The organism is Actinocorallia aurantiaca, assembly GCF_039533685.1.
In the GTDB taxonomy this organism is placed as follows: Bacteria; Actinomycetota; Actinomycetes; order Streptosporangiales; family Streptosporangiaceae; genus Actinocorallia; species Actinocorallia aurantiaca.
Genome location: NZ_BAAATZ010000001.1, coordinates 55,995 through 112,357, shown reverse-complemented (window position 1 = coordinate 112,357; position 56,363 = coordinate 55,995). Strand labels below are relative to the sequence as shown.

Below are 56,363 nucleotides of genomic sequence, written 5' to 3'. Positions count from 1 at the left end.
CGGGGCGAAGAAGGGCGTCAACAGCAGGGCCCCGAGGCCGAGCCACAGAGCGCGAAGTCCGGACCGGTCGATGGTGGCCGGGCTCTGCTCGTTCACCGATTTCCTCCAGGTGTCTCGGCGGTGCCGTCACGGTACCGGGCGCTGTGATCCGCGACCGGCGCTGCCGATAGGCTGCGACCGGCGGAAACATCCGCCGAAGGTTCCAGGGATATCCCTGGGCCGTCATTGTCTTCCTTCAGGAGAGTTCCGGTGACCGCCCGGCTTGTCGTTCTCGTCTCCGGTGCGGGGACGAATCTCCAGGCGCTGCTCGAGGCATGCGCGGACCCAGCTTATGGTGCCCAGGTCGTTGCCGTGGGCGCTGACCGTCCTGACATAGCGGGATTGGTCCGGGCGGAAGCGGCTGGAGTGCCCACTTTCGTGGAACAGGTTCGGGATCATCCGACCCGGGAAGCCTGGGACGAGGCCCTGACCGGGGCCGTCGCCGCGCACCGGCCCGACCTGGTGATCTCCGCCGGATTCATGAAGATCCTCGGCCCCCGGTTCCTCGACCGGTTCACCGTGGTCAACACCCACCCGGCGCTGCTGCCGGCCTTCCCCGGCGCGCACGCCGTCCGCGACGCCCTGGCCTACGGGGTCAAGGTCACCGGCTGCACCGTGCACTTCGTGGACTCGGGCGTCGACACCGGGCCGATCATCGCCCAGGAGGCCGTCCCCGTGCGCTGGCACGACGACGAGGACTCGCTGCACGAGCGGATCAAGGAGGTCGAGCGGCGATTGTTCATCGACGTCGTCGGCCGGCTCGTGCGCAACGGCTGGACCGTCCGTGACGACCGTCACGTCTCCATGAAGTGCAAGACCTGCAAGCCTGAGTGAGGCCCGCCGCAGGGCCCGGACGAGCCCGGATCCGAGGCCGACGGCGAACGAGAGAAGGGAACTGTCCGGTGAGCCGGATCGCAATCAAGCGTGCCCTGGTCAGCGTCTACGACAAGACGGGCCTGGAGGAGCTGGCGCGCGGCCTGGACGCGGCCGGCGTCGAGATCGTCTCGACCGGCTCGACCGCCGCGCGCATCGCCGCCGCCGGGGTGCCGGTGCTCAAGGTCGAGGACCTGACCGGCTTCCCCGAGTGCCTGGACGGCCGGGTCAAGACCCTGCACCCCAAGGTCCACGCGGGCATCCTGGCCGACCGCCGCCTGCCCGACCACGTCCGGCAGCTCCAGGAGCTGGACGTCGAGCCGTTCGACCTGGTGGTCGTCAACCTGTACCCCTTCACGCAGACGGTCGCCTCCGGCGCCGGCCCCGACGAGTGCGTCGAGCAGATCGACATCGGCGGCCCGACGATGGTGCGCGCCGCGGCCAAGAACCACCCGTCCGTCGCGGTCGTCACGTCCCCCGACGCCTACGGCGCGGCCCTCGCCGCCGTCGGGGAGGGCGGATTCACGCTGGAGCAGCGGCAGCGCCTGGCCGGTGAGGCGTTCGCGCACACCGCCGCCTACGACGTGGCCGTCGCGTCCTGGTTCGCGAACTTCTACGCGCCGGACGAGACCGCGAAGGACAGCGGCTGGCCGGAGTTCACCGGCTCCACCCACACGCGGCAGGCGGTGCTGCGCTACGGCGAGAACCCGCACCAGCGCGCCGCCCTCTACACCGACGGCTCGGGCGGCGGCCTCGCCGCGGCGGAGCAGCTGCACGGCAAGGAGATGTCGTACAACAACTACGTCGACACCGACGCCGCGCGCCGCAGCGCCTACGACTTCGACGAGCCCGCCGTCGCGATCATCAAGCATGCCAACCCGTGCGGCATCGCCGTCGGCGCCGACATCGCCGAGGCGCACCGCAGGGCGCACGCCTGCGACCCCGTCTCCGCCTACGGCGGCGTGATCGCGGCCAACCGCCCGATCACCGTCGAGGCGGCCCGGCAGATCGCCGAGGTCTTCACCGAGGTCGTCGTGGCCCCCGGCTTCGAGGACGGCGCGCTGGAGATCCTCCAGGCGAAGAAGAACATCCGGCTGCTGGTCGCCGAGGACCTGGTGCGCGAGCCGCGCACCGAGCTGCGCGCCATCAGCGGCGGCCTGCTGTTGCAGGGCTCGGACCTGGTGGCCGAGCCGGGCGACGCCGCCGCGAACTGGGAGCTGAAGGCGGGTCCCGCGGCCCCGGCCGAGGTGCTCGCGGACCTGGAGTTCGCCTGGAAGGCCTGCCGCTCGGTCAAGTCCAACGCCATCCTGCTGGCCTCCGGCGGCGCGTCCGTCGGGGTGGGCATGGGCCAGGTCAACCGGGTCGACTCCTGCCAGCTCGCGGTGAACCGCGCGGGCGAGCGGGCGGTGGGCTCGGTGGCGGCCTCGGACGCCTTCTTCCCCTTCGCCGACGGTCCCGAGGTGCTGATCGCCGGAGGCGTCAAGGCGATCGTCGAGCCGGGCGGCTCGATCCGCGACGACGAGGTCGTCGCCGCATGTGAGAAGGCCGGGATCACCCTTTACTTCACTGGGAACCGACACTTCTTCCACTAGAGTGGTCAAAAGGGAACGCCTTCGGTCAGTCCGGGGGCGTTTCCGCTGATCATGGGGTCCTTGGCCGATCACGGGGTGATCGGAGGACGGCGCTGGTAAGCTCCCGGTGATTCTTGCCCCAAGTGCCTTTTACCTGGAGTCCCCGTGGAATTCCTGATGACCGCCGTGCTGGAGAACTCCGGCACCCTGGCCCAGGGCCGTGAGACGATCGGCCTGGCCGCGGGGGCGCTGGCCGCCATGCTGGCCGCCAACACCGGCTGGAAGGTCACCGACTGGGTACTGGCCCGCCGCCAGAGCCGCCAGAGCGGCGAGAGCGCTCCCTGATCCCGTCCGTGCCACCCGGCACGGGACTCCCCGCTCGTCCTGGAACAATGGGACGACCAAGGCGGAGAGAGAGCGGTGTCGATGAGCGCACGGATTCTGGACGGCAAGGCCACGGCGGCCGAGATCAAGAAGGACCTCCAGCGGCGGGTCTCCGCGCTGAAGGAGCAGGGGATCTCGGTGGGGCTGGGCACTGTCCTGGTCGGCGACGATCCGGGCAGCCACGCCTACGTGGGCATGAAGCACCGCGACTGCGGCGAGGTCGGCATCACCTCGATCCGCCGGGACCTGCCGGCCGACGCCACCCAGGAGCAGGTCGAGCGGGCCGTCGACGAACTCAACGCCGACCCCGCCTGCACCGGGTACATCGTCCAGCTCCCGCTGCCCAGGGGTCTGGACGAGCAGCGGGTACTGGAACTCATCGACCCGGCCAAGGACGCGGACGGGCTGCACCCGGTCAACCTCGGCCGGCTGGTGATGATGAAGGACGCGCCGCTCCCCTGCACGCCCAAGGGCATCGTCGCCCTGCTGCGGCGCTACGAGGTGCCGCTGGACGGCGCGGAGGTCGTGGTCATCGGCCGTGGCCTGACCGTCGGACGCCCGCTCGGCCTGCTGCTGACCCGCCGCAGCGAGAACTCCACGGTGACGCTGTGCCACACCGGCACCCGGGACCTGGTCCGGCACACCCGGCGGGCCGACATCATCGTGGCCGCCGCCGGCGTGCCCGGCCTGATCACCGCCGACATGGTCAAGCCCGGCGCGGCCGTGCTCGACGTCGGGGTCTCCCGGGTCGACGGGAAGCTCGCCGGAGACGTCTCCTTCGCCGTCTCCGAAGTGGCGGGCTGGGTCGCTCCCAACCCCGGAGGGGTGGGCCCCATGACCCGGGCGATGCTTTTGTCCAACGTGGTGGAGTCCGCCGAGTCCGCGGCGGGCGTCACCGCCGAGAGCTGATCGGCTGTCGCCTCCGGGGGGCGCCCCCCGGATCGACTCTTCCTCTCGCCCAGCCGGCCCCTCTGCCGGCTGGGCCCCGTCAGACGACCGCAGTGAAGCGGGGATCGTCCGACCGTCCTTCGGAGGTCTGGGGGTCGCCCCCCAGACCGGCACTGCTTCCCGTGGGTTTCGCTGTCCCGCACTGCCCCGTGCGGGTCCTCCTCAGCTGGCCCGGCGGGTGACGGGGGTCCGCGCGGCGATGCCCGGACGGCGCGGCTCCGGGGGTAGGGGCATGGTGCGCTGTGCCTGCGGCGGCACGGTGACCGTCGGCAGGGGGCGGACCAGGCCCATGGCGATGACCTCGTTGGCCAGACGGGTACGGCGGTTGATGCCCTCCGGGACACGGAACTTCTGGTAGAGGCGAAGCAGGTGCTGCTTCACCGCCGCCTCCGTCACGACCAGCTCGGTCGCGATGTCCTTGGCCGTCGCGGGGGCGACGAACGCCGCGTCCGACAGTGCCGGACGGCACAGCGCCGTCAGCACGTCGATCTCACGGCGGGTGAGTTCGGGCGCCACGGCCCGGCGGAGTTCGACCTCCGGATCCACCTCCTCACGGGGGATGCCCCCCAGCCTGCCCCGGGCGGACCCGAAGCTGATCACGTCTCCGTCTTCGAGGACCCTGCGGGCGATCGGACGTCCGTTGACCCTGGTGCCGTTGCGCGACAGGCCCATGTCGACGACATAGACGTATGGCCCCCGCCGCACCAGTTCAGCGTGCAGCCGGGAGACGCTCGGATCCTCCAGGCGGATGTCCACCCCCTTTCCTCTGCCGACCGTCGTGACGTCGGGACGTAGCGGGATCACCGCGCCACTGTCCTCGATCCGTATGAACGGCCCCTCCACTGTGGTTCCTCCCACTCAGTTAGCGACCCCTGTCGTCGTGGTTACCCGGCGTTGAACCGGTCACACCCACCTACTGGTGGGTAGAACTTTCAACAAGATCTAGTAAAGAATCCAGGCCGTTCACGAGGTCGGAAACCCTCTCGTTATCGGAGAGAAGGCGTTATGTTGTGCGTGTGAAGCTCGTGGTGCAGGTGAAGCTGCTCCCGGACGAGGCCACTCGGGTGGCTCTGCGGGAGACGCTGCGCACTTGCAACCGGGCCGCCGACCACGCCTCCCGCCGCGCGTTCGAGACCGGCGTCACGGGAGGGCGGCCGCTTCAGCGGCTGGTGTACGGCGAGGTGAAGGCGATGGGATTGTCCGCCCAGCCCGCTCTGCACGCCGTGCGTAAGACCGCCGGGGCCTGCGCCACCTTGAAGGCGAACCTGAAGGCCGGTAATTACGGCCGTGAGGGCTCCAAGCGGCGCAAGGCCGTGGAGTCCAAGCCGGTCCGGTTCCGTAAGGACGCCGCCCAGCCGTTCGACGACCGGTGCCTGTCCTGGCAGCTGGAGGCGCGCACCGTTTCGATCTGGACCGTCCGAGGCCGCGTGAGGGGTATTCCGTTCGAGTGCTCGGCGGCCCAACTGGAGATGCTCACCGCCCACCGGCGCGGGGAGTCCGATCTGGTGCTGCGGGGTGGGAGTTGGTATTTGCAGGCGACCTGCGAGGTCCCCGAGCCTGAACTACTCGAGGTGGTCGGCTTTCTGGGCGTGGATCTGGGCATCGTGAACATCGCCACCACCAGTGACGGCGACCGGTATGCAGGTAAGCACCTCAACCAGGTCCGGCACAAGGACCGGCGGCTGCGTCAAAAGCTCCAGAAGAAGGGCACCAAGGCGGCCAAGCGGCTGCTGCGCAAGATCTCCGGCCGGGAGGCGCGTTTCGCGGCCGACACCAACCACTGCATCGCCAAGAAGCTCGTGACCGAGGCTCAACGCACCTGCCGCGGTATCGCCCTGGAAGACCTGGGCGGCATCCGCGACAGGGTACGGCTCCGCAAGCCCCAGTGGGTCACGCTGCATTCCTGGTCGTTCGCGCAACTCGGCGCGTTCGTCTCCTACAAGGCCGCTCGGGCGGGGGTGCCGGTGGTGTTCGTGGACCCCCGCCACACCTCGCAGGGCTGCTCCGCCTGCGGCCACGTCAGCAGACGTAACCGGCCTGATCAGTCCACCTTCCTTTGCACGTCGTGCGGCTTCGCTGAGCACGCCGACGTGAACGCGGGCCGCAACATCGCCCAACGCGGTGCTGCGGTCTGGGCAGTGAGTCACGCTGCCGACGACGCGGCCTGAACCACACCCGCCAGGTGTGAGGAAGAGCTGCAAGCTCGGCCCTTCAGGGCCGAGAAGTTGACCGGATCTGGGTTTGGGATGGTACGGCTAAACTCACGGAGTGATGACAACAGAGCGCCAGGAACGGCCCGCGGGACGGCTCGGAGGGCATGTGCCCTACTTGGTCGTTCTTCTGGGGGTTCTGGGGGGTCTTTTCGCCTCCTGGCAGAACTTCCGGATGGGCGCCTACATCATGGCCGCGTCGATGTTGTGCGGCGCGGCGTTCAGAGCTTTCCTGCCCGAGGAGAGGCTGGGATTCCTCGTCACCCGCAAGAAGGTGACGGACATCACGGTCATGGCCTTGCTGGGACTCGGTCTCGCGCTCTTTGCCTGGACCGCCCGTGGCGGATAAGTGAGAACTTTGTCAATTATCGAAAAGCAGGGGTGCAGGTCTAGACCTCTGACACCCCTTCGATACCCTCCCCATGAGCCTTACAAGGGACCGCAGGGGCGAGGAAAGGGAAGCCACCAGCCATGCCCAAGATCAAAGTAGAGGGACCGATCGTCGAGCTCGACGGCGACGAGATGACCCGGATCATCTGGCAGTTCATCAAGGACCAGCTGATCCTGCCGTACCTCGACGTCGACCTGAAGTACTACGACCTGAGCATCCAGAACCGCGATGCCACGGACGACCAGGTCACCGTCGACGCCGCCAACGCCATCAAGGAGTTCGGCGTCGGCGTCAAGTGCGCGACCATCACCCCCGACGAAGCGCGCGTCGAAGAGTTCGGGCTGAAGAAGATGTGGCGTTCCCCCAATGGAACGATCCGCAACATCCTCGGTGGCGTCGTGTTCCGCGAGCCGATCGTCGTCCAGACGATCCCGCGCCTCGTGCCCGGTTGGACCCAGCCGATCATCATCGGCCGCCACGCCCACGGCGACCAGTACCGCGCCACAGACTTCGTGGTCCCCGGCCCCGGCACCCTGACGATCTCCTACGTGCCCGAGGACGGCTCGGAGCCGATGGAGTTCGAGGTCGCCAAGTTCCCCGGCGGCGGCGTCGCGATGGGCATGTACAACTACGACGACTCGATCCGGGACTTCGCCCGCGCCACCATGCGGTACGCCCTGGACCGCAAGTTCCCGCTCTACATGTCGACGAAGAACACGATCCTCAAGGCCTACGACGGCCGGTTCAAGGACCTGTTCCAGGAGATCTTCGAGGCCGAGTTCAAGGCCGAGTTCGACGCCGCCGGCATCACCTACGAGCACCGCCTGATCGACGACATGGTCGCCGCGGCGCTCAAGTGGGAGGGCGGGTTCGTCTGGGCGACCAAGAACTACGACGGCGACGTCCAGTCCGACATCGTCGCGCAGGGCTTCGGCTCCCTGGGCCTGATGACGTCCGTGCTGATGACCCCGGACGGCAAGACCGTCGAGGCCGAGGCCGCGCACGGCACCGTGACCCGGCACTACCGCCAGCACCAGCAGGGCAAGCCCACCTCCACGAACCCGATCGCCTCGATCTTCGCGTGGACCCGCGGCCTGGCCCACCGGGGCAAGCTGGACGGCACCCCCGAGGTCACCGCCTTCGCCCAGAAGCTCGAGGAGGTCTGCGTCGAGACCGTCGAGTCCGGCCAGATGACCAAGGATTTGGCTTTGCTCGTCGGGCCGGAGACCCCGTGGCTGACCACCGAGGAGTTCCTCCACGCCCTCGACGTCAACCTGCAGAAGAAGATCGCGCAGTAACATGGTGTAGTCGTACTGTGGCCCTGCGTTCGCAGGGATGATCCCGACCTGGCGCTACTGGTCGGGCCCGATACACCGTGGTCCCCGCGTCCGCGGGGATGAAGCCGCGCACCTCACCCGGGGTGTGCGGCTTCTCGCATGTGCCGGGACGATAGCCTGGGAGGCGCAGTATCTCGATACCGAGAGATCCCGCCCTTCTTGGAGTGAGCGAATGACCCGCACCCCTGTCAACGTCACCGTCACCGGCGCGGCCGGCCAGATCGGCTACGCCCTGCTGTTCCGCATCGCGTCCGGCCAGCTGCTGGGCGCCGACGTACCGGTGAAGCTGAGGCTGCTGGAGATTCCCCAGGCGGTCAAGGCCGCCCAGGGCACCGCGATGGAGCTGGACGACTGCGCGTTCCCGCTGCTCGCGGGGATCGACATCTTCGACAACCCGGCCGAGGGTTTCGCGGGCGCGAACATCGCCCTGCTGGTGGGCGCCCGTCCCCGGACCAAGGGCATGGAGCGCGGCGACCTGCTGGAGGCCAACGGCGGGATCTTCGGCCCGCAGGGCAAGGCGATCAACAACGGCGCCGCGGACGACATCCGCGTCCTGGTGGTCGGCAACCCGGCCAACACCAACGCCCTGATCGCCTCCGCCGCCGCCCCGGACGTCCCGGCCGAGCGCTTCACCGCGATGACCCGCCTCGACCACAACCGGGCGCTCTCTCAGCTCGCGGCCAAGACCGGCACCACGGTCGCCGACATCAAGAAGCTGACGATCTGGGGCAACCACTCCGCCACCCAGTACCCCGACATCTTCCACGCCGAGGTCGCGGGCAAGAACGCCGCCGAGGTCGTGAACGACGAGGCCTGGCTGGCCGACACCTTCATCCCGACCGTCGCCAAGCGCGGCGCGGCGATCATCGAGGCGCGCGGCGCCTCCTCGGCCGCCTCGGCCGCCAACGCCGCCGTCGACCACGTCCACGACTGGGTCAACGGCACCCCCGAGGGCGACTGGACGTCGGCCGCGATCCCGTCGGACGGCTCCTACGGCGTCCCCGAGGGCATCATCTCCTCCTTCCCGGTCGTCTCGAAGAACGGCAAGTGGGAGATCGTCCAGGGCCTGGAGATCAACGACTTCTCCCGCTCCCGCATCGACGCCTCGGTCGCCGAGCTCGTCGAGGAGCGCGACGCCGTCAAGGGCCTCGGCCTCCTCTGATCCCCGCACGTCCTTCGAAGAGCCCCGGTGCCGTCGGCACCGGGGCTCTTCGCGTGTGAGGCGAGAATGCGGGGCCCCGGATCCTCAGAACCGGCCCCTGCGGCGGTGGAGGCTTTGCGGGAGGGCCGCTTCGGTCGGGCGGCGGACGAACTCGTCGAGGACGGCTCAGGCGGTGGTGACGGGCGTCCTCCCGCCCGGAGTCAGGCGTGCAGGGCCGAGGCCAGGTCGAGGAGGTGTTCGTCGGAGCCGGGCGGGCCGATGAGGGAGAGGCCCAGGGGGAGGTCGTCCAGGGCGGCGGCGGGGACGGTCAGGGCGGGGGTGCCGGAGAGCGGGGAGAGGCAGGTGTAGGGAAGGAGGCGGGAGCGGTCGCCGGGCTCGGTAAGGAGCGGCGGCGTCATGGGGGCGGTGGGGACGGCCAGGACGCTGCGGCGGAGCCGGGTGTGGAGGAGGGCGGCGGTGCGGGCGAGGACGGTTCGGGCGGTGGCGGCGGCCGAGGGGGTGACCTTCGAGGCGCGGGCGAAGCGGGAGGCCACGCCGGGGCCGAAGTCGGGGGACTCGCGGGTGATCCAGTCGCCGTGGGCGGTCCAGGCCTCGAAGCCCTGAACGGTGCTGTAGGCGGTGACGGCCTCGTCCCAGGCGTCCGGGCCGCGGAAGAGGGGCGTGGGGTCGGGTTTCAGGAGGGGGCGGAGGACGGCCAGGGAGGCGGCGAGGGCCGCCCTGATCTCCGCGGGGACGGGGTGCCACAGGTCGTCGGGGAGAAGGAGCCATTCGGGGGCGGGCTGTTCAGGGCAGGGGTCCAGGAGCGTCGCGGCGGCGGGGCGGAGGACGTCGAGGGTGCGGGTGAGCAGGCCGGGGGCGTCGAAGGACGGGGCCAGCGGGACGCAGCCGTCGCGGGAGACGCGCGAGTGCGTGGGGCGCAGGCCGTAGAGGCCGGTGAAGGCGGCGGGGACGCGGACGGAGCCGGCGGTGTCGGTGCCGAGGCCGATGTCGGCCAGGCCGGAGGCCACGGCCGAGGCGGAGCCGCTGGAGGAGCCGCCGGTCAGGCGGCCGGGCGCGGCGGGGTTGCGGGGCGATCCGTAGTGGTGGTTGGTGCCCGCGAGGCTGAAGGCGAGCTCGTCGGTGTGGACCTTGCCCGCGAAGGACGCGCCGGCGCGGCGGAGGCGGGCGACGGCTTCGGCATCCCGTTCGGGGGCGGGGTGGGTGTCGAGCCAGAGGGGGTTGCCCGCGCCGGTCGGCAGCCCGGCCACGTCTATGACGTCCTTGACGACGAACCGGAGTCCGGCGAGCGGGCCGGTCGGGGAGGCGGACGGCTCGTCGGGGACCGGGGGGAGCCAGGGGATCAGCGGGTCGATTTCGTGCACGGAAGGATTCTCGCCGGTCTCGGCCGGTCCAGGGTCGGCAATGGGCAAGGGCCGGAGTGTCGTGATCACGTTCACGCCCGGTGATCGGTAGCCTGCCCGCCGTGATCGCGGAGCGAGGGGTGTCGGATGCGGCGGGGCGGACGGGTGGGGGCGGTGCTGGTCGTGGTGGTGCTGAGCGGGGCGCTGTCGGGGTCGGCTCGGGCGGAGAGGGCCTCGCTGGGGTTGCGGGTCGAGGCGCGGCCGCAGGGCGCGGTGCGGCCCGGAGGGCTCCTGGACTACCGGATCGAGGTGCGCAATCCCCGTGAGGTCCGGGTGCCCCGGGCGCGGATGACGGTGCGCAAGCCCGGGGGAGTGTCGGTCATCGGCCTGGCGCGGGGCTGCCGGGAGGGGCGCGCGAGGGTGGTGTGCGACCTGGGCGCGCTGCCGCCGCGCGGCCGGAGGAACGTCACGATCTGGGGGATCGTCGATCCCGACGCGAAGGGGCGGCAGCTGCTGGTGGCGCGGGCGGGCGGGACCAGCGCGCGGTCGGTGGTGAAGGTCAGGCCGGGTACCGATCTGGCCGTGTGGATCCGGCCGGAGGGGAAGGTGAGGGCGGGGCGGAGCTTCACGCTGCGGGCCCGGGTGGTCAACCGGGGGCCGCGGACGGCGAGGGGCGTGTGGCTGGCCGCGGGGAACGAGAGCGGCCGCGCGGAGCGGCGGATCGGGGTGCTCGGTCCGGGGAGGTCGGCGTGGCGGAGCTTCTCCTTGAGGGCGCCGGCCGGGACCTCGGGCGTGACAGAGGTCTACGCGACGACCGGAGCGGATCTCACGGGAGACGTTCGTCCGGAGAATAATTCCGCTATTACTACGATTCGGACCCTTCGTCGGTGATTCCCTCTAAGGCGACTCGCGGGAAGTGATCATGCGTTACTGTTTTGCACCTCCTAGGGTCAACTGAGGGAGTTTGGTGTGTTGCGTACTGCCGGAAGGGTTTTGATCGTCACCGGGATGGTGCTGGGGACGGTCCTCCCAGGGTCAGTCGCACAGGCGGCGCCGGTCGCGCCGCAGGGCACGGTCCCGGGCTTGGACGTCAGCGAGTGGCAGGGCGCCAAGGTCAACTGGAAGAAGATCGCCGACGACGGCGCCAAGTTCGTCATCATCCGCGCGACGCGGGGCGTCAGCCCCGTCGACGGCGACCCGAACGCGTACGTCGACAAGTACTTCGCGATCAACCGCGAGGGCGCGCGGGCCAACGGCCTGATCCAGGGCGCCTACCACTTCGCCTCGCCGCACAGGTCGGACGGCGCGAGCCAGGCGGACTTCTTCATCAACAACGGCGGCGGCTGGACGCGCGACGGCAAGAGCCTGCCGGGCGCGCTGGACATGGAGCGCGATCCTTACGCCTCGCTGCCCAAGGTCCAGGGAGTGCGCCAGGACTGCTACAACCTGACGCCCCAGCAGATGATCGACTGGATCAAGAGCTTCAGCCAGCGGTACTTCGTCCGCACCGGCCGCTACCCGTTCATCTACTCCAACCAGTCGTGGTGGAAGAACTGCACGGCCTCGGCGAAGGAGCCGAACGGCACCGCGGCCTTCAACCTCACCAACCCCCTGTGGGTGGCGAACTACAAGGAGAAGGTGACGGCGCCCGCCATGCCGGGCGGCTTCGACAAGTACACGATCTGGCAGTTCTGGAACGGCGACGACAAGCCGAGGTTCCCCGGCGACCAGAACCTCTTCCCCGGTACGTACAAGCAGCTCGTCGCGTTCGCGAAGAAGTCGGACAAGCCCGTCGCGTACGTCGGGGTGAAGGGCAAGGCGGGCAAGCTGCGGCGCGGCAAGAACGCCACCTACGCGATCCAGGTCGGCAACGGCGGCCCCGACGCCAGCGGCAAGGTCACGGTGTACGTCAAGCTGCCCAAGGGCGTGAAGCACCGGAAGGTCTGGACGAAGGCGTGCAAGCGCACCTCCTACGGCCTCAAGTGCGTCTGGTCGAACCTCAAGGACGACCAGCTGGTGAAGTTCAACTACGGCGTGAAGGTCACCAACAGCCTGAAGGTCGGCGCCAAGCCCGTCCTGAAACTCTCGGTGAACGCCCCGGGCGTCCTCGACCCCTACAAGAAGAACAACACCGCGCAGGTGAAGGCGAAGGTCACCAGGTAGTGCCGAGGAGCGGGAAGACCCGGACGGGGCGCCACACCTCGTCCGGGCCGTGCTCGGACAGCCAGAAATCGGTCACTTCGAAGGCGGCGTGGAAGTCGTAGTACTCCTTGAACATCTGGTCCAGCCGCGCGTCGTCGAGGTGCTGGCCGATGGTCACGTGCGGGTGGTAGGGGAACACGAGTTCCCGGTCGAGCGGGGGCCTGCGCAGCTTCTCCTGCAGCAGCCCGCACGGGCCGATGCCCTCGGCGAGGGTGACGAACACCACGGGGGTGACCGGCCGGAAGGTGCCGGTGCCGCGCAGCCGGACCCGGAACGGCGCGGTCATCGCGGCCACCTGGGTCAGGTGCTCCTCGACGAGCGGCCGCTCCTCGTCCGTCACGGGGGTCGGCGGGACCAGGGTGATGTGCGGGGGGACCTTCAGGGCCAGCGGATCCCCGTAGGCCTCCCGGGCCCGCTGCAGGATTCCCGCGTGGGGTTCGGGGATGCTGACCGAGACCCCGATGATCTGGTCGGTCACCGCCGCCTGAGCAACCCGGCGCGCTCCCGGACGACGGCCATGGTCGCCGCCGCGACCTCGGCGGCCCGGTCGGCGCCCTTCGCCAGGATCCGGTCGAGTTCGGCCGGGTCGTTCATCAGTTCCAGGGTGCGTTCCCTGATCGGTCCGAAGGTCTCCAGCGCCACCTCGGCCAGTTCCTTCTTGAGCTGGCCGTAGCCGGCCCCCGCGAAGTGCGCCTCGAGGTCGGGGATCGGGGTGCCGTTCAGCGCGGACAGGACGGTCAGGAGGTTGGAGACGCCGGGCTTGGCCTCCGGGTCGTACTTGATCTCGGTGCCGGTGTCGGTGACCGCGCGCATGATCTTCTTGCGCAGCGGGCCGGGCTCGTCCAGCACGTTGATGATGCCCTGCGGGGAGGAGGCCGACTTGGACATCTTGCGCTCGGGCTCCTGCAGGTCGGTGATCTTGGCGACCGACTTGAGGATGTGGGCGTTCGGCTCGACGAACGTGGGCCCGAAGCGGTGGTTGAACCGGCCGGCCAGGGTGCGGGTGAGCTCCAGGTGCTGGCGCTGGTCCTCGCCCACCGGGACCTGGAAGTCCTTCTCGCCGACCTGCGGGGTGTAGAGCAGGATGTCGGCCGCCTGCAGGATCGGGTAGGTGAACAGGCCGACGCTCGCCGCGGCCGCGCCCTGCTTGGCGGACTTGTCCTTGAACTGCGTCATCCTGGACGCCTCGCCGTAGCCGGTCAGGCAGCTGAGGACCCACTGCAGCTCGGCGTGCTCGAAGACCTGGCTCTGCACGAAGAGCGTGCAGCGGTCGGGGTCGATCCCGGACGCCAGGATCTGGGCGGCCGAGACCCGGGTGCGTCGGAGCAGCACCTCGGGGTCGTACTCGGCGGTCATCGCGTGCAGGTTCGCCAGGAAGTAGAACGCCTCGTGGGTGTCCTGCAGCGGGACCCACTGCCGGACGGCGCCCAGGTAGTTGCCCAGGTGGAAGGAGTCGGCCGTCGGCTGGATGCCGGACAGGACCCGGGGGCGAGTCTGCTCAGTCAACTGTCTTCTTCCTCCGCCTTCGCCGCGACCGCCGGCATGTCGATTCTCCCAGACCCGTGCGGGACCACGCGCCCGCTGACGGCACATGCCCGAGCGCCGTTGTCAGGAAACCCTCGAACACGCCATAGGAGCGTTTGAACAGTGGGTGTCCGTCACATCGTATTGGTCGCGGATAAGGCCTCGGGAGTTCTCCCCGGGCGGACCGGAATCGGGTTCCGGTCACGGCGTGGCTAGGCTTCATGTCCAGGAGTGACGTCGGGGGGACCGCGCCGTGGTCCATGCGCTGCCTCCCCATGCCGAAGGGTCGGGAATGTGAAGCTGCTGGTCACCGGCGGAGCGGGATACATCGGGAGCGTGGTCGCCGCGCTGCTGGTCGAGGCCGGGCACGAGGTCGTCGTGCTGGACGACCTGTCGGTAGGGCACGCGGACGCGGTGCCGGACGGGGCGCGGTTCGTCCTGGGGACCCTGCGGGAGGCCGCCCCGCCGCTGCTGGACGAGGGCGGCTTCGAGGCGGTGCTGCACTTCGCCGCCAAGTCCCAGGTGGGCGAGTCGGTGCGGCACCCGGAGCTGTACTGGGACCGCAACCTCGGCGAGTCCCTCGCGCTGTTCGACGCCATGCGCCGGAGCGGGGTGGGCAGGATCGTCTTCTCGTCCACGGCCGCGGTGTACGGGGAGCCGGAGTCCACGCCGATCCTGGAGACGGATCCGGCGCGGCCCACCAACCCGTACGGGGAGACGAAGCTCGCCATCGACGTGACGCTCGCCGAATACGCGCGCCTGCACGGGTTCGCCGGGGTCTCGCTGCGGTACTTCAACGTCGCGGGCTCCTACGGGCGCTACGGCGAACGGCACCTGGTCGAGACGCACCTCGTCCCGAACGTGCTGAAGGTGCCGTCCGGGGAGGCCGAGCACGCCAGCGTCTTCGGCGAGGACTACCCCACGGCCGACGGCACCTGCGTCCGCGACTTCATCCACGTGGTCGACCTCGGCCGGGCGCATCTGCTGGCGCTGGACGCCGCGGTGCCGGGGGCGCACAAGGTCTACAACCTGGGCAGCGGCAGCGGCTACTCCGTGCGGCAGGTCATCGAGGTCTGCCGGGAGGTCACCGGCCACCCGATCCCCGCGGTGGCGGGGCCGCGCCGTCCGGGCGACCCGGCGGTGCTCATAGCCTCCTCGGCGAAGATCCAGGAGGAACTGGGGTGGCGGGTGGAACGGGACCTCACCGAGATGGTCAAGGACGCATGGGAGTTCGCGCAGCGATGAACGGAACGGCGAAGGGGACCTGGCACGCTCCCGGACGGGTCAACCTGATCGGGGAGCACACCGACTACAACGAGGGCTTCGTCCTGCCCTTCGCGCTGCCGCAGGGCATCACGGCGGAGGGCGAGCGCAGGGACGACGGCCTGCTGGAGCTGCATTCGGGCGGGCAGCGGGAAGTGGTGGAGCTGGACGGGCTGGCGCCCGGGAGGGTGCGGGGCTGGGCCGCCTACCCGGCGGGGGTCGCCGGAGCCCTGGCCGAGGCCGGCTACCTCGTCGGCGGCGCGACCCTGCGCTTCACCTCCGACCTGCCGACGGGCGCGGGCCTGTCGTCCTCGGCCGCGCTGGAGTGCGCGACGGCCCTGGCGCTGACCGGCCTGTACGGGGTGAAGGCCGACCGCAGGGAGCTCGTCAAGATCACGCAGCGGGCGGAGAACGCCTACGCGGGGGTGCCGTCGGGCATCCTGGACCAGTCGGCGTCCCTGCTGTGCGAGCGCGACCACGCACTCCTGCTGGACTGCCGGACGGGCCTGTCCGCCCAGGTCCCCCTCGACCTGGGGGAGCACCGCGTCCTCGTGGTCGACACCGGGGTCAGGCACTCCCTGGACGACGGCCGCTACGCCGACCGCCGGGCGGAGTGCGAGAAGGCGGCCGGGCTGCTGGGCGTCCCGGCCCTGCGCGACGTCGAGGACCTGGCCGCGTCCCTGTCCCGGCTGGTCGACCCGGTGCTGCGCAGGCGCGTCCAGCACGTCGTCACCGAGAACCACCGGGTGCAGGCCACGGTCGGCCTGCTCAAGGCCGGCGCGGCCCCCGAGGTCGGCGCCATGCTCACCGCCTCCCACCTGTCGCTGCGCGACCTCTACCAGGTCTCCTGGCCGCAGGCCGACGTGGCGGTGGAGGCCGCGGTCACGGGCGGCGCGAGGGGCGGCCGGATGATCGGCGGCGGGTTCGGCGGCTCCGTCATCGTGCTGGTCCACCGGGACCGGATCGCCCGGGTCAGGCAGGCCGTCGACGAGGCCTACGCCGCCCGCTCGTGGCGGCCGCCGTCCTACCTGGAGGCCGTGGCCTCGCCGGGGGCGGCCCGCCTGTCCTGAGCGCGCTCACGCCGCGTCGGGGTCGGGGTTGAGCAGCGTGTCGGTGCGTTCGACGTGCCCGAGCGTGGCGGTCCAGGCGACGACCAGGAAGGTCATCCGTGCCAGCAGGTTCATCCAGATGAGCACGCCGACGAGGACGGCGAACGAGGCGTAGATCGGGTTGCTGGTGACGTAGCCGAAGAGGTAGGCGCCCGCGGTCTTGAGGAGCTCGAAGCCGACGGCGGCGACCAGGGCGCCCTTGACGACGTGCTTGTGCGGGGCGTTGGTGCCCGACATGCGGGTGAACACCACCAGGAAGATCGCCGTGTTGAACAGCAGGGCGACCGTCAGGGAGGCGACGCGGAGGCTGAGCCAGGCCCAGACGGAGTCGGTCAGGCTCAGCTGCTCCAGGGTGAAGCTGGTCAGGCGGACGGCGATCGTGGTGGCGGCGACCGAGCAGATCAGCATGACGCCCAGGAAGGCGATGATGGTCAGGTCGCGCAGCTTCAGCAGGAAGAAGTTGCCGGCGCTGCGCGGCGCGCGCCCCCACAGGACGCGGATCGACTCGCGCAGGTTGGCGGCCCAGCCCAGCCCGGCCCAGCTCAGGCCGATCAGGGCGATGAGGCTCGCGCCGACCCTGGCCTGGGCGATCTGCTCGACGCCCAGCTGGGAGGCGAGGCCGGGCAGGTACTCGTCCAGGGACTGGATCAGGTAGTCGCGGAAGGTCTCGCTGAAGTGCACGACGTAGCCCAGGAGCGCGTACGCCAGGGCGATCATCGGGAAGAAGGCGAGGAAGGAGTAGAAGGTCAGGGCGGCGGCGAGCTGCTCGCCGTTCTCCTCGTCGTAACGGCGGACGGTTCGGACAATATGGTCGAACCAAGGGCGTTGCGTGCGTAGGCTCCTTAGCCTGGTGGCGGTCTTCTGCTGGATGGCCTCGAAACGCTGCACCACCGGGTCGGTCAGCCGGGTCACCAGTGGACTGTATCCGCCGGACCGGGCCGCCCGGTGACGTTCTGGAATCGGACGGGACACGAAAGGGCGGTGGGGCATGGCGACGCCCTCCGGAGCGTCCGCCGTGACGGCGCCCGCGGTCGTGCCGGTCCCCCTCCAGACGGTGCGGACGGGCGCCGTGACGATGGCCGCGGGCCTGGTCCTGCTGGGACTGTCGGGCGGCGTCTACCTGGCCGTCTCCGCCCGGGCGGTCGGCCCGGTCGCCTTCGCCTCGCTCTCCACGCTCTGGACCCTGGTCTACACGTTCGGGATCGGCGCGTTCCTGCCGTTCGAACAGGAGCTGGGACGGGCGTTCGCGGCCCGCTCGGCCAGGGGCGCGGGCACGGGCCCGCTGGTCGGCAAGGTCGCGCTGGCCTCCGCGGGGGTCCTGGCCCTGCTGCTGGCGGCCGGGCTCCTGCTGTCGCCCCTGCTGGCCTCGGGCCTGTTCTCCGGCGGATGGACCCCGCTGGGGGTGCTCGCCCTGGCCCTGGCCGTGATGGCGGCGGGGTACGTGACGCGCGGGATCTACGCGGGCTCGACGCGGTTCGGCTGGTACTCGGCCCAGCTCGGTGTGGAGGGCGTCGTGCGCATGGCCGTCTGCGCCGTGCTGCTCGGGCTGGGAGTCCACACCGTCGGGCCCTACCTGTGGCTGCTGGCACTGGCTCCGCTGGCGGCGCTGCCGCTGACCCTGCCGGGGCTGCGCGGGGCGCTCCGCCCCGGGCCGCCCGCCTCCTGGTCGGAGCTGTCGGCCAACCTCGGCTGGCTGCTGCTGGCCGGGACGGCCGCCCAGGCGGTGGCCAACGCGGCGCTGGTCGTGCTCCAGCCCCTGTCCGGACGCGACGGCACCGCCGGACGGTTCCTCGCCGCCTTCGTCATCGCCCGGATCCCGCTGTTCCTGTTCCAGGGCGTGCAGGCCGTTCTCCTGCCCGGACTGTCGGCGGCGCTGGCCGCCGGTGATCACGCGGCGTTCCGGGCGAAGCTGCGCGGGGTGCTGGCGGCGACCGGCGCGGTCGCGCTCGGCGGGGTGCTGGCCGCCGCCGCCCTCGGGCCCGTGGCGGTGCGCCTGGCCTTCGGCGACGGGTTCGACCTGGGCCGCGGCCACCTGGTGGTGCTGGCCGCCGCGACCGGTCTCTACATGCTGGCGCAGGTCTTCCAGGCCGGGCTGGTCGCGCTGCGGCGGCACCGCGACAACGCGCTGTGCTGGAGCGCGGCCTTCGGCGTCTTCGCGGCGGTGTGCCTGGTACCGCTGCCCGCGCTGGCCCGGGTGGAGGCGGCGCTGACGCTCTCGTGCGCGGCGGCGGCCGTCCTGCTGGCGGCACGGCTGCTGACGCGCCGGGAGAATCTCACCGATGGCGAGAAGTGAAGGCGGGGCTCCAGAAGGGCGCCGTCTCTCCCGCGGACGCGCTAACGTCGTGACGCAGCGAATCCGTGGGAGTGCTTAAAGTGACTAAACCGCCGAAGGCGCCGAAAACGAAAAGGCAGGCGCTCATACCGTTCGGAGCCGGTGCGGTGGCGGCGGCCGCGGTGTGCGCGCTGGTCGCCTCCCTGCCCGACCCGCGCCGGGAGGCGGCGCGCTCCGGAGCGTCCAGAACCGCGCAGGAGCCCTCGAAGGAGGCCTCCCCGAGCACGCCCGCACCGCCTTCCGTCGCGGACGTGCACGTGACGGTCAGCGGCCGCACCGTGCGCATCCACAACCGCGGCCCGCACGGGACCGGCCCGGTCACCCTCGACCTGCGCCCCCTGAAGGGGCGCCTCCGCGCCTCCTGCGACCCGACGGGATGCTCCTGGCCCGACCTGCCGTCCGGCGAGAGCCTCGAGGTCAGGCTCCGGGGCAGGGGCCGGGGAAGGGCGGAGGTGCGCACCACCGTCCCCGACCACAGGCCCGGCGACAACGAGGTGCGGCTGCTGGTGCGCCGCTGACGGCGCCCGCCGTACGGCCCGGACGGCGGACGCCGGGGCTCATTCGGTGGAGGCGGGCCTGCGCCGGAACAGCAGCACCGCCATGCCCGCGAGGATGAAGCCGCCGCCGACCGCGCCCAGCAACAGATCGTTGGAACCGGACTCCTTCTCGGAGCCGCCCTTCTGCGACTCGCGCCGCGCGGCCGTGGACGGGCTCTCCGACGCCGAGGGGACGGGCTGCGCCAGCGCCTCGACCGGCTCCACCTTCCCCGCGTTGGCGAAACCCCAGTCGAAGAGCGTCTCGGCGTTGTCCCACAGGCTCTCGGCCTTCATCAGCGCGATGATGATCCGCCGCCCGTTCCGTTCGGCCGCGCCCACGAACGTCTGACGGGCCGCGTTGGTGTAGCCGTTCTTGCCGGCGATGAACCCCTTGTAGGCCCGGGACTCGCCCGGCAGCATCCGGATGTGGGAGTAGATCGGCATCTTGTAGCGCTTGGCCGGGGTCTTCTTCTTGGTCTTCTTGTCGACCTTCGCCGGACGCAGCGCGGGGAAGGTCGAGTGGACGGTCGCCGCGTACTCGACGAACCCGGGCATCTTCAGCCCCTCGCGCAGGATCAGCGCCAGGTCGTAGGAGGTCGTGTACTGCGTCTTGACGTTCAGCCCCAGGTCGACGTCCAGGCCGTTGGGGGAGCCCGCGAGCGTGTCCACCGCGCCGATCCGCTTCGCCTCGGCGTTCATCAGGTCCAGGGTCGGCTTCATCCCGCCCTGCGGCAGGGTCAGGGTCATGGCCGCGTCGTTCGCCGAGGCCATGAGCAGCGCCCGGAACAGGTCGCCGGAGGGGTAGGTCAGCTTCGGCGTCATGCCGACCTTGGTGCCCTCGGGCTCCACGCTCTCCCGGGTCGGCTGGATCATGGTCTGATCGCCCAGCCGGGGGATGAGGGTGACCGCGGTGAGCACCTTCTGGGTGCTGGCGGGCAGGAATCTGCGGTGCGGGTTGCGCGCGGCCAGCACCTCGCCGGTGTCGGCGTCCGCGATGATCCACGATCCCGCCTTGAGCTTCTTCAGCGGGGTGTCCGGCGCGGCCACGGCGGTGCCGGGGGTGAGCGCGACGGTCAGCATGGCGGCGGCAGCCGCGGCGGCGGCTCTGTGCGGTGCTCCCATGAGCACGAGAGCCTAACCGTCCGGATCCCGGCGCCGCCTACCCTGCGAGGATGACATCTCGACGTTCTGCCGTGTTCCTGCTGGCCCTGGCCGCGTTCACGGCCTTTGAATGGATCATGCTCGCCAAGAACCTGGGCAGCGGACCGAGGCGGGCGACGGCTTTCTACGTGATCCACTACATCCTGGCCGCAGCGAACGTGGTCTTCGCCGTGATCCTCGCGAGGATCGGGTGGGGGGCCTGGAAGAAGGCATCTTGACACCCCGGTCGCACGCCCCCGACAAGGGCTCGCTTACCATCCCTCACATGGAGTTGGCTGCTGCCTTCCCCCAAGCTGAGCGCGAGCGTTGGCGGGAGCTATTGAAGGGCGTACTCCGCAAGTCCGGAGCCGCCACCGAAGACACCCCTCTCGACGCCGTCGAGGACCTGCTCACGAGGCGGTCCTACGACGGGGTCCCGATCGCACCCCTCTACACCGCCGAAGAGGCGGTCGCCTCCCGCCCGTTCGCCACCGCGCCGCGCGACGGTGACGACGACCCGGCCAGGTGGGACGTGAGGCAGCGGCACGCGGACCCGCTGCCGGAGCGGACCAGGGAGGCGATCCTCGCCGACCTGGAGAACGGCGCCACCTCGGTGTGGCTGGCCGTCGGCGCCGCGGGCGTCCCGGTCTCGGGGCTGGGCGAGGCGCTCAGGGGAGTGCACACCGACCTGGCGCCGGTCGTCCTGGACGCCGGACCGCAGACCCGGCAGGCCGCCGAGGCGTTCCTCGCGCTGGCCGGCCCCGCCTCCCTGGGCAACCTGGGCGCCGACCCGCTGGGCCTGGCCGCCCGCACCGGCGTGACCACCCCGACCCCGGTCGACCTGGCGCAGCGCGTCGCCGCCGAGTTCCCGGGCATCCGCACCTTCGCGGTCGACGGCACCGTCTACCACGACGCGGGCGGCTCGGACGCCCAGGAGCTCGGCGCGGTCCTCGCCGCGGCCGTGGTCTACCTGCGGGAGCTGACCGAGGCCGGCCTGAGCGTCGACCAGGCCGCCGCGCAGCTGGAGTTCCGCTACGCCGCGCACGCCGACCAGTTCCTCACCATCGCCAAACTGCGCGCCGCGCGCCGCCTGTGGGCCAGGGTCGCCTCCCTCTCGGGGGCGTCCGACACCACGGCGCGGATCCACGCGGTGACGTCCAGCGCGATGATGACCAGGCGCGACCCGTGGGTGAACATGCTGCGCACGACCGTCGCGTGCTTCGCCGCCGGAGTCGGCGGCGCGGACGCGGTGACCGTCCAGCCGTTCGACGCCCGGATCGGCCTGCCCGACGCCTTCTCGCGCCGGATCGCGCGCAACACCCAGACGCTGCTGCTGGAGGAGTCCTCCCTGGCCCGCGTCGTCGACCCGGCCGGCGGCTCCTGGTACGTCGAGCAGCTCACCGAGCAGCTCGCCCAGGCCGCGTGGACGTGGTTCACCGACCTGGAGAAGGCCGGCGGCCTCGCCGCGGCGCTGGAGTCCGGGCTGGTCGAGCGCGAACTCGCCGCCACCTGGGAGAGGCGCCGCAAGGACCTCGCCCGGCGCAAGGCCCCGCTGACCGGCGTCAGCGAGTTCCCCAACCTCGCCGAGAAGCTGCCCGAGCGCGAGGAGGCCCCGGCTCCGCTGAGCGGCGGCCTGCCTCAGCGCACCTACGCCCAGGACTACGAGGCCCTGCGCGACCTGGCCGACGCCCAGCCCGTCCGGCCGAAGGTCTTCCTGGCGACCCTCGGCCCGGTCGCCGTGCACACGGCGCGGGCGAGCTTCGCCGCCAACCTGTTCCAGGCCGGCGGCATCGAGACGGTCACCGGCGCGCCCGAGGAGTTCGACGGCGGCGTGGCGGTCGTCTGCTCCAGCGACAAGCTCTACGCCGAGCAGGCGGAGACCGCCGCCAAGACGCTGAAGGAGCGCGGTGCGGTCAGGGTGTGGCTGGCCGGTAAGGGCGAGTACGCCGGGGTGGACGGCAACGTCTTCGCCGGGTGCAACGCGATCGAAGTCCTGGAAGGCACTCTCCGGGACCTGGGAGTGACGGTATGAGCATCCCCGACTTCTCCGACGTCCCGCTGGGCGAGCCCGTAGCGCCGGACGTCCTCGAAAAGCAGTGGCGTGAGGCCGCCGGCGACCGTCCGGCATGGGACACGCCCGAAGGCATCGGCGTCAAGCCGCTGTACGACGCCTCGGACCTGTCCGGGCTCGACTTCCTGGGCACGTTCCCCGGAATCAAGCCGTTCCTGCGCGGCCCGTACGCGCCGATGTACGCGACCCAGCCGTGGACGATCCGGCAGTACGCCGGGTTCTCCACCGCCGAGGAGTCCAACGCCTTCTACCGCCGCAACCTCGCGGCGGGCCAGAAGGGCCTGTCGGTCGCGTTCGACCTCGCCACCCACCGCGGCTACGACTCCGACCACCCGCGCGTGGCCGGCGACGTCGGCATGGCGGGCGTGGCGATCGACTCGATCTACGACATGCGGCAGCTGTTCGACGGGATCCCCCTCGACAAGATGTCGGTGTCGATGACCATGAACGGTGCCGTTCTGCCGATCCTGGCCCTCTACGTGGTGGCCGCCGAGGAGCAGGGGGTGGCGCCGGAGCAGCTGGCCGGGACCATCCAGAACGACATCCTCAAGGAGTTCATGGTCCGCAACACCTACATCTACCCGCCCACGCCCTCGATGCGGATCATCTCCGACATCTTCGCTTACACCTCGCAGAAGATGCCGAAGTACAACTCGATCTCCATCTCGGGCTACCACATCCAGGAGGCCGGAGCCACGGCCGACCTGGAGCTGGCGTACACCCTCGCCGACGGCGTGGAGTACATCCGGGCGGGCCGGGCCGCGGGCATGGACGTCGACTCCTTCGCGCCCCGGCTGTCGTTCTTCTGGGCGATCGGCATGAACTTCTTCATGGAGGTCGCCAAGCTGCGGGCCGGGCGTCTGCTCTGGGCCAAGCTGGTCAAGCAGTTCGACCCCAAGAACGACAAGTCGCTGTCGCTGCGCACCCACTCCCAGACGTCCGGCTGGTCGCTGACCGCCCAGGACGTCTACAACAACGTGGCGCGCACCTGCGTCGAGGCGATGGCCGCGACCCAGGGCCACACCCAGTCGCTGCACACCAACGCCCTCGACGAGGCGCTCGCGCTGCCGACGGACTTCTCCGCCCGCATCGCCCGCAACACCCAGCTGCTGCTCCAGCAGGAGTCCGGCACCACCCGCACCATCGACCCGTGGGGCGGCTCCTACTACATGGAGAAGCTCACCCACGACCTCGCCGCCCGCGCCTGGGAGCACATCCAGGAGGTCGAGAAGTTCGGCGGCATGGCCAAGGCCATCGACGAGGGGCTGCCCAAGCTCCGCATCGAGGAGGCCGCGGCCCGCACCCAGGCCCGCATCGACTCCGGCCGCCAGCCGGTGATCGGCGTCAACAAGTACCGTCCCGACGTGGACGAGATGATCGACGTCCTCAAGGTCGACAACGCCTCCGTCCGGACCCAGCAGATCGCCAAGCTGGAGCGGCTGCGCGCCGAGCGCGACCCGCAGGCCGTCTCCCGCGCGCTCGACGCGCTGACGGCCGCCGCCGGGGCCGACCAGGTCGGCGACCTCGAGCACAACCTGCTCAAGCTCGCCATCGACGCCGCCCGCGCCAAGGCGACCGTCGGGGAGATCTCCGACGCGCTGGAGAAGGTCTACGGACGGCACTCCGCCACGATCCGTACCATCTCAGGTGTGTACCGGGAGGAGGCCGGAGCCGTGTCCGCGATCGAGAACGCCCGCAAGGCGACCGACGACTTCGCCGAGGACGAGGGCCGCCGCCCCCGCATCCTGGTGGCGAAGATGGGCCAGGACGGCCACGACCGGGGCCAGAAGGTGATCGCCTCCGGCTTCGCCGACCTCGGCTTCGACGTCGACGTCGGCCCGCTGTTCCAGACCCCGGAGGAGGTCGCCCGCCAGGCGGTCGAGGCCGACGTGCACATCGTCGGCGTCAACTCCCTGGCCGCGGGGCACCTCACCCTGGTGCCGGCTCTGAAGTCCGCGCTGGCCGAGCTGGGCCGCGAGGACATCATGATCGTCGTCGGCGGGGTCATCCCCCCGCAGGACTTCGACGAGCTGCGCGCCGCCGGGGCCTCGGCCATCTTCCCGCCCGGCACGGTCCTCGCCGAGGCCGCCGTCGACCTGCTGAAGGAGCTGTCCGCCCGCCTTGGCCATGCCTGATGTCAAGGATTACGTAGAAGGGGTCCGGGAGGGCTCCCGAGCCTGGATCGCCCGCGCGATCACGCTCGTGGAGTCCACCCGCCCCGACCACCGGGAGCTCGCCCAGGCCGTCCTGGCCGAGCTCACCCCGCACGCCGGGAACGCCCGCCGCGTGGGAATCACCGGCGTCCCCGGAGTCGGCAAGTCGACGACGATCGACGCCCTCGGCTCCCACCTGACGGGCAGGGGCCACAAGGTCGCCGTCCTGGCCGTCGACCCGTCGTCCACCCGGACGGGCGGCTCGATCCTGGGCGACAAGACCCGCATGGCCCGCCTGGCGGCCGACCCGAACGCGTTCATCCGCCCGTCCCCGACGGCCGGGACGCTGGGCGGCGTCGCGAAGGCCACCCGCGAGGCCATGGTCGTCATGGAGGCCGCGGGCTACGACGTGATCCTCGTGGAGACCGTCGGCGTGGGCCAGTCCGAGACGACGGTCGCCGAGATGACGGACTCCTTCCTGTTCCTGACGATCGCCCGCACCGGCGACCAGCTCCAAGGCATCAAGAAGGGCGTCCTGGAACTCGCGGACGTCATCGCCGTCAACAAGGCCGACGGCGACCACGCCCTGGAGGCCCAGAAGGCCGCCCGCGAACTGGCGGGCGCCCTGCGCCTCCTGCGCGGCCGCTCCGAGCGCGTCGTCCCCGTCCTGACGTGCAGCGCCCTGGAAGGCACCGGCCTGTCGGAGGTCTGGGACCAGATCGTCGCCCACCAGGAGTCCCTCCAGGAGTCCGGCGAGCTGGCCCGCCGCCGCCGCGCCCAGCAGATCCGCTGGACCTGGGCCATGGTCGAGGACCGCCTCCTCCACGCCCTCCGCACCAGCCCCGCCGTCCAGGCCCTCACCCCCGACCTGGAACGCCGCGTCGCCGAAGGCGAACTCCCCCCGTCGATCGCCGCCGACCGGATCCTCGAGGCCTTCTCCGCCGAGTGACCCGCTCCGCCGAGGAGTATGAGCCGCACAGGCCCTGGTCGGGTGCGGTACGCCGCGAGACGTCCCTGGTCGTCGCGGCGGCCTCGTTCTCCGGGCATGCCCACCGCGAGTACGTAGGTTGAGTCCAGGTGCCACCACTGCCGAGACCGCGAGGTGGGCTTCGATGACGGCGATGCCGGACGAGTCACCTGCCGTTCGCGACGATCTGCGTGCGGCGTTCGCGGCTCCCAAAGGCGCGTTCGCGGGCCGGGACCGGCACAGCAAGCCCGACGGCGTGGCGATGGTGCTGGAGGTGACCTTGGGAGGAACCGCCGATTCCCGCTCCTCTCGAAGGCGCTCTGCCGACCCGCGAGTTCTGACCCGCCCGGCCACGGCGTCTCCATGGGTTTCGGGCATGATCACGGTATGCGTGGTTTCAGTTCCGCCGACGGGACCCGGCTCGCCTATCACCTGGAAGGGGAGGGCGAGCCGTTGGTGTGCCTGCCCGGCGGGCCGATGAGGGCGTCGGCCTATCTCGGTGACCTGGGAGGCCTGGCGGCCCACCGCCGCCTGGTGAAGCTCGACCTGCGGGGCACCGGAGGCTCCGCGGTCCCCGCCGACCGCACGACCTACCGCTGCGACCGGCAGGTCGACGACGTCGAGGGGCTCCGCCTGCATCTGGGCCTGGAGCGGATCGACCTGCTGGCGCACTCCGCAGCCGGGGACCTGGCGATCCTGTACACGGCCCGCCACCCGGAGCGGGTCCGCAGCCTCGTCCTGCTGACGGCCCGAGGCAGGGCACTGGGCGTCGACTTCACCACCGGCCACCGGCTGGAAGCCGCCGGCCTCCGGACCGCCGAACCCTGGTACCCGCGGGCGCGGCCCGCGTTCGACGCCCTCTGGAGCGGAACGGCGGACGACTCCGACTTCGACGCGGCGGCCCCGTTCTTCTACGGCCGGTGGGACGACGTGGCCCGAGCGCACGCCGCCGCCGAAGCCGGGCAGACCAACGAGGAGGCCGCCGCCCTCTACGCCTCCCCGGCCGTCTTCGACCCCTCCGCGACCCGCGAGGCCATCGCCTCGCTCAACGCCCCGGTCCTGGTCGTGGCGGGTGAACTCGACAGCGGCCCCCTGCCCCGGATCGCCGCCGAGATCGCCGCCCTCTTTCCCAACGCGAGACTCGACACCGTCCCCGCCGCCGGTCACTTCCCCTGGCTCGACGCCCCGGCCCGCCTCCGCCGCAGCATCAAGGACTTCCTGGCACCCGCCGAGAGCGCGGCGCCGCCGCACGACCACGGGCTCGCCCTCGATGGGCCTGGCGATTAGATCCTCGCCCTCCGGTAATCCCAGAGCATCACCCGCTACGAGCCATTCCGCATCCGGGACGCCAGGTCGACCGCAGACGGTGAGGCCTGTCCGACTCCTGGCCGCATCGCGGTCCACGGCGGCCGTGGGCGGGATCGGCTCGGTGGTGCCTGGCCGGTGCGGACACGGGCGGGCTTCAGCGGTGGGTTGTGGTGTCATGCGCGGCCAGGGGTCGGTTCCGGCTCGTGCTGTGGGGTGTGGTCGCGCCGGAGGAGTAGTAGCGGGGTCGCCAGGAGGAGCGCGCCGGCCAGGCCGATGGCCGTGCGGGGGCCTAGCAGGCTGCCCAGCACGCCCCAGACGGCTGTCAGGAGTGCGGTCGTGGCCTTGGTCGTCACCGACCATGCGGACAGTGTGCGGACGATCCGGTCGGTCGGGGTGCGTTCGAGGCGGTGGGTGGCGTAGACGGGGTTGAAGACCCCGCAGCAGAAGATGAGGCCCAGTTCTACGCCGATCACCAGCAGTAGCCCTCCGGTGCCGGGGCCCAGGAAGACCAGGCCGACGGGCCAGATCGCGCGCAGTGAACCGGACACGATGAGGATCCGGTGCTGCCCGAACCGGGTGGCGAGCGGTCGGGCCATGCGTGAACCGAGCAGGCCGCCGATCGCGGGTGCGGCGAAGGCGAGGCCGTACTGCCACGGGGTGAAACCGAGCCGGCCGAGCATCAGGACGGCCAGCAGCGGCGAGGTGGCCATCACCAGGCCGTTGAACAGGGCGGTGTTGAAGAACAGCGGACGCAGCGTCGCGTCGGCGAGGATGTACCGCCAGCCGTCAAGCAGGTCCGCGGGCCGCATGCGCGCGGTCTTTTGGTGCTCGGGACGCGGCTCGTGCCCGCCTGTCGCGCGGATGCCCAGGGCCGAGAGCAGGTAGCTGACCGCGTCGGCTGCCACCGTCACCACCGGACCGAGGAGTCCGATGGCGGCGCCGCCCAGCGGCGGTCCGACGATCGTGGCCGTCCAGGCCGTGGACTCGAACCGGACGTTCGCGACGAGCAGGTGCTCGGCCGGCAGCAGCGTCTTCAGGTACGCGCCGGAGGCGGCGCGGAAGGTGATGTCGGCCGCCGCGACGACGACCGAGACCAGCAGGAGCTGAAGGAAGGTGAGCACGCCGAGCGCGAACGCGGCGGGGATCGTCAGCAGCGCCGCGCACCGCGCCAGGTCCATCGCCATCAGCACCTGCCGCTTGCGGCGGAACTCCACCCACGGGCCGAGCGGAACCGCCACGGCCGCGCCCACCGCGACCCCCGCGGAGGCGAGCGCGGCGACCTCGGCCGGTCCGGCGTGCAGCGTCTGGATGGCGATCAGCGGAAACGCGCCGAAGGCGAGCCACGTGCCGAGCTCGCTGGTCCCGTACGCCGCCCAGAGCCACCCGAACCGCCTCCCCAGGCGCGGTCCGAGCAGACGTCCTCGCCAGCGCCCGCTCCTCATGCCCGCCATCCCCGCCACTCGCTTGTACAACCGATTCGCGATCGGAAGCATCAAAGCGAGCACTGCGACTAAGGGTCAAACAACCGCGAGGCCGCATGGTCACAACCAATGGTTGTGTCCATAAGGTGTCAGCGTGGATCTCGAAACCGTCCGGACCTTCGTCGCCGCCGCCGACGCGGGGCAGTTCCAGGAGGCCGCCGCCGAGCTGGAGGTCACTCAGCAGGCAGTCTCCAAGCGCATCGCCGCGCTGGAGCGCGACCTCGGCGTGCGGCTGTTCACCCGCACGCCGCGCGGCGCCGAGCTCACCATCGACGGGCAGGCGTTCCTGCCCCACGCGCGCGAACTGCTGCGCGTCGCCGAGCGTGCGGTCGCGTCCGTGCGCCCCGGGCACCGTCCGCTTCGCGTCGACGTGCTCACCTCGCGCAGTGCGGCGTCGGGCCTGATGCGCGGTTTTTATCGCGCGCACCCCGAGATCGACCTCGACGTGCTGATGCTGTTCGACATCGAGACGGCCGTGGCCGCCATCCGGTCCGGTGCGATCGACGCGTCCTTCCGCGCCGTCGAAGTGCCCGGCCGGCCCCTTCCCGAGGACATCGAGTCCGTCCGGGTGCTCGACGAGCCGCTCCAGCTCCTCACCGGTCCCGCCCACGCGCTGGCGGGCGCCCGGTCGGTGACCGTCGCACAGCTCGCCGGGCACCGGATCTGGATGCCCGGCATAACCCCCGGTACCGAGTGGGCCGCCTACTACGACGACCTCGTCGCCGAGTTCGGCCTCGCCATCGAGGTGACCGGCCCCAACTTCGGCTCCGACGCGCTCCTCGACACCATCGCCGACACCCCGGCCCTGGCGACCTTCATGGGCGAGCACATGCGCCTCGTCTGGCCCTCCGGCCACGGACTGCGCCGCATTCCGGTGACCGACCCGACGCCCGTCTACCCGCACTCGCTGCTCTGGCACCGCGACAACCCCCACCCGGCGCTGACCGTCCTCCGCACCTATCTCGCCGCCACAACGGCCGCCCAAGATGCCGCCGGGACCTGGTCGCCGGGCTGGGTGACTCCCCGCTGAACGGACTCGCCTTGCGATTAGGCGTATACGTCTATATGTTGTGCCGGTGCCTTTGGACGCTTCACGGAACAGCCTTGTGCTGCCGCTGCTCGGACTTCTGGTCGAGCGGCCGTCACACGCCTACGGACTCGCTTCGCATCTGCGCGAGCGGTACGGGCACCTGACGGCCACCCGCAGCACGGTCACGTCACTGCTGAAATCGCTGGAAAGAGCCGGACTGGTCGCTTCGCAGCAGCCTGAACGGGTGGGCAACCGGCCACCGCGCACGGTCTACGAGCTGACCGAGGCCGGTAGGGCCGATTTCCGGCGGAAGGTCGAGGCGGGGCTGGATGAGGGGCAGGCCGCCTCCGCCGACTTCGTCATGGCCGTCGCCTACGCGGGGATCCTCCCGGCCGACCACGCCGCGTCCCTTCTGGAGGCCCGCGCCGACCGGCTCGACGGAGAACTGGCCGCCTTGCGGGACCGGCCCGACGGCGTGGCGGAGGCGCACATGCTCGAAGCGGCCTACTGGCGCACCATCGTCACCGCCGAGGCCGCCTGGGTCAGGACGCTGGCCTCGCGGATCCGATCACACGACATCGACTGGCCGGGCACGCCGGCCGGACCAGGGGAGGGCTGAAGCGTGAAGTTCGGCATCTATCCGGGCGGGCGTGCGGGCACCACCTGCTCGTCGCCGCCCGACCCCGCCGCGATCGGCGTCCTCATCGACGACCTCGCGGCCGGACGCCCGTTCGTCATCCGCGAGTACGTGCACTTCTTCGGCGAGGCGACGCCGCCGGACGTCGTCGCCTCGCTCGGAGCCGAGCACGACCTCACCCACCTCACGATGCCCGATGAGTGGTACGTCGAGGGAGGCCGTGAACTGGACCTCGTGGCGAGCTACATCCCCCGGGAGGCCGACATTCCCGGATGGCTGGCCTTCCTCGACACCGTCATCGACCGCTACGGCCATCTGACGCGTTACCTCCAGGTGACCCTTGAACCCAACTTCCCCATTCCGCTCATCGACGGAAGCGCCCCCGGGGTCCTGCAAGCCCTGACCCTCGGCATCCCGCACGCACGCGCCGCACTGGACGCAAAGGGCCTGCACGACGTACGGGTCGGTTTCTCCGTCGCGGAATCGGCGGAATGGCTGGGCGGCGACGACGAGTTCTGGCGGCACCTGTCCGCCATACCGCGACAGGACTTCGCCGACCACGTCGACTATGTCGGCCTGGGCCTGTACCCCGACGCCTTCTCCCCGGTCGCCCCGCGCGGCACACCGGGAGACGTCGCCTCCCTCACCGCCCACGCCCTGCACCACCTGAGGGAGCACTCACTGCCCCGCGCCCGCATCCCGCCCGCCACCCCGATCCACATCGCGGAGAACGGCACCCCGAGCGGCACACCGCGCACCGAGCGGGCCCAGTGCGACTCACTGACCGACATGCTCGACACGATCCTCGACCTCCGAGAGCCCCTGAACATCACCCAGTACGAACTGTTCAGCCTCCGGGACGCCGACAGCGCCTCCGCCGACCCCGCCGGAACGCTGGGCCTCGTCACCGACGCCTACCGCCCCAAGCCGGCCTTCGCCCTCTACCGCGACGCCGTCCGAACGGCGTCGAGTGCCTGAACCACTCCGTCCTCTTCGGAATCACAGGGAGAAACGGGGTCTATGGGGAGGGCCGTCATGAGCCGACCGGTGCCGGGGGAGAGGCGGCCGCGGACGGTGACGGCCGCGGCGATCACGATGGTCCTGCACGGCCTGGTCCTGGGAGCGGGTGGTGCGCTGGTGACGCTGATGTTCGGGCCGGGCGGTCCGGGCATGGCGCTGCTGGGGGTGGTCCTGCTCGGGGCCTCGGGCGGTCTTCTGGCCTCCACGTGGGGTCTGGCGATCCGCGCCGCCTGGGCGCGGAGGGCCGGGATGTCGGGTGCGGCTGCGGGGATCGGGGTGGAACTGCTGGTGCTGGGGGCCCTGGCGGGGATCGCGCTCTCCACCGAAGGCCCGTCCGCTGAGTCCGCCGCCGAGTTCGAGCGGCTCGCCTGGCTGGCGGCGATCACCTGCACCCCTTTGATCATGCTGGGAGCGGCCGCGATCGTGCTTCTCCGCACCCGCTCGGTGGCCGCCCACCTCCGAGCGCCGAACTCGTCTCCGCGGGTCGGCGGGGGATGGCGACGGGTTCGGTGAGCGTCGCGCGGGCCGCGGCGGTGAAGGCGCGGACCAGGGGGTCTCGCGGGCGGTGGACCAGACAAGGGACCACTCGGTGGCGGGGACATCGGCGATCGGGACGAGGGTGATGCCCCTGGACCGCTCCGTCGCCTTCTACACGCGGGTCTTCGGACATCGGCGATCGGGACGAGAGCGATGCCCGGATGGGAGTAGTAGCAGGTGACGGGGGCGAACTCGTGGCCGAGCATCCCATCATGCCCAGCCGCAGGGTGCCGACCACGCCGCGCGCGCGGTGCTCTCCGCGCGGCGCCCCTCCTGCGGGAGCCCGCACGTGGACCTCGCCGGTCGGTGGCACCTGGTGGCGTATTTCAGGGCAGGGCGTCGAGCCAGACGAGCTCCAGGCCGAGGAGGTCGCAGAGGCGGGACGGGTCGGTCCACCGGCCGTGGGGGCGGCCGTCGGGCAGGAGGGTGGTGAAGCCGCCGTCCGGCAGGGCGAGGCCGTAGTAGGCGAGGTCGCGGCGGGGATGGCCGTGCTCGTCGTCGTAGTCGGCGATCAGGGCGAAACGGCGTGGTGCGCTGATGACGTCGTCGTCCGCTGCGTGGTACACAGACGAGACGTCGGAGCGGGGATCTGGCATGTGGTTCCTCTCCGACGTGTCGCCGGGACGGGTCGCCGCCAAGCTGAGCCCGTCCCGGCTCTCTTGTTCTTCTCGGAAGCGCTGCGTAGCCACTTCGTCACGGGTTAGAGTCGCACCTGCGGTGATCGTCCGCAAGGTTGCGTGCTAGATCGATTGCTGATCTGTGATCGGAGTGGTGATGAGTCCGGCGAAAGGCCCGACCCTGCGTGCCCAGTGGCTCGGCAGGCGGCTCAGGGAGTACCGGGAGCGGGCGGGGCTGACGCTCAGTCAGACGGGCGAGTACCTCCAGCGGGACAAGGCCACCGTGAGCCGCATCGAGGCCGGGATCATCCCCTGCCGCTCCGCCGACGCCATGGCCCTGCTCAACCTCTACGGGGTGGACGATCCCCGCGTCCGGGACGGAATCGACCGGCTTTCCCGGGACATCTGGTGCAAGGGCTGGTGGGACGACTACGAGTCCGAGTCCGACACGAAGATCATCGATCATGCTTGGCTGGAGGCCCGGGCCCAGGGCATGAGGGTCTTCCACATGACGGTCTTTCCCGGGCTGCTTCAGACCGAGGACTATGCGAGGGCCGTGATGCGGGCGGCCGTGCCGGACATGGCCGAGGACCGGATCGAGCCGTGGGTCGAGTTCCGGATGAACCGGCAGCGCATCCTGGAGCGTTCGGAACCGCTGATTCTCGACGTCGTCCTCGACGAGGCCGTGCTCCGGCGGTTCACGGACAAGGGGGTCATGCGTCGGCAGTTGCGCCACCTCGGCGAGATGGCGCGGCGTCCTCATGTGGACATCCGGATCCTGCCGTTCTCCGCTGGTCCTCATGCCAGCCCGGAGAGTCCTTTCGCCATTCTCGACATGGTCGAGCCCTATCCTGTGGCCGTCCAGGTCGAGATGCGGACGAGTGCGGTTTATCTCGAAGGCCGAGATGTCGATGTCTACGACCGCTCCTATGCTTATCTCAAGGCCGCGGCCCTTTCCCCTGAGGAATCCCGGGAGATGATCGAGTCGGTCGCGGAGAGTCTGCTCTGAGGAATAGGAGCGCCAGGATGGACACCCCCGAGGATCTGACCGGCGTTGTCTGGCACATCAGCACCTTCAGCGCCAACGGAGGACCGGAATGCGTGGAGGCGGGGCCTCTTGCGGACGGTTCTGAGCGCGTCGCGGTGCGGCACAGCCTGCGGCCGGGGGCCGAGGTGATCGTCTATACGCGGGGTGAGTGGGAGGCGTTCGTCCGAGGTGTGCGGGCAGGGGAGTTCGACTTTTTCGGAAAGTGAATCCCGGTCGCGACTTTCCGTGAGGTCGCGGAGGTGGAGAGCGGCGATTCGTGTCGTCGGCGATGGGGATGGTCGTTGGAGCGTTCCCATTTACGGTTGCATGCATTTTTTAATGGTTTTGTGAGTTCCGTCACGTAAGGTTTTGCTTGCGGTGAGCGGGGCAGCGGACGCAAGATCGTTGGCACTTCGGCCTGAGGAGGCGTTGTGCCGATCAGGGGGATGTTCCTCTCCGCGCTCGCGGAGATCAGGGTCGGGAAGATCAGGGTTCTTCTGTCTGCTTTCTGTGTCGCCTGCCTGGTGGCGACGGTGACGGTGGTCGCAGCGGTGGGCGGGGTGACCCAGCAGGTGGCGCGGGATCTGTTCGAACAGCAGACGGGGCGTCCCGGCACGATGCTGCTCGACATGCAGTTCCGGCGGATGAACGCGGATGGGGTGCCCGCGAAGTCGTTGCGGGCGATGAAGGACTCGCTGCAACGGTTCGGGATCGTGCACTCGCCGTATTTCCAGTTCGGCCAGGCGCAGATCCGCACGGCCGACCGCCAGGTGTTCAAGTCGCAGCCGATGAACGGGCCGCCGAAATTCATGCTGACCGTGACCGACCACCGGTTGCAGGAGATCGATTACCTGTCGATGAAGGCGGGGCGATGGTTCAACGCCACCGACGACGTGCGGCTGGAACCGTCGATCGTGGCCACCGAGGGGTTCGCGCGGCTGGTCGGGCTGGATCCCCGGGAGGCGATCGGCGCCCGCATCGAGTTCGCCGCAGGGGAGATCTGGCAGAAGGCCCGGATCGTGGGGCTCGCCGAGGAGAGAGCCGGGGGGATGATGGGCCCCTCCGGGCAGATCCCGATGGTCTACCTTCCCTTCGCGTCGATGCTGCAGATGGGGATGCCCACCCATCAACCGACCTTCAAGCTGCGGATCGCACCCGAGCACAGCGCGGCGACCATCACGCGGCTCAAGGCGGAAGCGCCGAAGTGGGGCGTGGACCAGATCCACGTCCAGAAGACCTTCGGGAACTTCATGGCGATCGGCGGCAAGCTTCGGCTCCTGCTGATGGGAGTCACCGCCGCGATGCTGCTGCTCGGCTCGCTGCCGGTGATCGCGCTCGGGATCTTCGCGGTCCGGCAGCGGCGCAGCGAGTTCGGCGTGCACCGCTGCTTCGGTGCGACCGGGCCCGACCTCTTCCTGACGGTGCTGCTCGAAGGGCTCATCGTCTGCTTCGCGGCCGGTCTCGCCGGGGTGTCCGCCGGCTACCTCGTGCAGGGACCGGCGATGGGGATCCTGATGTCCCGGTACTTCGGGATATCAGAGCAGGGCATCGACACCTCCTTCCCCTGGGACGCGGCGCTGCTCGGGCTGGGCGTGGCGGTCTGCGTGGGCGTCTTCACGGGGCTGATCCCGGCCTGGCGAGCGATGCAGCGATCCGTTATCCGGGCGATCCGGTCTTAAGGAGAACTGATGGCACTGGGAATCTCGGGCAACCGCGCGGGCAAGGCGGGCATCCTGCTGGCGGTCGGCGCGGTGGTCTTCGGCACCGGCTACCTGGCCAACAACGGCGCCGCCGCGCCCGAACCGGTGGCCGAGACGCTGCCGGTACCCGACCTGGCACCCAAGACGATCAAGGTGGCCCAGGGGACGATCGTCGCGCGGCTCGTGCTCAAGGCGGTGGTGGAGGCCGATCCGGCCACGCCCGCCCGGCCGGAGAAGGAGGGGACGGTCACCCAGGTGCTGGTGAAGAAGGGCCAGCGGGTGAACAAGGGCGAGGCCGTCCTGGCGTTCAAGCACACCCCCGAGCAGAAGGCGCCCGCCAAGCCGGGCGCCAAGCCCAAGCCCGTCAAGCCCGTGACGCTGTATCTGGCGGCTCCGGCGGCGGGGAAGGTCAAGGAGATCCAGGCGTATGTCGGCTCTCCGGTCGCCCCCGGCCAGGTGGCGTTCTCGGTGGACCGAGAACGTTTCCGCGCGGTGGCCGAGGTCGAGACCAAGGACATCTACCGCCTCTACAACAAGCCCCGCGGCGTCAAACTGCAGATCGACCACGGCCCGGCGCCGTTCTCCTGCCCGCTGATCTCCTACGGAGCGGGCGGCGGCGAGAAGGCCGCGGTCGAGGTCTCCTGCCGCATCCCCGAGTCCCGCAAGGTCTTCCCCGGGCTGCCCGCCGAGATGTCGGTCCTCACGGACCAGGCGAAGAACGTTCCGGTCGTCCCGCTCGCGGCGGTGCTCGGCAAGGCCGAGACCGGCTGGGTGACGGTCGTCGGGGAGTCCGGCGAGCAGACCCGCCGCGAGGTCGAACTGGGCCTGAACGACGGCAAGAGGGTCGAGATCAAGTCCGGCCTGAAGGTGGGGGAGAAGATCCTCGATCTCGCCCCCGAGGACGCCGCCTTCTCCGGGCCCAAGAAGGAACAGGGCCGCGGATGACGGCCGCAGTGGAGCTGGGGGGCGTCACCAAGCGCTTCAAGCTCAGGGGCAGGAAGGATCCGCTGACCGTCCTGGACGACATCTCCCTGACCGTCCCCAGCGGCGGTTCGATCGCGATCGTCGGCCTGTCGGGCGCGGGGAAGTCCACCCTGCTGAACATCCTCGGCCTGCTGGAACGCCCGGATGAGGGGCGGATCTCCCTCTTCGGGAAGGAGACCACGACGCTCCCCGAACGGGAACGCGCCTCCATGCGGGGAAAGACGATCGGCTTCGTGTTCCAGCAGCTCAACCTGCTGTCCGGCCGCTCCGCCCGCCAGCAGGTGGCCGTCCCCCTCCTCTACGAGGGCGGCTCGGCCCTGCGCCGCCGCTACACCCTGGCCGACGAGGCCCTGAACCGCGTGGGCCTGGGCGAACGCCTCCACTCCAAGGTGTCCGAACTCTCCGGCGGCGAGCAGCAGCGCGTGGCCATCGCCCGCGCCCTCATCCGCGACCCCCGCCTGATCCTGGCCGACGAACCCACCGGAGCCCTGGACCCGGTCACCGCGACCCAGGTCATGGACCTCCTCTTCGACACCGCCAGGGAGGACGGCCGCGCCCTCATCCTCGTCACCCACGACCACGTCCTGGCTCGCCGCGCCGACCGCCTCTACACCCTGGACGCCGGCCGCATCTACATCGACGAGTCCCAGACGGAAGCAGCGTCGTGAGCCTGCCCCTTCTGCGCCGGAAACGCCCGTGGAGCGTGATCGGCGCGGTGGCCGCGACGGTCATCCACTCGCTTTTCCTGATCTTCGGGGTCCTGGGGTGGATCGGTTTCTTCGGGAGTTCGGTCCCGTTCTGGGTCTGGGCGGCGGTCGCGATGATCGCGGTGATCGCGGCTCACTGGATGTTCGTCTCCTCATTGCGCCTGGAGCCCGGCGCGGCCAAGGCGCGCAGGGGAGTCCTGGCCGGTACCGCGACGGCGGCCGGCCTGGAGCTGCTGTTCCTCGGAACCCTTCTGTGCGACACGCTCTCCCACGAATGCCCGCCCGAGGGCTGCGTTCCCAGCAACGCGGAATGGGCCCTCCTCGACGTGGTGCTCTTCTCGCCCCTGCTCTTCCTGGGCGGGATGACGGTCCTGCTCCTGCGCACCCGTTCGTCCGCGGCCTACTTCCGCGGTCCGTGACGCGGCTTCAGCGTGTGACCGCCTCCACCAGTTCCTCCGTCGCCTTCGCCAGGCGCTTACTTCGGGTCGAAGGAGAAGTTGTACGCCGAGGCCGTGCAGGCCGAGATCCCCCGGGGGCTCGCCGGCGACCCTTCCCGTCCGCCCGTCCACATCGCGGACGCCCTGCTCCGGGAGGTCGTCTTCGGGGATTGGCAGATGTTCGACGGGGAGCATCCGCTCCTGGTGATGCTCCGCTCGGCGAACCGGCCCGCCGTGCGCGAGCAGTTGCGCACTCAGCTGTGCGAGGGGTACCTACGGGAGTTCACCGACCGGCTGGAGGGCGAGAACGCCGAACTGCGCGTGGAGCTGATCGGCGCTCTGCTGCTCGGCATGGGGGTGATGCGCTCGATAGCGGACTCGCCGGCCTTGGGCGAGGCGTCCTTCGAGGAGACGCGGGTGCTGGTGGCGAGGCTGGTCCACGCGCTCTCCCCCGCTGGTTGAGGGCGTATCCCACTGGGAAATATTTCGTATTGATAGTTACTTATAGGGATACATTGCTGAATATCCCGTATGGGGCAGGAGAAAGTCACGATTCCCCTGTGTCGTCCTCGGCGGATAGTCTGGACGGATGAGGCGGGGAGCGGGACGGCGGGGGCTTCTTGAGGGGGATCGCCGGGATGGTGATCTCCGTCCCGCCGGAGGCGGTTTCCGGATAGAAGCTTCGTAGATCGGGCAGACAGTCTGGCGACGGTGCCGGGGCGGGTCGGCCAAGATCGTTCCTGGGTTCTACCAGGAACGCGGGCGGACTGGCCGGATCGCGCCACGGGCTCCGCATCGACCTGCAAGGATTGTCTACGGAGGTTGCCGTGACCATTCGCTTCAACCCGTCTCGCGGCGCGACCCTGGGGGTGGAGTGGGAACTCCAGCTCGTCGACGACGAGAGCAGGATGCTCCGGCAGGACGCCGGGCAGGTGCTCGCGGACGTCCCCCAGCTCAGTGAGGGCAAGTTCACCAAGCTGCGGCACGAGCTGATGGAGTCGACCATCGAGGTCGTCACCGACCCCTGCTTCACGGTGTCGGAGATCGTCGCCGACCTGTCCTCCTCGATCGCCCAGCTGCGCGAGGCGGCCGCGGCGCGCAAGATGCGGCTCGCCTGCACCGGCACCCACCCGGTCAGCGACTGGCGGGACGCGGTCATGGCGCCGATCCAGCGGTACGCCGAGCTCATCGAGGAGATGCAGTGGCTGGCCCGCCGGATCCAGACCTTCGGGGTGCACGTCCACGTGGGGGTCACCGACCAGGACAAGGCGATCCCGATCATCAACGCGCTCTCGGCCTACCTGCCGCACTTCCTGGCGCTGACCGCCTCCAGCCCGTTCTGGAAGGGGCACGACACCGGGCTGGCCTCCAGCCGCTCGATCGTGTTCGGCTCGCTGCCCACCGCCGGCCCGCCGCACTCCCTGGGGGACTGGGCGGAGTTCGAGGGGTACATGGACACGCTGCTGCGGGCCGGGACGATCAGGTCGATCAAGGAGGTCTGGTGGGACATCCGCCCCCATCCGGACTTCGGAACCGTTGAAGTACGCATGTTCGACGGGATCCCGACAATGCGTGAGGTCGGGATGGTTACTGCGTTGTGTCAGTCCCTCGTCACGCTTTTCGAGCAGCAAATCGATCGCGGATATGCGCTTCCGCGCCCGGCGACGTGGGTTGTCCGCGATAATAAATGGCGAGCGACCCGATACGGGCTCGACGCCATCATCATCACCGATGACTACGGACGTACCGCGCCGCTCCGTGACGAGCTGTACGAACTCGCCTCTGAGCTCGCTCCCGTGGCAGACCGCCTCGGGTGCGCCGAAGAGCTCAAGGTGATCGGTGAGGTCCTGGAGCACGGCGCCCCGTACGAGCGTCAGCGCGCGATCCGCGCCGAGGGCGGCAGCCTGGAGGACGTCGTCTCCGCGACGATCATGGAGTTCGCGGAGAACAGGTTCGTCGGCCCACGGGAGGTGGTCCATGCAGGGACGACCTGAGGAGCCCCCCGAACAGACCGATACGACGAGAAGTGCCACGCCTGAGGGGGCGCACATGACGCAGACTCATCCAGGGGTGATGCCGTCCCTGGACTCGCCGGCGGACGAGGATCCAGACCTGCGCAAGCAGCTGGCGGCCTACCTCGACCTGAACGCCGACGATCTGATCGGGTTCCGCCGCGATCTGCACATGCATCCCGAACTCGGGTACACCGAGTTCCGCACCACCGAACGGCTGGTGGAGCGCCTCAAGGAGGCGGGGCTGGAACCGCGGGTGCTGCCCAAGGGGACCGGCGTCATCTGCGACATCGGGCCCGACTGCGGCCCGATGGTGGCGCTGCGCGCCGACATCGACGCCCTGCCGCTGCCGGATGAGAAGGACGTCCCCTACGCCTCGACGGTCCCCGGCCTGAGCCACGCCTGCGGGCACGACGTGCACACCACGGTCGTGCTGGGCGCCGGGCTGTTCCTGGCCCGCCAGGCCGCCCTGGGGCTGCTCCCGGGCCGGGTGCGGCTGCTGTTCCAGCCCGCGGAGGAGAACCCCGGCGGGGCGCTGGACATCCTGGCGGCCGGCGGGCTGGTCGGGGTGAACCGGATCTTCGGCCTGCACTGCGAGCCCAAGTTCGAGGTCGGCCAGCTCGGCGTGCGCACCGGCCCGATCACTGCGGCCTGCGACAAGGTCTACGTCAAGGTCAACGGGCCCGGCGGGCACACCGCCCGGCCGCACCTGACCGCGGACCTCGTCTACGCGCTGGCGAAGATCGTCACCGAGCTGCCCGCCGCCCTGTCCCGCAGGGTGGACCCCCGCTCCAGCCTCAGCCTGGTCTGGGGCCGGATGAACGCGGGCTCGGTCGCCAACGCCATCCCCGACCAGGGGCTGGCCGAGGGCACCGTGCGCTGCCTGGACGACGAGGCCTGGCACCGGGCCCCCGAGCTGATGCGGGCCCTGCTGCACTCCGTCGCCGGGGCCTACGAGGTGGAGGCCTCCCTGGAGTACGTCCGGGGCGTGCCGCCGACCGTCAACGACCAGGCCAGCGTCCAGATGTTCAAGGACGCCGGCGCCCTGGTGCTGGAGCAGCCGGACAAGGTGGTGACCGCCCCGCAGAGCCTGGGCGGCGACGACTTCGGCTACTACCTGGAGTCGATCCCCGGCGCCTACGGCCGGCTCGGCGTGCGCACCCCCGGCGGCCCCGAGTACGACCTGCACCGCGGCGACTTCGACGTGGACGAGTCCTGCATCCCGGTCGGCGTCAAGATCCTCGTCGCGACCGTGCTGACCGCGCTGTGCGAGCTTCCCGGCTCGGCCGTCCCCACCGGCCTGGAGGACTCCCGCGCCTGACGGGCGGCGACGCCCGGCGAGACGGACGAAGGCCCGGCACCCGAGGGGTGCCGGGCCTTCGCGTCGCTCCAGGTCAGCGCCGGTAGAGGGCCATGTCGTCGCAGGCCCCGTTGCCGGGGACGTCGCGCCAGCAGTAGATGCGGGCGGTGGTGCCCCCGCCGGTCTTGAAGGTCACGCTCAACCGGGTCCATTTCTTGGAGCCGGAGCTGACGTACCTGGACTCCGGGCCGAAGTCCTTGGCGCCGATGAAGGTGGCGCCGACGTCGGCGGTCACCCAGCCGACGACCACGTAGGCGGTGTTCGGCTTGAGGCCGGTCGCCACGTACTCGACGGCGGCGTCGTAGCCGTTGCCGGCCTGCAGCAGCACGGCGCGCTTGCCGGAGTGGGCGGCCTTGGCGCCGATGAAGGTCGCGGCGCGGGGCTCCCACTTGCCGAACCCGCTCTCGAACCCGTTGTTGGTGAGCAGGTTCCGCGGCGGCTTGGGCTTCTTCTTGCTCGGGGTGGGGGTCGGGGTGGCGGTCTTCTTCGGCTTCGGGGTGGGCGAGCCGCCGTTCTTCTGCGACTTCGCCGGGGCCGTGGGGATCTCGGAGGGCTGCTCCGTGGGCGCAGGTTCGGCGGTGGGCTGTTCGGTGGCGGCTATCCCCGTCTTGGCGGCGACGGGCTGCGGGTCGGCCTCCCCGCCGCCCCTGGTCACGGCGAAGACGCCGACGAGCAGCAGCGCCACGGTCACCGAGGCGGCCACCACCAGCAGCGAGCGCTTGGCGCCGCGCCCGTCCGAGCCCTCTCCCGCCCACGGCGGGGGGACGTCGAAGGAGGGGGCGGGAGGCTGCGGCAGCGGCGCGGCCTCCGGCACGCCGAAGGCGGGCTCGGCCATGGGGCCGGGACCGGCCATGGGGCCGGGCTCCGCCAGGGCGCCCGGCATCGGCTCCACCCGGGTCTCCATCGCCCAACCAGAGCCGGAGGCGGAGGGCGGGGAGACGGAGTCGAACATGGTCTGTTCGGCCACGGGAGGGGAGACGGGGTCGAACACGGTCTGGTCCGCGGCGGGCATCGCGGCGGCGACGACGACGGGGTTCGCCGGGTCGCTGGCCATCGGCGGGGGGCCCAGCGGGGAGTCGAAGGCGGTGACCGTCAGCTCGATCCGGGGGGCCTCGGGCTCCTCCGGCCTCGGCGGGACGAGATCCTGCGGGCCGTCCTCCGCGGGGATCTCGGGTTCGGGCGCCGGACGTCCGAAGGCCGCGGGCGGCGCGGCGAGTTCGGCGACGGTCACGCCCGGGTCGGAGGAGGGGGCGGTGAGCTGCCGCAGCAGCTCGGAGGCGGACGGCGGCACCGCCGACAGGCACGCCTCGGTGAGGGTGCGCAGCCGGGGAGGCAGCTCCTGCTCGCCCGCGGCGGACTGGACGAGCCGCGCCCAGTCGGGCAGGTCGGCGGAGAGCGCCCGCCCCCCGCCCGGGGTGAGCCCGTAGTCGGTGAGGACGGCGCCCTGCGCGCTCATGATGACGTTGGACGGGCGCAGCGCGCCGTGCGGGATCCCGGCGGCGTGCAGGCCGGCCAGGGCGGTCGCCGTCCGCACCGCGAGCCGTTCCAGCTCGGCGGCGGAGAAGGGCTCGGGGATGTCGGGCAGGGGGATGCCCTCGACGTACTCCGACATGAGGAAGGGCCGGGCGCCGACCAGCCCGGTGGATAGGGCGCGGGCGGTGTTCGGGACCGAGATCCGGACGACCGCCTCCATCGCCCCCTGGTAGGACTCCCAGATGGCGGGGTCCTCGGTCAGGTGGGCGTGCAGCAGTTTGACCGCGACCTTGGTCCCGTCCGCCTGCTGCCCCAGGAAGACCACGCCGAGCGGACCCTCCCCCAGCCGTCCGCTGAGCCAGAGCCCGCCGACGAGTCCGGGATCGCCGGGTTCGAAGGGTCGCATTGAGTCACCTCGGGGGGATGCGGAAGACGGTGCGCGTAACCAGCCGCGGCGTAATGCTAGCGACCCGGGGCGACCCGAGTGGAGGGAACCGGACGTTCCGGACCCGGACGGAGCCCCCCTCCGCCCGGGTTCAGGCCGTGGTCCGCCCGTTCTCCAGGGAGGCGAAACCCGGCTTGAGGACGTCGTCGATGAGGGCGAGCCGCTCGTCGAAGTGCAGGAAGGCCGACTTCATGGCGTTGATGGTGAACCAGCGCAGGTCCTCCCAGCCGTAGTCGAAGGCCTCGACGAGCCGGGCGAACTCCTCCGAGAGGGTGGTCCCGCTCATCAGCCTGTTGTCGGTGTTGACCGTCACCCGGAACCGCAGCCGGGTGAGCAGCCCGATCGGGTGGGCGGCGATGGACCGGGCGGCGCCCGTCTGCACGTTGGACGTGGGGCACATCTCCAGCGGGATGCGCTGGTCCCGGACGTAGTCGGCGAGCCGGCCGAGCTTCGCGCCGTCCTCGCTGATGTCGTCGATGATGCGGACGCCGTGGCCGAGCCGGTCGGCGCCGCACCACTGGATGGCCTGCCAGATGGAGGGCAGCCCGAACGCCTCGCCCGCGTGGATGGTGAAGTGCGAGTTCTCCCGCTGGAGGTACTCGAAGGCGTCGAGGTGGCGGGTCGGCGGGTTGCCCGCCTCGGCCCCGGCGATGTCGAACCCGGCCACGCCGTGGTCGCGGTAGCGGACGGCCAGTTCGGCGATCTCGCGGCTGCGGGCCTGGTGGCGCATGGCCGTCAGCAGGGAGCGGACGAGGATGCCGTGTTCGCGTCCGCCGTCCTCGAAGCCCGCGTTGACGGCCTCGACGACGGCCTCCAGGGACAGGTCCTGGGTCAGGTGCTGCTCGGGCGCGTAGCGGACCTCCGCGTAGACGACGCCGTCGGCGGCGAGGTCCTCGGCGCACTCGTAGGCGACGCGGTAGAGCGCCTCGGGTGTCTGCATGACGGCCACCGTGTGGGTGAACGTCTCCAGGTAGCGCTCCAGCGACCCGCTGTCGGACGCGTTGCGGAACCACCGGCTCAGCGCCTCCGGTTCTGCCTCGGGCAGGCCGGTGTAGCCGTGCAGGTCGGCGAGTTCGGCGACGGTGGAGGGGCGCAGGCCGCCGTCCAGGTGGTCGTGGAGGAGGACCTTGGGCGCGCGCCGGATCTCTTCGAGTGTCGGCTTCCGGCTCGTCACGAGTCGATCCTTTCGATGATGAGGGGCAGCAGGTCGGGCGTTCCGTGCTCCACCAGGTCGAAGGAGCCGTCCAGGGCCGCGAGGGCGCGCTCGAACCGGGTCGGGTCGTCGGAGTGCAGGGTGAACAGGGGCTGGCCGAAGGTGACGTGTTCGCCGGGCCGGGCGTGCCAGACGACGCCGGCGCCCGCGCTCACCGGGTCCTCCTTGCGGGCCCGTCCCGCGCCGAGCCGCCAGGCGGCGAGGCCGACGGCGTAGGCGTCGAGGCGGGTGAGCACCCCGGAGGCCGAGGCGGTGATGGTGTGCGTCTCGCGGGCGGTGGGCAGCGGGGCGTCCGGGTCGCCGCCCTGGGCGATGATCATCCGCCGCCAGCAGTCCATCGCCGAGCCGTCCCGCAGCGCGTCCTCGGGGTCCTTGCCCGCCAGGCCCGCGGCGTCGAGCATCTCCCGGGCGAGCGCGACCGTGAGCTCCACCACGTCGGCGGGGCCGCCTCCGGCCAGCACCTCCACCGACTCGGCGACCTCCAGCGCGTTGCCCGCGGTGTTGCCGAGCGGGCGGTCCATCGCGGTGAGCAGCGCCACGGTCTTCACCCCGGCGTCCAGGCCGAGCTCGACCATGGTGCGGGCCAGCTCGTGGGCCCGCTCGGGGGTCTTCATGAACGCGCCCGCGCCGACCTTCACGTCCAGGACCAGCGCGGACGTCCCCTCGGCGATCTTCTTCGACATGATCGACGAGGCGATCAGCGGGATGGACTCCACGGTGCCGGTGACGTCCCGCAGCGCGTACAGCTTGCGGTCCGCCGGGGCCAGGCCCTCTCCCGCCGCGCAGATCACCGAGCCCGCCTCCCGCAGCACCGACAGCATCTCCTCATTGGTGAGGTGTGCCCGCCAGCCGGGGATCGACTCCAGCTTGTCGAGGGTGCCGCCGGTGTGGCCGAGCCCGCGGCCCGACAACTGGGGCACCGCGCCGCCGCAGGCGGCCACCGCCGGGGCCAGCGGAAGCGTGATCTTGTCGCCGACGCCCCCGGTGGAGTGCTTGTCGGTGGTGGGCCGGTCCAGCGCGTCCCAGTCCATGCGCTCGCCGCTGCGGATCATCGCCCTGGTCCAGTCGACGATCTCGCGCCGGGACATGCCGTTGAGCAGGATGGCCATGTTCAGCGCGGCCATCTGCTCGTGCGCCACCGCCCCGGATGTGTAGTGCTCGATCACCCAGTCGATCTGGGGGGTGCTCAGCTCGGCGCCGTCGCGCTTGGCGACGATCACCTCGATGGCGTCCATCAAACCTTCCCTACAGGTATTCGGGCCCGAACGCGTCGGGCAGGTAGTCGCGGAGCCGCTTCACTCCGGCGGACGTCTCGAGGAGCAGCGCGGGCCCGCCGTGCTCGTGGAGCAGCTGGCGGCACCGGCCACAGGGGGTGAGAGGGGAGCCGTCGCGGTCGACCACCGAGACGGCGACGAGCCGGGGGGTCTCACTGAAAGTGAGCTCGTCGGACGCTCCGGCACCGTGAAGCGCCGAAACGAGGCTGCATTCGGCACACAGAGTGAGACCGAACGAGGCGTTCTCGACATTACAGCCGGTGACGATCCTGCCGTCGGAGGTCAGCCCGGCGGCGCCCACGGGAAAGCGGGAGTAGGGGACGTAGGCGCGCGTCATGGCGGCCCGGGCGGCGGTGCGGAGCGGAGCCCAGTCGATCTCTTCCATGTGGTGAGCGTAATACGGTCTCCCAGGTCAGAGGGGGTCGCCTTTTCTGGCAAACAGGGCGTAAGGTTATCGTCACACGTATGACGGTATCGATCGCCTAAACGCGGCTATTCCGTAACGGTATGCCCACAACTTGATGGGACATATCGACGTTCGCGGCCACGGACGGTGAACCTGAGTACCGCACTGGCTGGGCAAGAGTTGCCGTAGCTCGTCAAACATGGAGGCAAAGTGTCCAAGGGGATCCGGCTTGCTGCCGGGATGGCCGGCCTGGCGTTGCTGGTCGCCGCGTGCGGGGAGAAGCCGAACGAGGAGAAGGTCGCCACCGGCAACTCCGACTACAAGACCTGCATGGTCACCGACACCGGCGGCATCGACGACCGTTCTTTCAACGCGGCCTCCTGGGCCGGCGTGCAGGCCGGTGCCAAGCAGGTCGGGGGAGCGGAGAAGTTCGTCGCCTCCTCCAGTGAGAACGACTACGTGCCCAACATCAACCGCCTGGTCGGTGAGAACTGCAAGCTCATCGTCACCGTCGGCGGCCTGATGGGCGAGGCCACCACCGCGGCGGCCGAGCAGCACCCGGACCAGCAGTTCGCGATCGTCGACTCCGCGTCGGTGGACGGCAAGAAGATCTACGGCATGGAGTTCAACACCGCCGAGAGCTCCTTCCTCGCCGGCTACCTCGCCGCGGGCATGAGCAAGACCGGGAAGGTCGCCACCTTCGGCGGTCTGCCGATCGGCCCCGTCACCATCTTCATGGACGGCTTCTGGGAGGGCGTCCAGCACTACAACAAGGAGAAGGGCAAGGACGTCAAGGTCCTGGGCTGGGACGAGACCAAGCCCAAGAGCGGCTCGATGGCCAACCACTTCAACGACCAGGCCAAGGGCAAGAGCATCACCAAGAACTTCATCGAGCAGGGCGCCGACATCATCTTCCCGGTCGCGGGCGGCACCGGCCTGGGCGCCGCGGCCGCGGCCAAGGAGACCGGCGGCAAGGTCAACGTGATCTGGGTCGACACCGACGGCTGCGAGTCCGCCGCGCAGTACTGCGACGTCTTCCTCACCTCGGTGCAGAAGAACATGAAGGGCGCCGTCGAGGAGGCCGTGGTCAAGGGCTCCAAGGGCGAGCTGACCGGCTCCTACCTGGGCGACCTGGAGAACGGCGGCACGGGCCTGGCCCCGTTCCACGAGTTCGACAGCAAGGTCCCGGCCGACCTGAAGTCCGAGCTGGACAAGATCAAGGCCGACATCGTCGCCGGCACGATCAAGATCACTTCGTCGTCGCAGCCCAAGGGCTGACCTTCGGAGTGGGGACGGGGCGGGAGCGAGAGCTCCCGCCCCGTCCGCGAATGACACGGGCATGGCGGGCCGGACCACCGGGCACACCACTTCGCCCCACGGTTTTCCGGAGAGGATCCAGGGTGGCACTTGAACTGCGGGGCATCACCAAGCGCTTCGGCGCGCTGGTGGCCAACGACGCGATCGACCTCGAGGTCAGGCCGGGCGAGATCCACTGCCTGCTCGGCGAGAACGGCGCGGGCAAGTCGACGCTGATGAACATCCTCTACGGGCTCTACCAGCCCGACGAGGGCGAGATCCGGATCAACGGAAAGCCGCTGCGGCTGGACGGGCCGCGCTCGGCGATCAACGCCGGGATCGGGATGGTCCACCAGCACTTCATGCTCGTGCCCGTCTTCACCGTCGCCGAGAACGTCATGCTCGGCGACGAGCGGGTCAAGGGCCCCTTCCTCGACCACAGATCTGCCCGCGGGCACGTCCGCGAGGTCTCCGAGCGCTACGGCCTGGCCGTCGACCCCGACGCCACCGTCGGCGACCTGCCCGTCGGCGTGCAGCAGCGCGTCGAGATCGTCAAGGCGCTCACCCGGGACGCGAAGGTCCTCATCCTGGACGAGCCCACCGCCGTCCTCACCCCGCAGGAGACGCGGGAGCTGTTCACCGTCATGCGCCGGCTGCGCGAGGCGGGGACGGCCATCGTCTTCATCACCCACAAGCTCAAGGAGGTCAAGGCGATCGCCGACCGGATCACCGTGATCCGGCGCGGGAAGGTCGTCGGGACCGCCACCCCGGACGCCTCCGAGGCCGAGCTGGCCTCGCTGATGGTCGGCCGCCAGGTCCGGCTGCGGGTGGAGAAGACCCCCGCCAGGGCCTCGAGCGCCGGACCCGCCTTCTCCGTCCGCGACCTGACCGTCCGCAACCTGGCCGGACAGGCCGTCGTGGACGGGATCGGCTTCGACATCATGCCCGGAGAGGTCCTCGGCGTCGCGGGCGTCCAGGGCAACGGGCAGACCGAGCTCGCCCAGGCGATCCTCGGCCTGATCACCCCGGAACACGGCTCGATCGTGCTGGACGGCGTCGACCTGTCCGCGAAGAGCCCGCGGGACCGGCTGCGCGCCGGGCTCGGCTTCGTCCCCGAGGACCGCGGCCACGACGGGCTCGTCGGCACCTCGAGCGTCGCCGAGAACCTCGTCCTCGACCTGTACGACCGGCCGGAGTTCGGACGGCGGGGCTCGATGGACCTCAAGGCGGTCCGGCGCAACGCCGCGGAGCGGGTCGAGGAGTTCGACATCCGCACCACCTCCATCGATCAGCCCGTCGGCAGGCTCTCCGGCGGCAACCAGCAGAAGGTCGTGGTGGCCAGGGAGATGTCCCGGCCGCTGCGCATGCTGCTGATCTCCCAGCCGACCCGCGGCGTGGACGTCGGCGCGATGGAGTTCATCCACCAGCGGATCATCAGGGAGCGGGACCAGGGGCGCCCCGTCCTGCTGATCTCCACCGAACTGGACGAGGTCATGTCGCTGTCCGACCGCGTCGCGGTGATGTACGGGGGGAAGATCGTGGCCGTCGTGCCCGCGGACACCTCCACGGAGAAGATCGGCCTGCTCATGGCCGGAGCGAACCCCGAGGACGTCGTCGATGAGTGAACAGCCGACCGAGAAGAAGCCGGCGCCCGCGACGCCCGAGAGCGGGAGGACGCCGCCGCCCCCCCATGGTCTCAAGCGGGTCGTGGACGAGATCGTCGACGGCTCCCTGCTGGTCACCGTGCTGGCCGTCGTCCTCGCGCTGTTCTTCGGCGCGATCCTCATCATCGTCTCCGACGAGGAGGTGCGAGGCACCTTCTCGTACTTCTTCTCCGCGCCGGGCGACGCGCTGTCGGCCTCCTGGGCCGCGGTCGGCGAGGCGTACGGCGCCCTGTTCCGCGGCGCGATCTGGAACCCGGACAGCTCCTGGAACGTGGCCACCGCGATCGGGCCGTTCAGCGAGACGCTCACCGAGGCGACCCCGCTGCTGCTCGGCGGCCTGGCCATCGGGCTCGCCTTCCGCGCCGGCCTGTTCAACATCGGCGGCCAGGGACAGCTGATCATGGGGGCGATCTGCGCGGCCGCGGTCGGCTTCTCGCTGGAGGGGCCCGTCGTCGTCGCGGCGGTGCTCTCGGTGCTGGCCGGCATCGCCGGCGGCGCCCTCTACGGCGCGCTGGTCGGGTTCCTCAAGGCCCGGACGGGCGCGCACGAGGTGATCGTCACGATCATGCTCAACTACGTGGCCGTCTCCTTCCTGGTCTGGCTGATCACCACGGACGCGGTCAAGAACCACGAGCGCTACGAGCCGCTGTCGAAGTCGGTCTCGGAGGCGGCCGAACTGCCCAGGCTGCTGTCCTGGCTGCCGGAGGGCGGCGGGAGCCTGCGGCTCCACACGGGCCTGCTGATCGCGATCGCCGCCGTGTTCTTCTGCCGGTGGCTGCTGAACCGCTCCACCCTCGGCTTCGAGCTGCGCGCGGTCGGCGCGAACCCGTCGGCCGCCCGCACCGCCGGCATGAGCGTGGGCAAGGGCCAGATCATGGCGATGCTCATCTCCGGCGGGCTGATGGGCATCGTCGGCGCCACCCAGGTGCTGGGCACCGCCAACGCCAACAACGCGCTCACCCCCTCCATCGACGCGGGACTGGGCTTCACCGCCATCACCGTGGCGCTGCTGGGCCGGGCCTCTCCGGTCGGGACGGTCTTCGCCGCGATCCTGTTCGGCGCCCTGCAGGCCGGCGGCCGCGCCATGCAGGCCTCGGCCGGGATCTCCCTCGAACTCGTCACGGTCCTCCAGGCGCTCATCGTGCTGTTCGTGGCCGCGCCGCCACTGGTCCGCGGCATCTTCCGCCTCAAGGGCGCCGGAGGATCCGAGGCCGCACTCGCTTCGAAGGGATGGAACGGATGACGGCCACGGTTCTGCCGCCGGAGAGCCTCGCCCCCGCGGGGGCGGGCATGGCGCGCGGACGCCTCTACGGCGGCATCGCGATGATCGTCGTCGGGCTGTACGGGGCCTGGGCGTTCGGCCTGGGCAGCCGCACCGACGGAGTCGACACCAGGTTCGTGCTGAACCTCAGCACGGCCACCGGCCTGACGGTGCCGGATCTGACGTTCCCGGCCGGGCCGGTCGCGCTGGTCCTGGCCGTGCTGGCCGCGCTGTGCGGCGTGGTGAAGCTGGCGGCGCCGCTGCCCCGACGGCTCAACGCCGTGGTGACGGGCGTCTTCCTGTTCTGCTACGTGCTTGCCTTCCTCACCTGGGCGGCGGCCGGGCAGAGCCTGAACCTCGCGGCCGTGCTGGAGGCGACGCTCCTGGCCGCCGTGCCGCTCCTCCTGGGCGCGCTGGCAGGCGTCATGGGCGAACGCTCCGGCGTCATCAACGTGGGCATCGAAGGCCAGTTCCTGCTGGGGGCGTGCACCGCGGCCTTCACCGCGTCCGTGACGGGCTCGCTGTGGGCCGGCATGTTCGCGGGCTGCCTGGCCGGCGCGCTGTTCGGCCTGCTGCTGGCGGTCTTCGCCCAGCGCTACCTGGTGGAGCAGGTCGTCCTGGGCGTCGTCCTGACGATGCTGGCGACCGGCCTGACGGGCTTCTTCTACGAGCGTGTCATGCAGAGCGACACCGCCTCCTACAACGAGGCCCTGGCCTTCGCCAAGATCAAGATCCCGCTGCTGTCCCAGCTGCCCGTGGTCGGCCCGGTGCTGTTCGACCAGAACATCCTCGTCTACCTGACGGCGGTGCTCCTGGTCGTCGTCCACGTCGCGCTGTTCCACACCCGCTGGGGCCTGCGCACCCGCTCCGTCGGCGAGCACCCCACGGCGGCCGACACCGTCGGCATCAACGTCATCAGGACCCGCTACGCGAACATGTTCCTGGGCGGCCTGATCGCGGGTCTGGGCGGCGTCTGGCTCACCATCGGCCTGAACATCAGCTTCAACAAGAACATGGCCGCGGGCCAGGGCTTCATCGCGCTGGCCGCCGTCATCTTCGGCCGCTGGTCCCCGGTCGGCGCCATGTGGGCGGCCCTCCTCTTCGGCTTCGCGGGCGGCCTGTCCAACGCCGTCCAGCCGCTGCAGACCCCCGTCCCCACGTCCTTCCTCGCGATGCTCCCCTACCTGGCCACCGTCTTCGCCGTGGCGGGCCTCATCGGCCACGCCCGCGGCCCCGCCGCCGGAGGCCAGCCCTACACCAAGGGATGACCTCCGACCTGCCGAAACTCCCTCACTCTGATTCGGAGAACCGCATACGGCGACAGCGGTCCTCTCCTTACGATGCTGCGCGAGCAGAACGTGAGCGAGGGGGCGCTGAAAGTGATCAAGGCTGTTCTTTCCAGCCAGCTCGACCTCCAGGACACGCCGCATGCCCTGTTCATGCGCGGGGAACTGGGTGACGCGGTCGATGCGGCCGGCCTGGTCGACATGCACGAAGGGGCCCGGGTCGAGGTCATCGGGGGAGAAGTCGTCGTGTCACCGGCACCGGCGTTGGATCACGGAGCGATCGTCGAGGACGTCTCCGAAGCGTTCGTCCGGGCTCGGCAGACGGACGTCGAGCACGAATGGAGATGTCAGCAGGGAGTGAGCCTCGACATGGTCTCTCTGGGGGAGGACTTCGGCTTCATACCCGATCTGGTGGTGGGGGAGAGCGCGACGATCAAAGCCGCGCGGCATGCCCAGGTGACCTCCCTGATCTCGGACGAGGTCGAACTGGTGATGGAGGTGACGTCATGGGGAAACATCCGGCGGGAGCGTCCGCCGGTGGATGGACGCGCCACCAAGTGGGCCGCTTACGCGCGTGCGGAGATCCCCTACTACCTGCTGATCGACCGGGACCCGAAAGCCGCGCGGGTGGTTCTCTACACGATCCCGGACGCGGCCACCGGCGCGTATCTGGACGAGCAGACGTGGGCCTTCGGGGAGGCCGTCGTCCTTCCCGATCCCTTCGGGCTGAAGATCCCCACCGACGAGTGGCGGACCTGGGCGTAGCCGGTCAGTTCGGGACCGGGGCGGGGAGGCCGGCTATCTCGGCGGTGACGGGGCCCGAGGGGGACTGGACGACCGCCCAGAAGTGCTTGGTCTGGGCGGGGGCGAACTGGTCGGCTCCCAGGGCCACGCCGGAGGTCTTGGTGCACAGGCAGAGCTGGGCCCAGCCCTGGGCCGGGGTGCCCAGGAGGTAGCGGGCCGGGGGGATGCGCCGGTCTCCGTCGACGAGTTTGGCGTTCGCGGCGGCCCAGAAGCGGAACTTCAGCCAGGTGCGTTCGGTGTCGTCGGTGAGGCGGCGGAAGGAGACCTGGCCCGGGCCGTTGTTGGTCAGGGCGTAGGTGAGCAGGGAGAGCCCGTTTCCCAGGGGGCGCAGCGGGTCGACGGCCACGGTGAAGTCCGCCGAGGTGGCAGGGGGAGCGGCCGGGGCGGGCGCGGACGGCGAGGGCTCGGGCCGCTCGGCCGGGGTGAAGGCGATGGTCACCCGGCGGTTGCGGCGGCGGCCCTCGGCGTTGGTGTTGGGGTACAGGGGGCGGGAGGAGCCGAACCCCTCGGTCTGGAAGTCCGCGTCGGGGACGAGGGTCTTCAGCCGCTTGGCGACGGACTCGGCGCGGCGGCGCGACAGCGGGTCGTTGATCGCGGCGCTGCCGGTGGAGTCGGCATGGCCTTCTACTTCGACGGAGCCGCCGGAGCCGCCGGAGATCCGGGCCGCGGTCTTCTCGATGAGAGCGCCTGCGGCGGAGGTCAGGGTGTGGGAGCCGGTGGCGAACAGGACGTCGGCGGAGAGGCTGACCTCGACCTTCTTCCCGTCGTCGCGCAGCTCGCTGTCGTCGTCCTCGGAGTGGGCGTCCAGCGGGTAGGAGACGCTCTCGCCCACCGGCTCGGGGAAGGCCTGGCCCGAGGGCGGGGAGTCGCTGATCGGGACGTTCACCAGCGGCGGCGACATCGGGGTCAGCAGGGTCGCGGTCTTCGCGCCGCCGGACGGGGCGGGCAGGACGGCGAAGAACGTCTTCTGCTCGCCCGGCTTCAGGAACGAGTCCAGGGCGTTCTCCACGGTGCTGCACACGCAGCCGCGGTCGGTCTGCAGGGGCTTCACCACGCGGCGCGCCGCCGGGTCCAGGAGGAAGATGCCGCCCGCCTGGTCGGTGTCGGGGGTGGCGTCGGTGTCGTCGGCGAGGTGGTTCAGCGGGTCGAAGTCCGCGCCGTCGTTGTTGGTGACCCGGATCTGGGCGAGGACGTGATCGCCGCCCCCGTAGCGGTTGAGGCCGACGACCTCGACGCGGGCCTTGACCTTGGTGTCGACGTCCACCGCGGCGAGCGCCGGGGGCCCGGAGGCCGACGGCCCGGACGAGGCCGGAGGCGCGCCTTCCTGGGAAGGCCGGCCGGGAGGCGGGTCCTCGGTACTGCTGCAGCCGACGGCCAGGACGAGAAGGGCGGCGATCGGGAGCAGGCGCATCGCAGTCTCCAGGGGGGTCGGAGGGCCAGCGGTAACTGACATTCGACCACCTTCCCCCCTTCCCGGTCCATGAAAGGAAGGACGGCCCCCGGTTTCCCGGGGGCCGTCAGGCGTCAGGCGAGCACCGGGAAGTTGCTGCGGAAGATGCCGTGCGGGTCGCGGCGCCGCTTGACGTCGCGCAGCCTGGCCAGCGTCTCGGGCGGGAAGGCGTCCGCCGCGGACTCGTCGCTGCGCAGGAACGTGAACGGCTTGCGTCCGCTGAGGTGGGTTTCGAGCGCGGAGACGATCTGACCCTGGCGGGCGCGGACGGCGTCCTCCAGCCCGGGCGCGAACGTGACGCCGAGCATGCCGAGGAGGTACGGCTCGGCCACGGCTCCGCACGCGCCGTCGACGGGACGGGCCAGCGCGCCGCCCAGATGCCGGACCTGGAGCACCGCCAGCGGGCCGACGCCGTCGCCTCCGACGGCCGCCAGCAGCTTGTCGGCGACCTCCTGGGTGAACTCGGCGAGCAGTTCGCTGCGGTACAGCATCGGCGTCGGGTCCTCCGGCTCGGCGCAGATGGCGCCCACCTCGGCGGGCGACAGCGGGCCGCGTCCGTCGGCGAGCACGCCGGGGATCGAATCGAGGATCCGGGTGAGTTCCCGGCCCTTGCCGGGGTCGCCCAGGTAGGTGACGTCGATGGCGACCAGCGGGCCCCGCATCGCCTCCGGGATGTCCGGGAGGGGCGGCGGGGTGAGCATCGTGAACCAGGCGGTCAGCTCGTCGGGCGCGCCGGCCGTCAGCTCCCGGAAGGCCGCCAGGACCTCGGCCGCGTGGGAGGCCGGCCAGATGACGCGTCCGCCGTACAGCTCGGACGCCGGGTACAGCTCGATCTCCAGCGCGGTGACCAGGGCGAAGTCCCCGCCGCCCCCGCGCAGCGCCCACAGCAGCTCCGGGTCGTCGGCCCGGGTGACGCGCCGCCGCACGCCCTCGGCGTCGACGATCTCGGCGGCCAGGACCGATCCGGCGGCCTGCCCGTGCCTGCGGCCGAACCAGCTCAGCCCGCCGCCCAGCAGGTAGCCGGTCGCGGGGACCACGGGCGAGCTGCCGCACAGCCCGGTCAGCCCGTACTGGGCGGCCGGCGCCTGGACGTCTCCCCAGCGCGCGCCGGGTTCGATCCGGGCGACGGACCGGTCGGCGTCGATCTCGACCCCGCGCAGCGCCCCCGTGCGCACCAGGATCGTGTCGTTCAGCGCCTCGGTCGCCCCGTGGCCGGACGCCTGCGTCGCCACGCTCAGCCCGGTCCGCCGGGCGTGGATGACGACGGCGGCCACGTCGTGCGCGTCCGCCGGTTCCACGACCGCGCTCACCCGCTGCCGGACCGACAGGTCCCAGGAAGTGGCGGTCGTCTCGAATCCGGGCTCGCCGGGCAGAAGCACCCGCCCCCGCAGAGCCTTGCGCAGATCCTCGGCCGATACCCCGTTTTGCTCGTTCACTTTGCCCCTTCAAGGCTGGCGTGTTCGAAGGCGGCGGGGGAGGTGGTGCAGTGGATTGGACGGCGGGGGAGGCGAGAGAAGTTCGCACTATCTTGGAAGGATGAAGCCGTTCCGTTCCGTTCTCGGGTTGATCGTCGGCTGGGTGTGGCTGGTCATCGCGGCCGCCGCGCTGCTGGACGTGGCGTTCCGGGGCAGGGACAGGGCGTCGGCGATCGCGGCGGCGGTGCTGCTGCTCGGGTGCGGGCTGGCGTACGCGCTGGGGCTGCGGCCGAGCGTGGCGGCCGAGGAGACGGCGCTGGTCGTCCGCAACCCGTTCCGCACCACGCGGCTGCCGTGGCGGCGGATCAAGGAGATCCGGCCGGGCCGCGCGCTGACCGTCGCCTACGACGGCGGCGAGGTCGAGGCGTGGGCGGTCCAGGCCTCCGCGCGGTCCGTGGCGCGGGCGCGGAGGGCGAAGCCCGATCCGAAGCTGCCCGGGAACCTCGCGGAGCAGGCGGCGGGACGCACGCCCGTCGACTTCGCGGCCGAGCGGCTGGAGGAGGTGCGCGCCCGGTCCGGAGGTGACGGCGAGGTGGCCGCCGCCTGGTCCTGGACCGCACTGGCGGCCGTCCTCGTCCCGCTGGCGGCGCTGGCCGTCCTGCTGCTGGTGCCGTAGATCAGTAGGCGGAGTCGACCGTGAGGCGGTTGGCGGCCTCCTGGATGCTGCCCGTCAGCGACGGGTAGACGGTGAAGGTGTGCGCCAGCTGGTCGACGGTCAGGTGCTGCTGCACCGCCACGGCCAGGGTCATGATCAGCTCGCTGGCGCGCGGCGCGACGATCACCCCGCCCAGCACGATGCCGGTCGAGCGGCGGCAGAACAGCTTGATGAAGCCGTCCTCGAAGCCCTGCATCTTGGCCCGCGCGTTGGTGTTCAGCGGCAGCATGACGGTCCGGGCGTCGACCTCGCAGTTGTCGACCATCTGCTGGGTCACGCCGACCGAGGCGACCTCGGGGTCGGTGAAGATGTTGGAGCTGACCCAGCCGAGCTTCAGCGGCTGGACGGCCTCGCCGAGCGTGTGCCACACCGCGATCCGGCCCTGCATCGCCGCGACCGAGGCCAGCGCCAGGATGCCGGTGCAGTCGCCCGCCGCGTAGATGTTCGGCACGGACGTGCGCGACACCTTGTCGGTCTCGACGTAGCCGCCGGGGCCCAGCTTCACCCCGGCCTTCTCCAGGCCGATGCCGCGGGTGTTGGGGACCATGCCGACGGTCATCAGGCAGTGCGAGCCGTGGACCTTGCGGCCGTCCTCCAGGGTCACCACGACGCCGTCGCCGGACCGCTCCACGGCGCCCGCGCGGGAGCGGCTCAGCAGGTTCATGCCGCGCCGCCGGTAGACGTCCTCCAGGACGGACGCGGCCTCGGCGTCCTGGGAGGGCAGGATCCGGTCGCGGGAGGAGACGAGCGTCACCTTCGAGCCCAGGCTCAGGTAGGCACCGGCGAACTCGGCGCCGGTGACGCCGGACCCGACGACGATCAGCTCCTCGGGGAGCTCGTCCATGTCGTACAGCTGCCGCCAGGTGAGGATGCGCTCGCCGTCCGGCTCGGCCCCGGGCAGCACGCGGGGGGTCGCGCCGGTGGCGATGATGATCACATCGGCCTCGATCCGGCGGTCGCCGACCACCACGGTGCTCGGGCCGTCGAGCCGGCCCTCGCCCCGGACGATCTTGACCTCCTCGTAGCCGAGCCGGTCGGCCACGTCGAAGGACTGGGCGCGGGCCAGGTCCTTCACCCGCTTGTTGATGCGGGGGAGGTCCGCGGTGAGCCCGCCGACCTCGCCGTCGGGTCCGCCGTCGAACTGGACGCCCAGCCGGGAGGACTCGCTGAGCACCGACATCCGGACGGAGGTCGCGATCAGGGTCTTGGACGGGACGCAGTCGTAGAGGACGCTGGCGCCGCCGGGGCCGTC

The 56,363-nt window shown here is 70.8% G+C and carries 54 protein-coding genes (2 of these 54 cut by a window edge); 38 read left to right on the top strand and 16 right to left on the bottom strand.

Annotation, left to right across the window (positions count from 1 at the left end; all coding sequences use genetic code 11):
- Positions 1 to 96 carry the start of a hypothetical protein gene (locus ABD327_RS00535; protein WP_344448029.1) on the bottom strand. The gene continues 303 nt to the left of window position 1, outside the view, so only the first 96 of its 399 coding nucleotides appear in the window; its start codon is at positions 94 to 96; its stop codon lies off the left edge, out of view.
- Positions 97 to 249: 153 nt separating this feature from the next.
- Here ABD327_RS00535 and purN point away from each other — a divergent pair, with 153 nt between their 5' ends.
- The 4 genes from purN (at position 250) to ABD327_RS00515 (ending at position 3,776) form a co-directional block, all read left to right on the top strand.
- Positions 250 to 873: a phosphoribosylglycinamide formyltransferase gene (purN, locus tag ABD327_RS00530; RefSeq protein ID WP_344448028.1), complete on the top strand. Its 624-nt coding sequence runs from the start codon at positions 250 to 252 to the stop codon at positions 871 to 873.
- Between the two features lie 68 nt (positions 874 to 941).
- On the top strand, positions 942 to 2,504 hold the full coding sequence (gene purH / locus ABD327_RS00525; protein WP_344448027.1) for a bifunctional phosphoribosylaminoimidazolecarboxamide formyltransferase/IMP cyclohydrolase: 1,563 nt from the start codon (positions 942 to 944) through the stop codon (positions 2,502 to 2,504).
- A gap of 144 nt (positions 2,505 to 2,648) precedes the next feature.
- Entirely contained in the window at positions 2,649 to 2,828 is a 180-nt protein-coding gene (locus ABD327_RS00520; RefSeq protein ID WP_344448026.1) for a hypothetical protein, read from the top strand.
- 81 nt (positions 2,829 to 2,909) lie between these two features.
- A complete protein-coding gene (locus ABD327_RS00515) occupies positions 2,910 to 3,776 on the top strand; it encodes a bifunctional methylenetetrahydrofolate dehydrogenase/methenyltetrahydrofolate cyclohydrolase (protein WP_344448025.1) in 867 nt (288 codons plus the stop codon).
- A gap of 201 nt (positions 3,777 to 3,977) precedes the next feature.
- Here the strand turns inward: ABD327_RS00515 and ABD327_RS00510 are convergent, their stop codons facing one another.
- Positions 3,978 to 4,658: an FHA domain-containing protein gene (locus ABD327_RS00510; RefSeq protein ID WP_344448024.1), complete on the bottom strand. Its 681-nt coding sequence runs from the start codon at positions 4,656 to 4,658 to the stop codon at positions 3,978 to 3,980.
- A 173-nt stretch (positions 4,659 to 4,831) separates the two neighbouring features.
- On the opposite strand from ABD327_RS00510, the gene ABD327_RS00505 reads away from it, so the two are divergent.
- The 4 genes from ABD327_RS00505 to ABD327_RS00490 all read left to right on the top strand — a co-directional run bounded on the left by ABD327_RS00505 (position 4,832) and on the right by ABD327_RS00490 (position 8,915).
- Positions 4,832 to 5,983 carry an RNA-guided endonuclease InsQ/TnpB family protein gene (locus tag ABD327_RS00505; RefSeq protein ID WP_344448023.1) on the top strand — a complete coding sequence of 384 codons (1,152 nt, stop codon included), beginning with the start codon at positions 4,832 to 4,834 and terminating at the stop codon, positions 5,981 to 5,983.
- Between the two features lie 103 nt (positions 5,984 to 6,086).
- Positions 6,087 to 6,374 carry a DUF3017 domain-containing protein gene (locus tag ABD327_RS00500; RefSeq protein ID WP_344448074.1) on the top strand — a complete coding sequence of 96 codons (288 nt, stop codon included), beginning with the start codon at positions 6,087 to 6,089 and terminating at the stop codon, positions 6,372 to 6,374.
- A 122-nt stretch (positions 6,375 to 6,496) separates the two neighbouring features.
- Positions 6,497 to 7,714: an NADP-dependent isocitrate dehydrogenase gene (locus ABD327_RS00495; protein WP_344448022.1), complete on the top strand. Its 1,218-nt coding sequence runs from the start codon at positions 6,497 to 6,499 to the stop codon at positions 7,712 to 7,714.
- Between the two features lie 211 nt (positions 7,715 to 7,925).
- A complete protein-coding gene (locus ABD327_RS00490) occupies positions 7,926 to 8,915 on the top strand; it encodes a malate dehydrogenase (RefSeq protein ID WP_344448021.1) in 990 nt (329 codons plus the stop codon).
- A gap of 200 nt (positions 8,916 to 9,115) precedes the next feature.
- Here the strand turns inward: ABD327_RS00490 and ABD327_RS00485 are convergent, their stop codons facing one another.
- The gene (locus ABD327_RS00485; RefSeq protein ID WP_344448020.1) at positions 9,116 to 10,276 is read right to left on the bottom strand and encodes an amidase; all 1,161 of its coding nucleotides are present in this window, start codon (positions 10,274 to 10,276) and stop codon (positions 9,116 to 9,118) included.
- Positions 10,277 to 10,402: 126 nt separating this feature from the next.
- On the opposite strand from ABD327_RS00485, the gene ABD327_RS00480 reads away from it, so the two are divergent.
- On the top strand, positions 10,403 to 11,146 hold the full coding sequence (locus tag ABD327_RS00480) for a hypothetical protein (protein WP_344448019.1): 744 nt from the start codon (positions 10,403 to 10,405) through the stop codon (positions 11,144 to 11,146).
- A gap of 192 nt (positions 11,147 to 11,338) precedes the next feature.
- The gene (locus ABD327_RS00475; protein WP_344448018.1) at positions 11,339 to 12,418 is read left to right on the top strand and encodes a GH25 family lysozyme; all 1,080 of its coding nucleotides are present in this window, start codon (positions 11,339 to 11,341) and stop codon (positions 12,416 to 12,418) included.
- On the opposite strand, the gene ABD327_RS00470 is transcribed toward ABD327_RS00475, so the two are convergent.
- On the bottom strand, positions 12,408 to 12,935 hold the full coding sequence (locus tag ABD327_RS00470) for a 2'-5' RNA ligase family protein (protein WP_344448017.1): 528 nt from the start codon (positions 12,933 to 12,935) through the stop codon (positions 12,408 to 12,410). The genes ABD327_RS00475 and ABD327_RS00470 overlap by 11 nt on opposite strands.
- Positions 12,932 to 13,963 carry a tryptophan--tRNA ligase gene (trpS, locus tag ABD327_RS00465; protein WP_344448016.1) on the bottom strand — a complete coding sequence of 344 codons (1,032 nt, stop codon included), beginning with the start codon at positions 13,961 to 13,963 and terminating at the stop codon, positions 12,932 to 12,934. Before trpS ends, ABD327_RS00470 begins: the two co-directional genes overlap by 4 nt.
- Positions 13,964 to 14,275: 312 nt before the next feature.
- On the opposite strand from trpS, the gene galE reads away from it, so the two are divergent.
- Positions 14,276 to 15,226 carry a UDP-glucose 4-epimerase GalE gene (gene galE / locus ABD327_RS00460; RefSeq protein ID WP_344448014.1) on the top strand — a complete coding sequence of 317 codons (951 nt, stop codon included), beginning with the start codon at positions 14,276 to 14,278 and terminating at the stop codon, positions 15,224 to 15,226.
- Positions 15,205 to 16,314, top strand: coding sequence for a galactokinase (gene galK, locus ABD327_RS00455; protein ID WP_344448013.1), 1,110 nt, complete (start codon positions 15,205 to 15,207; stop codon positions 16,312 to 16,314). The genes galE and galK overlap by 22 nt, the downstream gene beginning before the upstream one ends.
- Positions 16,315 to 16,320: 6 nt before the next feature.
- Here the strand turns inward: galK and ABD327_RS00450 are convergent, their stop codons facing one another.
- A complete protein-coding gene (locus ABD327_RS00450; protein ID WP_344448011.1) occupies positions 16,321 to 17,265 on the bottom strand; it encodes a YihY/virulence factor BrkB family protein in 945 nt (314 codons plus the stop codon).
- Positions 17,266 to 17,341: 76 nt separating this feature from the next.
- Here ABD327_RS00450 and ABD327_RS00445 point away from each other — a divergent pair, with 76 nt between their 5' ends.
- Positions 17,342 to 18,646 (top strand): polysaccharide biosynthesis protein, encoded by a 1,305-nt coding sequence (locus ABD327_RS00445; RefSeq protein ID WP_344448010.1) that lies wholly within the window; start codon positions 17,342 to 17,344, stop codon positions 18,644 to 18,646.
- 146 nt (positions 18,647 to 18,792) lie between these two features.
- A complete protein-coding gene (locus tag ABD327_RS00440; protein WP_344448009.1) occupies positions 18,793 to 19,203 on the top strand; it encodes a hypothetical protein in 411 nt (136 codons plus the stop codon).
- 39 nt (positions 19,204 to 19,242) lie between these two features.
- Here the strand turns inward: ABD327_RS00440 and ABD327_RS00435 are convergent, their stop codons facing one another.
- Positions 19,243 to 20,343 carry a D-alanyl-D-alanine carboxypeptidase family protein gene (locus ABD327_RS00435; RefSeq protein ID WP_344448008.1) on the bottom strand — a complete coding sequence of 367 codons (1,101 nt, stop codon included), beginning with the start codon at positions 20,341 to 20,343 and terminating at the stop codon, positions 19,243 to 19,245.
- A gap of 50 nt (positions 20,344 to 20,393) precedes the next feature.
- Here ABD327_RS00435 and ABD327_RS00430 point away from each other — a divergent pair, with 50 nt between their 5' ends.
- The 5 genes from ABD327_RS00430 to ABD327_RS00410 all read left to right on the top strand — a co-directional run bounded on the left by ABD327_RS00430 (position 20,394) and on the right by ABD327_RS00410 (position 26,839).
- Positions 20,394 to 20,600: an SCO4848 family membrane protein gene (locus tag ABD327_RS00430; protein WP_344448007.1), complete on the top strand. Its 207-nt coding sequence runs from the start codon at positions 20,394 to 20,396 to the stop codon at positions 20,598 to 20,600.
- Positions 20,601 to 20,647: 47 nt separating this feature from the next.
- Positions 20,648 to 22,393 carry a methylmalonyl-CoA mutase family protein gene (locus ABD327_RS00425; protein ID WP_344448006.1) on the top strand — a complete coding sequence of 582 codons (1,746 nt, stop codon included), beginning with the start codon at positions 20,648 to 20,650 and terminating at the stop codon, positions 22,391 to 22,393.
- A complete protein-coding gene (scpA, locus tag ABD327_RS00420; RefSeq protein WP_344448005.1) occupies positions 22,390 to 24,567 on the top strand; it encodes a methylmalonyl-CoA mutase in 2,178 nt (725 codons plus the stop codon). Before ABD327_RS00425 ends, scpA begins: the two co-directional genes overlap by 4 nt.
- The gene (gene meaB / locus ABD327_RS00415) at positions 24,560 to 25,534 is read left to right on the top strand and encodes a methylmalonyl Co-A mutase-associated GTPase MeaB (RefSeq protein ID WP_344448073.1); all 975 of its coding nucleotides are present in this window, start codon (positions 24,560 to 24,562) and stop codon (positions 25,532 to 25,534) included. Before scpA ends, meaB begins: the two co-directional genes overlap by 8 nt.
- 405 nt (positions 25,535 to 25,939) lie before the next feature.
- Positions 25,940 to 26,839 carry an alpha/beta fold hydrolase gene (locus ABD327_RS00410; protein ID WP_344448004.1) on the top strand — a complete coding sequence of 300 codons (900 nt, stop codon included), beginning with the start codon at positions 25,940 to 25,942 and terminating at the stop codon, positions 26,837 to 26,839.
- 194 nt (positions 26,840 to 27,033) lie between these two features.
- On the opposite strand, the gene ABD327_RS00405 is transcribed toward ABD327_RS00410, so the two are convergent.
- Complete coding sequence (locus ABD327_RS00405; RefSeq protein WP_344448003.1) at positions 27,034 to 28,302, bottom strand: MFS transporter; 1,269 nt, start codon at positions 28,300 to 28,302, stop codon at positions 27,034 to 27,036.
- A gap of 133 nt (positions 28,303 to 28,435) precedes the next feature.
- Between ABD327_RS00405 and ABD327_RS00400 the strand changes: the two genes are divergently transcribed.
- Genes ABD327_RS00400 through ABD327_RS00385 form a run of 4 tightly spaced genes read left to right on the top strand, consistent with a single transcriptional unit; the run spans position 28,436 to position 31,541 of the window.
- A complete protein-coding gene (locus tag ABD327_RS00400) occupies positions 28,436 to 29,371 on the top strand; it encodes a LysR family transcriptional regulator (RefSeq protein ID WP_344448002.1) in 936 nt (311 codons plus the stop codon).
- 46 nt (positions 29,372 to 29,417) lie between these two features.
- Complete coding sequence (locus ABD327_RS00395; protein WP_344448001.1) at positions 29,418 to 29,990, top strand: PadR family transcriptional regulator; 573 nt, start codon at positions 29,418 to 29,420, stop codon at positions 29,988 to 29,990.
- Between the two features lie 3 nt (positions 29,991 to 29,993).
- Positions 29,994 to 30,986 (top strand): hypothetical protein, encoded by a 993-nt coding sequence (locus tag ABD327_RS00390; RefSeq protein WP_344448000.1) that lies wholly within the window; start codon positions 29,994 to 29,996, stop codon positions 30,984 to 30,986.
- A gap of 57 nt (positions 30,987 to 31,043) precedes the next feature.
- The gene (locus tag ABD327_RS00385; protein WP_344447999.1) at positions 31,044 to 31,541 is read left to right on the top strand and encodes a hypothetical protein; all 498 of its coding nucleotides are present in this window, start codon (positions 31,044 to 31,046) and stop codon (positions 31,539 to 31,541) included.
- A gap of 350 nt (positions 31,542 to 31,891) precedes the next feature.
- Here ABD327_RS00385 and ABD327_RS00380 read toward each other — a convergent pair whose 3' ends face one another.
- On the bottom strand, positions 31,892 to 32,161 hold the full coding sequence (locus tag ABD327_RS00380; protein WP_344447998.1) for a hypothetical protein: 270 nt from the start codon (positions 32,159 to 32,161) through the stop codon (positions 31,892 to 31,894).
- A 178-nt stretch (positions 32,162 to 32,339) separates the two neighbouring features.
- Between ABD327_RS00380 and ABD327_RS00375 the strand changes: the two genes are divergently transcribed.
- The 9 genes from ABD327_RS00375 (at position 32,340) to ABD327_RS00335 (ending at position 40,370) form a co-directional block, all read left to right on the top strand.
- Entirely contained in the window at positions 32,340 to 33,191 is an 852-nt protein-coding gene (locus ABD327_RS00375) for a helix-turn-helix domain-containing protein (RefSeq protein ID WP_344447997.1), read from the top strand.
- Positions 33,192 to 33,208: 17 nt separating this feature from the next.
- Positions 33,209 to 33,436, top strand: a complete 228-nt coding sequence (locus ABD327_RS00370; RefSeq protein WP_344447996.1) for a DUF397 domain-containing protein — start codon at positions 33,209 to 33,211, stop codon at positions 33,434 to 33,436.
- Positions 33,437 to 33,640: 204 nt separating this feature from the next.
- Positions 33,641 to 34,888 (top strand): ABC transporter permease, encoded by a 1,248-nt coding sequence (locus ABD327_RS00365; protein ID WP_344447995.1) that lies wholly within the window; start codon positions 33,641 to 33,643, stop codon positions 34,886 to 34,888.
- A 9-nt stretch (positions 34,889 to 34,897) separates the two neighbouring features.
- On the top strand, positions 34,898 to 35,854 hold the full coding sequence (locus ABD327_RS00360; protein ID WP_344447994.1) for an efflux RND transporter periplasmic adaptor subunit: 957 nt from the start codon (positions 34,898 to 34,900) through the stop codon (positions 35,852 to 35,854).
- Positions 35,851 to 36,561 (top strand): ABC transporter ATP-binding protein, encoded by a 711-nt coding sequence (locus ABD327_RS00355; RefSeq protein WP_344447993.1) that lies wholly within the window; start codon positions 35,851 to 35,853, stop codon positions 36,559 to 36,561. Before ABD327_RS00360 ends, ABD327_RS00355 begins: the two co-directional genes overlap by 4 nt.
- A complete protein-coding gene (locus ABD327_RS00350; RefSeq protein WP_344447992.1) occupies positions 36,558 to 37,019 on the top strand; it encodes a hypothetical protein in 462 nt (153 codons plus the stop codon). The genes ABD327_RS00355 and ABD327_RS00350 overlap by 4 nt, the downstream gene beginning before the upstream one ends.
- 78 nt (positions 37,020 to 37,097) lie before the next feature.
- Positions 37,098 to 37,499, top strand: coding sequence for a TetR/AcrR family transcriptional regulator (locus ABD327_RS00345; protein ID WP_344447991.1), 402 nt, complete (start codon positions 37,098 to 37,100; stop codon positions 37,497 to 37,499).
- Positions 37,500 to 37,864: 365 nt separating this feature from the next.
- The gene (locus tag ABD327_RS00340) at positions 37,865 to 39,031 is read left to right on the top strand and encodes a glutamate--cysteine ligase (protein ID WP_344447990.1); all 1,167 of its coding nucleotides are present in this window, start codon (positions 37,865 to 37,867) and stop codon (positions 39,029 to 39,031) included.
- A gap of 55 nt (positions 39,032 to 39,086) precedes the next feature.
- A complete protein-coding gene (locus ABD327_RS00335; RefSeq protein ID WP_344447989.1) occupies positions 39,087 to 40,370 on the top strand; it encodes an amidohydrolase in 1,284 nt (427 codons plus the stop codon).
- A 73-nt stretch (positions 40,371 to 40,443) separates the two neighbouring features.
- Here the strand turns inward: ABD327_RS00335 and ABD327_RS00330 are convergent, their stop codons facing one another.
- The 4 genes from ABD327_RS00330 to ABD327_RS00315 form a co-directional block, all read right to left on the bottom strand.
- A complete protein-coding gene (locus ABD327_RS00330; protein WP_344447988.1) occupies positions 40,444 to 42,288 on the bottom strand; it encodes a protein kinase domain-containing protein in 1,845 nt (614 codons plus the stop codon).
- A 130-nt stretch (positions 42,289 to 42,418) separates the two neighbouring features.
- Positions 42,419 to 43,501, bottom strand: coding sequence for an adenosine deaminase (locus ABD327_RS00325; protein WP_344447987.1), 1,083 nt, complete (start codon positions 43,499 to 43,501; stop codon positions 42,419 to 42,421).
- Positions 43,498 to 44,775, bottom strand: coding sequence for a thymidine phosphorylase (locus ABD327_RS00320; protein WP_344447986.1), 1,278 nt, complete (start codon positions 44,773 to 44,775; stop codon positions 43,498 to 43,500). Before ABD327_RS00320 ends, ABD327_RS00325 begins: the two co-directional genes overlap by 4 nt.
- A 10-nt stretch (positions 44,776 to 44,785) precedes the next feature.
- Positions 44,786 to 45,199 (bottom strand): cytidine deaminase, encoded by a 414-nt coding sequence (locus tag ABD327_RS00315; RefSeq protein WP_344447985.1) that lies wholly within the window; start codon positions 45,197 to 45,199, stop codon positions 44,786 to 44,788.
- A gap of 231 nt (positions 45,200 to 45,430) precedes the next feature.
- On the opposite strand from ABD327_RS00315, the gene ABD327_RS00310 reads away from it, so the two are divergent.
- The 5 genes from ABD327_RS00310 (at position 45,431) to ABD327_RS00290 (ending at position 51,492) form a co-directional block, all read left to right on the top strand.
- Positions 45,431 to 46,498: a BMP family lipoprotein gene (locus ABD327_RS00310; RefSeq protein ID WP_344447984.1), complete on the top strand. Its 1,068-nt coding sequence runs from the start codon at positions 45,431 to 45,433 to the stop codon at positions 46,496 to 46,498.
- Between the two features lie 122 nt (positions 46,499 to 46,620).
- A complete protein-coding gene (locus ABD327_RS00305) occupies positions 46,621 to 48,141 on the top strand; it encodes an ABC transporter ATP-binding protein (protein WP_344447983.1) in 1,521 nt (506 codons plus the stop codon).
- The gene (locus ABD327_RS00300) at positions 48,134 to 49,423 is read left to right on the top strand and encodes an ABC transporter permease (protein WP_344447982.1); all 1,290 of its coding nucleotides are present in this window, start codon (positions 48,134 to 48,136) and stop codon (positions 49,421 to 49,423) included. Before ABD327_RS00305 ends, ABD327_RS00300 begins: the two co-directional genes overlap by 8 nt.
- Positions 49,420 to 50,709, top strand: coding sequence for an ABC transporter permease (locus ABD327_RS00295; RefSeq protein ID WP_344447981.1), 1,290 nt, complete (start codon positions 49,420 to 49,422; stop codon positions 50,707 to 50,709). The genes ABD327_RS00300 and ABD327_RS00295 overlap by 4 nt, the downstream gene beginning before the upstream one ends.
- 72 nt (positions 50,710 to 50,781) lie before the next feature.
- The gene (locus ABD327_RS00290) at positions 50,782 to 51,492 is read left to right on the top strand and encodes a Uma2 family endonuclease (protein ID WP_344447980.1); all 711 of its coding nucleotides are present in this window, start codon (positions 50,782 to 50,784) and stop codon (positions 51,490 to 51,492) included.
- Positions 51,493 to 51,496: 4 nt separating this feature from the next.
- Here ABD327_RS00290 and ABD327_RS00285 read toward each other — a convergent pair whose 3' ends face one another.
- Positions 51,497 to 52,942, bottom strand: coding sequence for an OmpA family protein (locus ABD327_RS00285; protein WP_344447979.1), 1,446 nt, complete (start codon positions 52,940 to 52,942; stop codon positions 51,497 to 51,499).
- Positions 52,943 to 53,055: 113 nt separating this feature from the next.
- A complete protein-coding gene (locus ABD327_RS00280; RefSeq protein WP_344447978.1) occupies positions 53,056 to 54,417 on the bottom strand; it encodes an FAD-binding oxidoreductase in 1,362 nt (453 codons plus the stop codon).
- A gap of 100 nt (positions 54,418 to 54,517) precedes the next feature.
- On the opposite strand from ABD327_RS00280, the gene ABD327_RS00275 reads away from it, so the two are divergent.
- Entirely contained in the window at positions 54,518 to 55,072 is a 555-nt protein-coding gene (locus tag ABD327_RS00275) for a PH domain-containing protein (RefSeq protein ID WP_344447977.1), read from the top strand.
- 1 nt (position 55,073) lies between these two features.
- On the opposite strand, the gene ABD327_RS00270 is transcribed toward ABD327_RS00275, so the two are convergent.
- A protein-coding gene (locus ABD327_RS00270; protein WP_344447976.1) for an NAD(P)H-quinone dehydrogenase crosses the window boundary here: on the bottom strand, positions 55,074 to 56,363 show its 3' portion. The gene runs 99 nt beyond the window's last position; only the last 1,290 of its 1,389 coding nucleotides appear in the window; the start codon falls outside the window, past its right edge; the stop codon is at positions 55,074 to 55,076.

Excerpts from the sequence above, each read along its gene's own strand:
- ABD327_RS00515 (WP_344448025.1), top strand. The coding sequence starts at position 2,910 with ATGAGCGCACGGATTCTGGACGGCAAGGCCACGGCGGCCGAGATCAAG.
- ABD327_RS00500 (WP_344448074.1), top strand. The coding sequence starts at position 6,087 with ATGACAACAGAGCGCCAGGAACGGCCCGCGGGACGGCTCGGAGGGCAT.
- ABD327_RS00495 (WP_344448022.1), top strand. The coding sequence starts at position 6,497 with ATGCCCAAGATCAAAGTAGAGGGACCGATCGTCGAGCTCGACGGCGAC.
- ABD327_RS00490 (WP_344448021.1), top strand. The coding sequence starts at position 7,926 with ATGACCCGCACCCCTGTCAACGTCACCGTCACCGGCGCGGCCGGCCAG.
- ABD327_RS00480 (WP_344448019.1), top strand. The coding sequence starts at position 10,403 with ATGCGGCGGGGCGGACGGGTGGGGGCGGTGCTGGTCGTGGTGGTGCTG.
- galK (WP_344448013.1), top strand. The coding sequence starts at position 15,205 with ATGGGAGTTCGCGCAGCGATGAACGGAACGGCGAAGGGGACCTGGCAC.
- ABD327_RS00445 (WP_344448010.1), top strand. The coding sequence starts at position 17,342 with ATGGCGACGCCCTCCGGAGCGTCCGCCGTGACGGCGCCCGCGGTCGTG.
- ABD327_RS00435 (WP_344448008.1), bottom strand. The coding sequence starts at position 20,343 with ATGGGAGCACCGCACAGAGCCGCCGCCGCGGCTGCCGCCGCCATGCTG.
- ABD327_RS00430 (WP_344448007.1), top strand. The coding sequence starts at position 20,394 with ATGACATCTCGACGTTCTGCCGTGTTCCTGCTGGCCCTGGCCGCGTTC.
- ABD327_RS00425 (WP_344448006.1), top strand. The coding sequence starts at position 20,648 with ATGGAGTTGGCTGCTGCCTTCCCCCAAGCTGAGCGCGAGCGTTGGCGG.
- scpA (WP_344448005.1), top strand. The coding sequence starts at position 22,390 with ATGAGCATCCCCGACTTCTCCGACGTCCCGCTGGGCGAGCCCGTAGCG.
- meaB (WP_344448073.1), top strand. The coding sequence starts at position 24,560 with ATGCCTGATGTCAAGGATTACGTAGAAGGGGTCCGGGAGGGCTCCCGA.
- ABD327_RS00410 (WP_344448004.1), top strand. The coding sequence starts at position 25,940 with ATGCGTGGTTTCAGTTCCGCCGACGGGACCCGGCTCGCCTATCACCTG.
- ABD327_RS00405 (WP_344448003.1), bottom strand. The coding sequence starts at position 28,302 with ATGAGGAGCGGGCGCTGGCGAGGACGTCTGCTCGGACCGCGCCTGGGG.
- ABD327_RS00385 (WP_344447999.1), top strand. The coding sequence starts at position 31,044 with ATGAGCCGACCGGTGCCGGGGGAGAGGCGGCCGCGGACGGTGACGGCC.
- ABD327_RS00380 (WP_344447998.1), bottom strand. The coding sequence starts at position 32,161 with ATGCCAGATCCCCGCTCCGACGTCTCGTCTGTGTACCACGCAGCGGAC.
- ABD327_RS00375 (WP_344447997.1), top strand. The coding sequence starts at position 32,340 with ATGAGTCCGGCGAAAGGCCCGACCCTGCGTGCCCAGTGGCTCGGCAGG.
- ABD327_RS00370 (WP_344447996.1), top strand. The coding sequence starts at position 33,209 with ATGGACACCCCCGAGGATCTGACCGGCGTTGTCTGGCACATCAGCACC.
- ABD327_RS00360 (WP_344447994.1), top strand. The coding sequence starts at position 34,898 with ATGGCACTGGGAATCTCGGGCAACCGCGCGGGCAAGGCGGGCATCCTG.
- ABD327_RS00355 (WP_344447993.1), top strand. The coding sequence starts at position 35,851 with ATGACGGCCGCAGTGGAGCTGGGGGGCGTCACCAAGCGCTTCAAGCTC.
- ABD327_RS00335 (WP_344447989.1), top strand. The coding sequence starts at position 39,087 with ATGACGCAGACTCATCCAGGGGTGATGCCGTCCCTGGACTCGCCGGCG.
- ABD327_RS00330 (WP_344447988.1), bottom strand. The coding sequence starts at position 42,288 with ATGCGACCCTTCGAACCCGGCGATCCCGGACTCGTCGGCGGGCTCTGG.
- ABD327_RS00320 (WP_344447986.1), bottom strand. The coding sequence starts at position 44,775 with ATGGACGCCATCGAGGTGATCGTCGCCAAGCGCGACGGCGCCGAGCTG.
- ABD327_RS00315 (WP_344447985.1), bottom strand. The coding sequence starts at position 45,199 with ATGGAAGAGATCGACTGGGCTCCGCTCCGCACCGCCGCCCGGGCCGCC.
- ABD327_RS00300 (WP_344447982.1), top strand. The coding sequence starts at position 48,134 with ATGAGTGAACAGCCGACCGAGAAGAAGCCGGCGCCCGCGACGCCCGAG.
- ABD327_RS00295 (WP_344447981.1), top strand. The coding sequence starts at position 49,420 with ATGACGGCCACGGTTCTGCCGCCGGAGAGCCTCGCCCCCGCGGGGGCG.
- ABD327_RS00290 (WP_344447980.1), top strand. The coding sequence starts at position 50,782 with ATGCTGCGCGAGCAGAACGTGAGCGAGGGGGCGCTGAAAGTGATCAAG.
- ABD327_RS00285 (WP_344447979.1), bottom strand. The coding sequence starts at position 52,942 with ATGCGCCTGCTCCCGATCGCCGCCCTTCTCGTCCTGGCCGTCGGCTGC.
- ABD327_RS00275 (WP_344447977.1), top strand. The coding sequence starts at position 54,518 with ATGAAGCCGTTCCGTTCCGTTCTCGGGTTGATCGTCGGCTGGGTGTGG.